The organism is Streptomyces sp. NPDC090106, assembly GCF_044747265.1.
GTDB lineage: Bacteria > Actinomycetota > Actinomycetes > Streptomycetales > Streptomycetaceae > Streptomyces.
In genome coordinates this window covers 1-57671 of sequence record NZ_JBIVDS010000025.1, presented here as the reverse complement: position 1 = coordinate 57671, position 57671 = coordinate 1, and the positions used below count along the sequence as shown (strand labels likewise).

Annotated in this window: 40 protein-coding genes and 5 pseudogenes (1 of these 45 running past the window's edge); 18 read left to right on the top strand and 27 right to left on the bottom strand. The window is 67.3% G+C overall.

The window, feature by feature from the left end:
- A protein-coding gene (locus ACIPSE_RS44750; RefSeq protein ID WP_401675461.1) for a hypothetical protein crosses the window boundary here: on the top strand, positions 1-112 show its final stretch. The gene continues 344 nt to the left of window position 1, outside the view; 112 of the gene's 456 nt are visible here — the last part of the coding sequence; its start codon lies off the left edge, out of view; the stop codon is at positions 110-112.
- Positions 109-2427, top strand: coding sequence for a Helicase associated domain protein (locus ACIPSE_RS44745; protein ID WP_401675458.1), 2319 nt, complete (start codon positions 109-111; stop codon positions 2425-2427). Before ACIPSE_RS44750 ends, ACIPSE_RS44745 begins: the two co-directional genes overlap by 4 nt.
- Positions 2428-2828: 401 nt before the next feature.
- On the opposite strand, the gene ACIPSE_RS44740 is transcribed toward ACIPSE_RS44745, so the two are convergent.
- The 5 genes from ACIPSE_RS44740 to ACIPSE_RS44720 all read right to left on the bottom strand — a co-directional run bounded on the left by ACIPSE_RS44740 (position 2829) and on the right by ACIPSE_RS44720 (position 10777).
- A complete protein-coding gene (locus ACIPSE_RS44740) occupies positions 2829-3962 on the bottom strand; it encodes a hypothetical protein (protein ID WP_401675455.1) in 1134 nt (377 codons plus the stop codon).
- An 88-nt stretch (positions 3963-4050) separates the two neighbouring features.
- Positions 4051-6132, bottom strand: a complete 2082-nt coding sequence (gene fxlM, locus ACIPSE_RS44735; RefSeq protein WP_401675452.1) for a methyltransferase, FxLD system — start codon at positions 6130-6132, stop codon at positions 4051-4053.
- A gap of 21 nt (positions 6133-6153) precedes the next feature.
- A complete protein-coding gene (locus ACIPSE_RS44730) occupies positions 6154-7428 on the bottom strand; it encodes a lanthionine synthetase C family protein (protein ID WP_401675449.1) in 1275 nt (424 codons plus the stop codon).
- The gene (locus ACIPSE_RS44725; protein ID WP_401675446.1) at positions 7425-10379 is read right to left on the bottom strand and encodes a lantibiotic dehydratase; all 2955 of its coding nucleotides are present in this window, start codon (positions 10377-10379) and stop codon (positions 7425-7427) included. The genes ACIPSE_RS44730 and ACIPSE_RS44725 overlap by 4 nt, the downstream gene beginning before the upstream one ends.
- 218 nt (positions 10380-10597) lie before the next feature.
- Entirely contained in the window at positions 10598-10777 is a 180-nt protein-coding gene (locus ACIPSE_RS44720; protein WP_016825826.1) for an FxLD family lanthipeptide, read from the bottom strand.
- Between the two features lie 780 nt (positions 10778-11557).
- Between ACIPSE_RS44720 and ACIPSE_RS44715 the strand changes: the two genes are divergently transcribed.
- Positions 11558-12841 (top strand): XRE family transcriptional regulator, encoded by a 1284-nt coding sequence (locus ACIPSE_RS44715; protein WP_401675443.1) that lies wholly within the window; start codon positions 11558-11560, stop codon positions 12839-12841.
- Positions 12838-13398, top strand: a complete 561-nt coding sequence (locus ACIPSE_RS44710) for a GNAT family N-acetyltransferase (RefSeq protein WP_401675440.1) — start codon at positions 12838-12840, stop codon at positions 13396-13398. The genes ACIPSE_RS44715 and ACIPSE_RS44710 overlap by 4 nt, the downstream gene beginning before the upstream one ends.
- 364 nt (positions 13399-13762) lie before the next feature.
- On the opposite strand, the gene ACIPSE_RS44705 is transcribed toward ACIPSE_RS44710, so the two are convergent.
- Complete coding sequence (locus ACIPSE_RS44705) at positions 13763-14002, bottom strand: hypothetical protein (protein WP_401675439.1); 240 nt, start codon at positions 14000-14002, stop codon at positions 13763-13765.
- Positions 14003-14080: 78 nt separating this feature from the next.
- Here ACIPSE_RS44705 and ACIPSE_RS44700 point away from each other — a divergent pair, with 78 nt between their 5' ends.
- Positions 14081-14389 carry a hypothetical protein gene (locus ACIPSE_RS44700; protein WP_401675437.1) on the top strand — a complete coding sequence of 103 codons (309 nt, stop codon included), beginning with the start codon at positions 14081-14083 and terminating at the stop codon, positions 14387-14389.
- A 64-nt stretch (positions 14390-14453) separates the two neighbouring features.
- On the opposite strand, the gene ACIPSE_RS44695 is transcribed toward ACIPSE_RS44700, so the two are convergent.
- The 6 genes and pseudogenes from ACIPSE_RS44695 to ACIPSE_RS44670 form a co-directional block, all read right to left on the bottom strand.
- The gene (locus ACIPSE_RS44695) at positions 14454-14858 is read right to left on the bottom strand and encodes a hypothetical protein (RefSeq protein ID WP_401675434.1); all 405 of its coding nucleotides are present in this window, start codon (positions 14856-14858) and stop codon (positions 14454-14456) included.
- Positions 14859-15045: 187 nt separating this feature from the next.
- A complete protein-coding gene (locus ACIPSE_RS44690; protein ID WP_401675432.1) occupies positions 15046-15372 on the bottom strand; it encodes a hypothetical protein in 327 nt (108 codons plus the stop codon).
- Between the two features lie 432 nt (positions 15373-15804).
- The gene (locus ACIPSE_RS44685) at positions 15805-16137 is read right to left on the bottom strand and encodes a hypothetical protein (protein WP_401675430.1); all 333 of its coding nucleotides are present in this window, start codon (positions 16135-16137) and stop codon (positions 15805-15807) included.
- A 405-nt stretch (positions 16138-16542) separates the two neighbouring features.
- Entirely contained in the window at positions 16543-17049 is a 507-nt protein-coding gene (locus ACIPSE_RS44680; protein ID WP_401675427.1) for a hypothetical protein, read from the bottom strand.
- Positions 17050-17166: 117 nt separating this feature from the next.
- On the bottom strand, positions 17167-17799 hold the full coding sequence (locus ACIPSE_RS44675; protein ID WP_401675425.1) for a hypothetical protein: 633 nt from the start codon (positions 17797-17799) through the stop codon (positions 17167-17169).
- Positions 17800-17834: 35 nt separating this feature from the next.
- Positions 17835-18041: pseudogene (locus ACIPSE_RS44670) on the bottom strand (transposase); the annotation flags it as partial.
- 43 nt (positions 18042-18084) lie between these two features.
- On the opposite strand from ACIPSE_RS44670, the gene ACIPSE_RS44665 reads away from it, so the two are divergent.
- Positions 18085-18893 (top strand): IS5 family transposase gene (locus ACIPSE_RS44665; RefSeq protein WP_401675477.1). Its coding sequence is split into 2 segments (ribosomal slippage): positions 18085-18432 and positions 18435-18893, totalling 807 coding nucleotides; the frame shifts between segments, so codons are not numbered across the junction.
- Positions 18894-18958: 65 nt separating this feature from the next.
- On the opposite strand, the gene ACIPSE_RS44660 is transcribed toward ACIPSE_RS44665, so the two are convergent.
- From ACIPSE_RS44660 to pglW, 7 genes are all read right to left on the bottom strand, one after another.
- Positions 18959-19873, bottom strand: coding sequence for a transposase family protein (locus ACIPSE_RS44660; RefSeq protein ID WP_401675423.1), 915 nt, complete (start codon positions 19871-19873; stop codon positions 18959-18961).
- Between the two features lie 131 nt (positions 19874-20004).
- The gene (locus tag ACIPSE_RS44655; RefSeq protein WP_401675420.1) at positions 20005-22137 is read right to left on the bottom strand and encodes a DEAD/DEAH box helicase; all 2133 of its coding nucleotides are present in this window, start codon (positions 22135-22137) and stop codon (positions 20005-20007) included.
- Positions 22134-23462: a BREX system ATP-binding protein BrxD gene (gene brxD, locus ACIPSE_RS44650; RefSeq protein WP_401675417.1), complete on the bottom strand. Its 1329-nt coding sequence runs from the start codon at positions 23460-23462 to the stop codon at positions 22134-22136. Before brxD ends, ACIPSE_RS44655 begins: the two co-directional genes overlap by 4 nt.
- The gene (pglZ, locus tag ACIPSE_RS44645; protein WP_401675414.1) at positions 23459-26230 is read right to left on the bottom strand and encodes a BREX-2 system phosphatase PglZ; all 2772 of its coding nucleotides are present in this window, start codon (positions 26228-26230) and stop codon (positions 23459-23461) included. Before pglZ ends, brxD begins: the two co-directional genes overlap by 4 nt.
- 11 nt (positions 26231-26241) lie before the next feature.
- Positions 26242-30138, bottom strand: coding sequence for a PglY protein (locus ACIPSE_RS44640; RefSeq protein ID WP_401675412.1), 3897 nt, complete (start codon positions 30136-30138; stop codon positions 26242-26244).
- Entirely contained in the window at positions 30131-33865 is a 3735-nt protein-coding gene (gene pglX / locus ACIPSE_RS44635) for a BREX-2 system adenine-specific DNA-methyltransferase PglX (RefSeq protein ID WP_401675409.1), read from the bottom strand. Before pglX ends, ACIPSE_RS44640 begins: the two co-directional genes overlap by 8 nt.
- Positions 33862-38307, bottom strand: coding sequence for a BREX system serine/threonine kinase PglW (pglW, locus tag ACIPSE_RS44630; protein ID WP_401675406.1), 4446 nt, complete (start codon positions 38305-38307; stop codon positions 33862-33864). The genes pglX and pglW overlap by 4 nt, the downstream gene beginning before the upstream one ends.
- Positions 38308-38594: 287 nt before the next feature.
- Between pglW and ACIPSE_RS44625 the strand changes: the two genes are divergently transcribed.
- Together ACIPSE_RS44625 and ACIPSE_RS44620 are read left to right on the top strand one after the other, a co-directional pair.
- Positions 38595-39566, top strand: a complete 972-nt coding sequence (locus ACIPSE_RS44625; protein WP_401675403.1) for a hypothetical protein — start codon at positions 38595-38597, stop codon at positions 39564-39566.
- Positions 39567-39592: 26 nt separating this feature from the next.
- Positions 39593-40114 carry a hypothetical protein gene (locus ACIPSE_RS44620; protein ID WP_401675400.1) on the top strand — a complete coding sequence of 174 codons (522 nt, stop codon included), beginning with the start codon at positions 39593-39595 and terminating at the stop codon, positions 40112-40114.
- Between the two features lie 47 nt (positions 40115-40161).
- Here the strand turns inward: ACIPSE_RS44620 and ACIPSE_RS44615 are convergent.
- The 3 genes and pseudogenes from ACIPSE_RS44615 to ACIPSE_RS44605 form a co-directional block, all read right to left on the bottom strand.
- Positions 40162-40654 (bottom strand): annotated as a pseudogene (locus ACIPSE_RS44615) (transposase); the annotation flags it as partial.
- Between the two features lie 404 nt (positions 40655-41058).
- Positions 41059-41614 (bottom strand): annotated as a pseudogene (locus tag ACIPSE_RS44610) (transposase); the annotation flags it as partial.
- Between the two features lie 108 nt (positions 41615-41722).
- Positions 41723-42130 carry a hypothetical protein gene (locus ACIPSE_RS44605; protein ID WP_401675397.1) on the bottom strand — a complete coding sequence of 136 codons (408 nt, stop codon included), beginning with the start codon at positions 42128-42130 and terminating at the stop codon, positions 41723-41725.
- 222 nt (positions 42131-42352) lie between these two features.
- Between ACIPSE_RS44605 and ACIPSE_RS44600 the strand changes: the two genes are divergently transcribed.
- Positions 42353-43828, top strand: a complete 1476-nt coding sequence (locus tag ACIPSE_RS44600) for an NF041680 family putative transposase (protein WP_401675395.1) — start codon at positions 42353-42355, stop codon at positions 43826-43828.
- 115 nt (positions 43829-43943) lie between these two features.
- Here ACIPSE_RS44600 and ACIPSE_RS44595 read toward each other — a convergent pair whose 3' ends face one another.
- Complete coding sequence (locus ACIPSE_RS44595) at positions 43944-44213, bottom strand: hypothetical protein (protein ID WP_401675392.1); 270 nt, start codon at positions 44211-44213, stop codon at positions 43944-43946.
- Positions 44214-44219: 6 nt separating this feature from the next.
- Here ACIPSE_RS44595 and ACIPSE_RS44590 point away from each other — a divergent pair, with 6 nt between their 5' ends.
- The 3 genes from ACIPSE_RS44590 to ACIPSE_RS44580 all read left to right on the top strand — a co-directional run bounded on the left by ACIPSE_RS44590 (position 44220) and on the right by ACIPSE_RS44580 (position 49270).
- Positions 44220-44900 carry a restriction endonuclease gene (locus ACIPSE_RS44590; RefSeq protein ID WP_401675475.1) on the top strand — a complete coding sequence of 227 codons (681 nt, stop codon included), beginning with the start codon at positions 44220-44222 and terminating at the stop codon, positions 44898-44900.
- A 261-nt stretch (positions 44901-45161) separates the two neighbouring features.
- Positions 45162-46586, top strand: coding sequence for an SWIM zinc finger family protein (locus ACIPSE_RS44585; protein WP_401675389.1), 1425 nt, complete (start codon positions 45162-45164; stop codon positions 46584-46586).
- Entirely contained in the window at positions 46583-49270 is a 2688-nt protein-coding gene (locus ACIPSE_RS44580; RefSeq protein WP_401675386.1) for a DUF6493 family protein, read from the top strand. Before ACIPSE_RS44585 ends, ACIPSE_RS44580 begins: the two co-directional genes overlap by 4 nt.
- 9 nt (positions 49271-49279) lie before the next feature.
- Here ACIPSE_RS44580 and ACIPSE_RS44575 read toward each other — a convergent pair.
- Positions 49280-49736 (bottom strand): annotated as a pseudogene (locus ACIPSE_RS44575) (transposase); the annotation flags it as partial.
- A gap of 88 nt (positions 49737-49824) precedes the next feature.
- On the opposite strand from ACIPSE_RS44575, the gene ACIPSE_RS44570 reads away from it, so the two are divergent.
- The 4 genes and pseudogenes from ACIPSE_RS44570 (at position 49825) to ACIPSE_RS44555 (ending at position 51002) form a co-directional block, all read left to right on the top strand.
- A complete protein-coding gene (locus ACIPSE_RS44570; protein ID WP_401675383.1) occupies positions 49825-49953 on the top strand; it encodes a transposase in 129 nt (42 codons plus the stop codon).
- 279 nt (positions 49954-50232) lie between these two features.
- On the top strand, positions 50233-50574 hold the full coding sequence (locus ACIPSE_RS44565) for an IS3 family transposase (RefSeq protein ID WP_401675380.1): 342 nt from the start codon (positions 50233-50235) through the stop codon (positions 50572-50574).
- Positions 50471-50698, top strand: a pseudogene (locus ACIPSE_RS44560) (DDE-type integrase/transposase/recombinase); the annotation flags it as partial. The gene ACIPSE_RS44565 and the pseudogene ACIPSE_RS44560, both read left to right, overlap by 104 nt.
- A complete protein-coding gene (locus tag ACIPSE_RS44555) occupies positions 50682-51002 on the top strand; it encodes an integrase core domain-containing protein (protein WP_401675377.1) in 321 nt (106 codons plus the stop codon). The pseudogene ACIPSE_RS44560 and the gene ACIPSE_RS44555, both read left to right, overlap by 17 nt.
- A gap of 40 nt (positions 51003-51042) precedes the next feature.
- Here ACIPSE_RS44555 and dmpG read toward each other — a convergent pair whose 3' ends face one another.
- From dmpG to mhpD, 3 genes are read right to left on the bottom strand one after another with little or no spacing between them, the layout of a single operon-like run.
- Entirely contained in the window at positions 51043-52059 is a 1017-nt protein-coding gene (gene dmpG / locus ACIPSE_RS44550; RefSeq protein ID WP_401675374.1) for a 4-hydroxy-2-oxovalerate aldolase, read from the bottom strand.
- Positions 52056-53039, bottom strand: coding sequence for an acetaldehyde dehydrogenase (acetylating) (locus ACIPSE_RS44545; RefSeq protein ID WP_401675371.1), 984 nt, complete (start codon positions 53037-53039; stop codon positions 52056-52058). The genes dmpG and ACIPSE_RS44545 overlap by 4 nt, the downstream gene beginning before the upstream one ends.
- Complete coding sequence (mhpD, locus tag ACIPSE_RS44540; protein WP_401675368.1) at positions 53036-53857, bottom strand: 2-keto-4-pentenoate hydratase; 822 nt, start codon at positions 53855-53857, stop codon at positions 53036-53038. The genes ACIPSE_RS44545 and mhpD overlap by 4 nt, the downstream gene beginning before the upstream one ends.
- Before the next feature lie 190 nt (positions 53858-54047).
- Between mhpD and ACIPSE_RS44535 the strand changes: the two genes are divergently transcribed.
- Positions 54048-54809, top strand: a complete 762-nt coding sequence (locus ACIPSE_RS44535) for an IclR family transcriptional regulator (RefSeq protein ID WP_401675365.1) — start codon at positions 54048-54050, stop codon at positions 54807-54809.
- A 623-nt stretch (positions 54810-55432) separates the two neighbouring features.
- Positions 55433-57256: an ATP-dependent nuclease gene (locus ACIPSE_RS44530; RefSeq protein WP_401675363.1), complete on the top strand. Its 1824-nt coding sequence runs from the start codon at positions 55433-55435 to the stop codon at positions 57254-57256.
- Positions 57257-57671: the final 415 nt, after the last annotated feature.

Sequence of the window (57671 nt, the reverse complement as noted above, 5' to 3'; positions counted from 1 at the left end):
GGGTGCCTTCAACGCAGTGTGGTCCGCCCCCTCTTTCGTGCCGCTGAGGGCCGAAACGCTCGACAGCAGCGCTGCTTGGCGGGCCCGGTTCACAGCGCCGAGGCCAGCATGAGCCAGACCAGCAGCGGTGCCGTTGCACCCGAACTGTGGCCCCATCAGCGCGACGCCATTGAAGCTGTGGTGGGCGCAGCGCAGCATCATGCACGGACCACTGTGGTGATGCCCTGCGGCACTGGCAAGACGCGGGTCGGCAGCGAGGTCTGTCAGGCACTCGCTCCGGGCGGCCGGGTGCTCGTGGTGGTACCCACGATCGAGCTGGTAGGGCAGACGCTGCGCGCCTGGGCCAGAGTCCACGGCGAACACGCGCTGGGGCAGGTCGTTGCACTGTGCTCTGACCCGGGGGTGGCGGACGAGCGCGGGCAGGAACTGCGTGACAGCCACGCCGCGGTGACCACGTGTCCCGCCGAGCTGGCCGCGCTGACCGCGCGCACGGGCCGGGTCACAGTGGTCAGTACGTATGCGGGCGTGAACGTGGTGGCTTCAGCTCATGCTCAGTACGCATCGCGCCCCTGGGACGTGATCGTCGTGGACGAGGCACATCGCACAGCGGGTGCAGCAGGCAAGGCCTGGGCCTTGGTCCACGACGATGCGGCGCTGCCCTCCGCGCTACGCCTGTACATGACGGCAACGCCCAGATACGTGGCCGATGCCGGTGCGAGCGGGGCCAAGTTGCTGACCGTCAGCATGGACGACGCTGAGGTCTACGGGCCGAACGTGTACGCCATGCCGTTCTCGCGGGCCCTGGAACTCGGGCTGCTGGCGGACTACAAGGTCATCGTCGCGGTCGCGACGGATTCCCAGCTCCAGGGTGTGGTGTCCGACCCGCGCGGCCACTTCCAGGTGGGCCGATCCGCGCTGTCGCCGGACATGCTGGCACGCCAGATTGCGGTACTGCGGGCGGCCGCCGAGCAGGACATCCACCGCATGATCACCTATCACACCAGGGTTCGGGACGCGAAGTGGTTCGCGAAGACGTTGCCCGCCTCCGCCACCCTGCTGGCAGGGCCCGCCTCCTCTCCAACAGCGGTCCAGGCGGACCACGTCTACGGCGGCCAGTCTGTGGCGGAGCGGCGCAGAGTGCTCGACCGGCTTGATGGTGACGACGAGGGCCTGGTCGTAGTGGCCAACGCCCGGGTCCTGACCGAGGGCGTTGACTCTCCTGCGGTGGACGGGATCGCCTTCATCGACCCCCGCAGCTCGATGATCGACATCATCCAGGCAGTGGGACGCGCCATGCGCCTGGGAGACCGGACGGACAAGATCGCGTCGATCGTCGTGCCGGTCCTGCTCGGACCCGGTGAAGACCCCGCCGAGGCCCTTGAAGGTTCCGCGTTCCGGCAAGTGTGGCGGATCGTCCGCGTGCTGCGGTCCTACGACGATGTCCTGGGACAGCACCTGGACGCCGCCCGTCTGCGCCTGGGAAGCAGTCCTCACGCCGATGTCTGGCCCTTGTCCACCCTGCCGGACTGGCTCACCGTCACCGGCATCGACGTTCCCCGCGGCTTCGCCTCCTCCATCACCACCTGCACCGTACGCTCCACCACCTCATCCTGGGAGGAGCACTACGGCGCAGCCTCCCTCTACCAGCACGCTCACGGCAACCTGGACATTCCGCAAAGCCATGTGACCGATGCCGGGTTGAACCTGGGGCAGTGGCTCAAAAACCAGCGAAGCCTGCGCGACCGTCTGACGTCCGACCGCGTCAGACGCCTGGACGAGCTGGGCATCAACTGGGCACCGAAGGAACAGACATGGCGGCGCAACCTCGCTGCTGCACAGGCGTATCACGCCGAGCACGGCCATCTGCGGGTGCCCGAGAACTACTGCACCATGCTGGAAGGCGACCGCGTGGAGCTGGGCGCCTTCATCGTCGCATTACGCAGAGGCCTGATCCGCCTCGACGCCGAGCGGACAGCCGCCCTCAACGCGATCGGCATGATCTGGAACCTGCTGGAGGAACGCTGGCAGCGCTTCTACGATGCAGCCCACAAATACCACGCAAAGCATGAAAATCTGCTGGTGCCCAAGGACTTCGTCACCGACGACGATCCGCCGTTACGGCTCGGCCAGTGGATCGTGAAGATGCGCGCCAACCAAAGCCGGCAGCCATCGGAGCGGATCGCGAAACTCGACAAGCTCGGCATGGTCTGGAGCGTCTACGACCTCAACTGGCAGCGCGCCTACAACGCGGCCCGGGACTACCACGCGCTGCACGGGCATCTGAGAATTCCCGCCCAACACACCATGCCCGGACCAGACCCCATCCAGCTCCAGGCCTGGATCAAAAAGCAGCGCAGCCTCTACCACCGCGGCACACTCAGTCCCGAACGCGTCACCGCGCTGGAGCGAATCGGCATGGCCTGGTGACCCTGCCCGGCTCAGGCACCACCGCGGCGCTGCCCCCGCAGCCGCCCGCCTGACGCCATCCTGCGCGGACGTGGCCATGACCGAACCCGACGGGCGGCAAGCCAACGTCGCCTTCCCCATGCCTTGGCATCTGGTCCACCGGACGGCTCCCGTTTCGCTGACGTTTAGCCGTTCAGCAGGAGGAGGTCACAAGCCATCACGTGACTCGAAATCGCCCGCCCGAGTACTCCCTACACGGGCGGGGTGTTGGCCACCGCCCGCCAACCGGCCCCGAGCCTTCCCGCTGAAGGCGCCCACCGACGTTCGACCATCGCCCCCTCGGTCCGCGTCCGGCAGATCCATAGCGGTCAGCTTCCGTCGGCAGCGACGACGCCGGCCGAACAGCAGCACCGACGGCACCGTCACAGCCGCAAGGGTTGCCTCCCTCCGGGTTCTGAGGGACGTGCGAGGCTTTCCCGGATCACGCGGTCGCTGGTGCGCAGAGCCGCCGTCAGTTCTCCTCGCAGCTCGTTTGGGAGGGTCCTTGAGCCGAGTGCGCAGGCGCGCACCAGCGCGCGACAGTGCCGCATTTGCCGGTCCGTGGCGATCTCGGTGAACAGGGGGTGAGTCAGGGTCTCGCGGGCCGCGTAGCCGTCTTCGGCGTCCGTCGTCCTGCGGTGGAGGTCCTCGACGATGCCGTGCGCGGCGGGCGCTCCGGCGGAACCGATCGCGTCGAGGACCGTAAGTCCGAGCCGGGTGTCGAAGACGGTCATCCCGGGTTCGGCCTTCCGTCCGAGGTAGGCCATCACCAGGTCCGGCAGGTGGCCGTCGGTCGGCTGCCCGGCGTCGCGGCGGCACAGAACCGTCAGGCATGCCGTGACGGCTTGCTCCCACGCATCGCCGGGCACCGTGTCGGCAAGGAGGACAGCGGCCCCCGCGGTGTCACCCGCGACGAGGGCGGCGAGGACGGCAACCTGCCGCCCGTCGAGCATCCGCTTCCCGATGCCACGGTGGGCTTCGATGTGTGCCAGCGCCTCGGCCCATCGCCCCTCGGTGGTGAGGGTGCGCGTACCGTCCGCGAGGAGGACGCGCCACAGCCACGCGCGAACCTCTTGGCGGTCTTCGCCGGTCGCAGTGAGGTTCGCAGGTACGTTGACGCCTTCGAACCGGGCGGCTGCGCCCGCCTCGACGGCCTTGTACAGGTTGAGGAGTCGCTGACGGCCCTCATCGGGGTGGCCGGCGCGGATCTGGAGGCGAGCGAGGTTGACGACCGGTTCCAGTCCGCGAATGGCGCTCATGCTGGGCAGGGGGCAGGCGTGGAGGTAGGCGGCGGCGTGCTGGTGGCACATCTCGCGGGCGAGGTCGGGGAGGTCGAGGTCGGAGGCGATGAGCGCGGCCTGGTTGTAGACGGCCGAGGCGATCCCCTGGTCAGTCTCATTCACCGCATTGTCGGCCAGGTCGACGAGTGCGCGTACGCGTTCAGGCAGGGGCAGGCAGGCGGGTCGGAATCGGGCGACGAGTGGGAAGCGCTGGGCTGTGGAGCCGTGTGGGTCCATGGATCCCCCTTGTCGAGAGTGAGGAATGCTGAGGCGGCGGTGCCCGCCAGCCATGTGTCGACGGGCACCGTCCGCTACGCGTGGGGCGTCACTGCCAGTCGACGACGATGCGGTTCAGCGGGGTGTCGAGAGCGAAGAGGCCAGGGCGCCGCTCGATGCTGAGGGCGTCGAGGGGCTGGATCTCGAACGTGGCCTCGCGGCTGCGGTATTCGCGGTCCCAGGTGCGGATGGCGTCGGCGACCCTCGCGGCCAGTTCGTCGCTGCCGGGACCGTGGCCGATGACGCCGAACTCCCAGAGCTTGCCGCCCGCGGGGGTCCTCTTTTCCGACAGCCGCCGCGCCAGGTAGGTGACGGCGCCCTTGTCGACGACGGCGGTCGACGAGGGGTAGGGGTCCTCGGTGAGCAGAGTGCCCTTGGCGCTCTGGGGGAACAGCATCCGGATCAGGCCGGAGGGGAGGGAGCAGGTGAGGAACAGTTCCATCCACTCCGGCGATTCCATGGCGCGGACCGTCATGCCGGTCCACTCCTCGGTGCGCGGCTGGTCGAGTACGCCTGCGAGGGCGTCGGCGTCGATGTTGAGTCCGGCGGGGGCCTGGAGTCGTACGGTGGCGTCCGTGCTGAGCGGGATCACTCGGCGGTCGTCGTCGGCGATGCCTCGCCGAAGCGGCATGAAGGTGTTCATCTCGCTGCCGAGGGACACCCACCGCCCGTCACGCTGCTCGTAGGCGATGGAGCGGGACACCGTGCCCTTGAGGCGCTGGGGGACGAGGAGCCGGCCACCAGGGGCGAGTTGTTGCAGCCAGGCGTGCGGTACGCCGTGCGCGCCGACGGTAGCGATGATCCGGTCGTACGGCGCTGCTTCGGCGTAGCCGAGCGCCCCGTCGCGGGTCACAGCCTCGACGTTGGTGATCCCGGCGGCGGCGAGGTGCGCACGGGCGCCTTCCACGAGGTCGTCGTCAACATCGAGGGTGGTCACGTGTCCGCTCTCGCCGACTAGATGGGCGAGCAGACCGGCGTTGTAGCCGGTGCCGGCGCCGAGTTCGAGGATGCGCTCGCCAGGCTGGGCTTCGAGCTGGTCCAGCATGAGGGCGACGACACCGGGCTGGGAGGCGCAGGAGATGGACGTGCCATCGGTGTCGTACTTGATGTGCACCGGTGCGTTGGCGTAGGCGTCTTCGAGCGACGCGTCGGGCACGAACACATGGCGGAGCACGGTCCGCAACGCGGTCTCGACAGCGGGCGTACGGGCGTGTCCGTCCACGCGGAGCTGGTCGACCAGGGCGTTGCGGAGGCGCGCGGCGTCCGCCGTGTCGGTGGTGATCGTGTCGGTGTTCACCGAGCCGACGCTATCGATGTCGGCCGTTGCCTCGGTGGGCGACTCGGTGTGGTCACTCGTTCCCATGACTACCTCTCGTGCGATGTGGGACAGAGCGCTCTGGTCGTCCCGGAGGAGACCGGCGCGGTTGGCGTGGAAGATCACGTGGTGGGCGATGACGGCCCGCAGGCCGCGGGTGAGAGCGCCGCGGCCTGCGAGGTCGGCGAGCGTGGCACCGGCCCGCTCGAAGGCAGCCACCCATTCCCCGTGAGCGTGGAGTGGACCATCGGGGCGGCAGAGGCTGTGGGCGTCCGTGGTCATGAGCTTGCGCATGGCCGAAGCCAGTGCGGCGGCTCGTTCGGACGGTTGTGGAGCGGTGGCCGGTCGAAGGATCGCGACCTTCGCCCATACGTCGCCCTGTTCGAACCAGTCGAGTCCAGCACCACGCATCATTACGCTCGTCAGCAGGACGGCGGTCTCCCGGCGTCCCAGGCGCATCGAGCTCGGCTGGTAGGTGAGCAGGTGGCGGGAGTCCCTGTGGAACAGTTCGTGGGCTGCGCCCATGGCCTCCGGGCCGCCAAACGTGTCGGTCTCGGGCTCGTAGACGCAGGGCAGGCACGACACGGCCACGCCGTCGCCGATGAGATCGCTCAGGAGTGACTCGATGGCTGGTGAGGGCTTGTCGGCGAGGTAACGCAGCGGCCAGGGCTGCTTGTTCATGAACCACCAGCCGGTGAGCTGTCCGTCGGACTCGGCCTCGATCAGGGTGGGGCCGAGGCGTTCGGCGATGGTGCGCCGGGCAATCTCGCGGTCGACGAAGGTGATGTTGTGCTGCTGCCAGCGGTCGGGAGGCATGGAGGTCCTTCGGTCGGTGGATCAGGCGATGAGGAGGCAGGCGTCCCAGGCGGACCGGGGTGGTGCGGCGGTACTGGGCGCGAGGAGGGCCAGGGCTATGCCGGCGGCGCCGTCGAGTAGGCCAGGGCCGCTTTCCTCGTCCTGGATGAGCGCCGTGGCCATGAGCTCGAGGTCGGTGCCCGGTGGGATGACCTCAGCCAGGAGAGCTGGGATCGCGGCGTGGAGTTTCTCCGCGGTCGAGGGGCGGGCGTCGTCAGCCGTACGCGCGGCAGCGTGGGCGAGGCCGGCGAACCCGTGGCAGAGGCCGTTGTCCGTCGTGGCCTTCAGCTGTTCGGGGTCGGTGAGGGCGGCCACGAGTGCGTTCTCCGCGTCGATCTGGCGGCGGGTGTCGCCGAGGGCGAGCGCGGCAAGTTGCTCGGCGCGGGCGAGGCCGGCGGTGCCGTAGCACCAGGATGGCCGCCGGGGCGCAGACGGGGCCAGCCGCCCGCTTCGCAGCTCTGCCTGAGTGACCCAGTACGGCCAGACCGGTCCGCCGTCGGCCTCCTCCTTCCAGCGGTCCAGCCAGGCCAGGATGGTGTGCAGCGCTGGGTGGTGCCCGTCGGTGACGGAGCCGTTCCGAGCGGCAAGGGCCAGGAGTGCGAAGACGCCGCCGATGCCGTGGGCCATGCCGGTGTTGGCGTGCCCGCCGGGGAATCGGTCGTCCGGGTTGCCCGAGGGCCCGGTCTCCGTCCACCAGCCCGGAAGGGTCTCGCCGTGGTGGGGGATCGGTTCGGTGAGGCGCACGCAGTAGTCGAGAACGGCGCGTGTCGTGGAGCTGCCGGGGTTGCGGCGTAGTAGGTAGGCGCCGTATCCGGTGAGGCCCCGGATGGCGTCGAACTCGGCGAGCTGCGGGAGGCGTCCGGCGTCGATGCGGCGGTGTGCGGCGTCGAGACGGCGCCCGACGTCGACTGCGATCTGTGCGTCCATCGCGTCGAGGGCCCGCTGGTAGGAGCCGGGAAGGTGGTCGGCCGCACAGGTCAGGGCGTGGGCGAAGGCGGGCACTCCGTAGAACGGGTGGCTGTCCGGGCCACTGGTGAGCGGCTGCCGGGAGGCGGCGGCGAGCCAGTCGTGGGCCCGGTGCCACGGGCCGAGGCCGTTCGCGGCCAACTCGATGTGCAGGAGCACGATGCCGGGTGGCCCGTAGGCAAGGTGCTGCCGGTCCGAGCACAGCGTCCTGGAACCGTGAGGCAGGGTCTCGGGGTTGGCGAGCCGGGCGGCGATGGCGTCGACCAGGCCGAGCGTGGGGTGCGCGTTCACGAGGCCCTCCCCTTGGTGCGGGCGGTCCAGGCCAGGGCGGCGGCGCGCGCCAGGTAGAGGCACACCTCTTCTTCCGGGAAGTTCACGGCGACGTGGCGCACGAAGTGGACGTGCAGCACGGATGTCAGGACGTCGTCGACGGCGATGCCCTGGGTGTCCGGGCCGGGCAGGTGCGGCCGGTACGCGGCGAGCGCCGTATCCCGGTCGGCCCATCCCGACACGATGGCGTCTCCGCCCGGGACCCTGCGCAAGGCCGACCAGTCGTCGCTCGGGTCGGCGAGCCGTACGGCCTCGGTGAACTGCGGGCGCGGAACGGGCACGGGTGCGATCGGCGAGACATGGTCGATCAGCCACCGCATCCCGGCCTCGGTGGTGCCGAGGAACGCAGAGGCGATGGCGACCGTGTGGGCCGCCACCAGCGTGCGCTGACTGGGGCGTTGTGGCTGCGTTAGTTGGGCCAGGACGGCGCGCGAGTCCGCCCGGAACACATCCTCGGCCGCCTCCCATGCGGCGCCGGAGCCCCAGCGGCCCATCTCGCGGTAGGAGGTGGGATAGCGCAGATCGGCCAGCAGGCCGATGCTTCGTAGCTCGTCGGCCCAGGCGCTCACCGTTCGGGCCGTGTCGGCGAAGGCTTCCGGGTCGGGGAGGGCGATGCGTACGCGGAGGTGTTGGTTCGGGTCGCGGAAGCGGATGAACCACCATGGCGGGTTGCCGAGTTGTTCGAGTAGGCCGGGCAAATGCCGGGAGAGCAAGACGTCTTGGCGGCGGGGGTCGCCGTACAGGGCGGCCAGAAGAACCGAGGAGGCGGCAGGTGTCTGCATCTGGGTCGCAGACAGGGCACGGGCCCGGCTGGGGGCTGGCAGTGGCGGCCAGGCCGACGGCCTGGTTGCCTTGAGGGGCACCACGATCTCGTGGGCTCGCCCGCCGCACCAGCCGTACGCCTCCGGTTGCGGGGCCTCGACGAGCACGGCCAGGCGCGTACGGTCGAGTTGCTGGCGCAGGAGTTTCCGGTGGCCGGCCTCGCCAAGGTCGAGGAAGAGGCGCCGGTCGTCCTCTACGAGGTAGACGTGGCGCGGCTGCCTCCGCAGGGCACGCCAGTTGCTGAGCGCGGCGTCCCACTCGGCCCGAGGGTGGGCACGGCCGGGCAGTTCGGACGCTTCCAACCGCCAGCGCGCCGGGGCCAGCACGGTCCGGCCGTACCGCAGACGTGGAAGGAACGGCATCGCCGCTGCGGCGCCCCAGTCGAAGACGGTGACCTGCGCGCACTGGGCGCGGGACAGCTCGGTGAGGAACCGCACCAGTGGCGGGGTGTGGGTGCGCAGGTTCAGCGCGTGCATCCCGACGGCCTCGACACGGTGGCCTCGCTCGGGGACAGCGAGGTACATGCGGCGGCCGTCGCACCCCACAGCCAAGTCCTCCGGGGTCAGGATGGTGTCCTGCGGGGCGCGGTGCTCCTGAAGGCTGATCACGGTGGGTAGAACCTGTGGGGAGCGGGTGACGTGGGCGCTCTCGGGGAGCAGGGGCGGGAAAGAGAGCTGCGCGGGCACGGTGTTGCCGTCTGCGGCCGGGAGGTCGGAGAGCTCTGTGACCAGGGCTTCTCGGTCGGCGGGGCTCACCACGCTGAGGAATCGGCCCATGGAGACGCCGACACCACGGGAGACGCTCACGACCTCCAGCCGGAACCGTCCCCGCTGCAAGTCCTCCAGGCTGGCCGCATGCACCCGCACCCCGATCTCCAAGTGCGGCGGCAGCCGGGGCTCGTCGGGACCCACGTCCAGGGCCTCGATCTGTTCGTCCGTGAGGATCACTTCGTCACGGCCGTCGAGCGCGGCAGCCTGGGCCAGCCGTACGAGGGCGTCATCGCGAGCGGAGACGCGGGGCCTGCGTGGGCTGGCCGGAGCGCCTGGGTAGCCGTCGGGATAGCTGGTGCCGCTGTCCGCGACGACCTCCGCGAGCGGCACCATCGTGCCGATGCCGTAGCGCTCGTAGAACCGCTGGTGGTACTCGTTCCAGGCGGCGGTCCCGTACGGGCGGCTGCTCAAGCGGATCAGGATGAGAGCGGCGCGCTCGATCTCTCGGGCGACCGCTTCCGGCAGAACGATCTGCGTGTCCAGGCGGAGGTCGAGCGCGACAGGGTGGCGGCGCAGGCCAGGGACGAGGTCTCGCATCCGCGCCGCGACGCTCTCCCGGCCGCCGCGCATGGCACATTCCTTCAAGCCCGCCCGGACTGCGTGGAGTTCGCGTACGGTCTCCGCGACCGGGGCGAGGCTTCCAGCGTCGACTGCGTCGAGTTGGCCCACCAGATACCCGAGGGCATCGGTCTCGGTGCTCGGAGCATGAAGGCCCGTGATCAGCACCCGCCACCGGATCAGCTTCGCCAGCAGTTGACGCGCCTTCTCGGCACCGGCCTCGGGGAACTCCGCCTGGAGCTTGTCCACCAGGGTTCCGAACCGGATCGGCAGCCGGGCCGCGGCAAGGACCGCGCGCACCGGTCCGGTCAGGGCCAGCGACGCCTCGACCGCACGTGTCCGGTCGTCGTGGACGTCGGGCTGGAACGGCACGACGAGCCGCTCTCCCCGGTACGTCACGGTGTTGTTGATGACGACGGGCAGTCGTTCGCGCAGGTCCGGACACAACTCCAACCGCTCGACGACGGCAGCCAGCCACTCCGCACCCGCGCGGCCGACGGCCACGTGCTCCTCGCCCCAGTCGGACCGTGCCTGAGGGCCGAACTCCGCGGTGGCCACGCCGGCGAACAGGCCGAAGGGCGTCGCCCGGTGCTGGGCCCGCAGCAGGTAGCGGGCCACGGACAGCGCTGCGCGCTGCACGTCACGGAGGGCGGGGCGCTCGGCCGTACACAGGGCCCGTACCTGCGCGGCCAGGGCCGGGCTGGAGTGATGGAGTGCCTCGGCGACGTCGTTGTCCGCCCACACCGCGCGTAGCCACGCCAAACGGGCAGACGAACCGCTGGGCGAGCAGTCATCAAGGTCAGGGCATGGAGGAATCGGCAGCGAGGACCGGGCCACGGCGCGCACCAGAGCGGTGAAACCGGTGCGGAACGCAGCGGTCGGAGCAACCACCAAGTACCTCCGTAAGGTGAGGGGGCCGGCGGCTGGTGCCGCCGCGCGCAGACGCGGCGGCACCAGACCGGGGCGATCTGGGGTCCGGGTCAGGCAACGTTGGTGGTGCAGGCGCCGCAGGTGGACCCGCAGTTGTCGTCGGTCAGGTTCACCAGGCCCGCCGGGTCGGCGATCTCGACGAGGGAGACGTCCAGGTCGAAGCCGTCCGACGCCCCAGGGATCTGCGGGCGTACTTCGGTGCGGCTGGGAACTACGGTGCTGCGCGTCATGCTTCAACTCCTCGTAATCGATGTGGTGTTACTGGGCTGGAGCGCCCACCAGGTGCCGCCGCGGGAGCGTTGCCAGACGGCTGCTCACCGGACGGTGCCTGGCTGCCCGGCAGGAGGGGACGTACTCCGCGTAGGAAGTCCTTGCGGGGCACTTGCCTCACGCCGGGAAGTCATGTGCCGGGCTCCTGATCAAGCGAATGCCGCTCACCGCTCCATGAAGTGGGCGAGCGCCTGGTCCTTGCAGCGAGTGAGGTACGGCGCGCGCGTGGGTCCACGACCCCGACACAGGGTCGATTCGCACCCAGCCACCCAGCCGTGAGGCGAATCCCGGGACAGGGAGTGGGCCTGGAGGCGTTCGCGATGAGCTCCGCGATGATCAGCGCAGAACGGCCGGCGAGACCGTGGAAGTGCCACACGCCAAGGGCGTCCCGGGCGAGTACACGGCCGACCTTATCCATGGACAGCTCGCACGGGGAGGTCTGGCTATCCGTGGGACGGCCGACAGAGAGGGCCTCAAGTGGATCTCCCAGACTCGTCATTGGGGTGGAGCTTTCGTGTCGTCTCGGCGCCCGACCGCCCCTGCGAGGGAACCTCAGGCGCGGACCGGGCCGTCAACAGCCACCCGCACGGTGAGGGCGCGGCAGGCGACCAGCACTCAGACAACTCCCTCTCCCAGCGCGCTGGTTAGGACGTTCAGGCGCCCAGTCGACGGACCCACCTAGGGCGTTTTGACCTTTCCTTTACCTGGCAGGCGAGGGCTGCGAGGGCTACCGTGCCCGCATGGACGCCACCCGCAACACCGTTCTAGAGGCGTGGATGATCGAACACGGCTACAGCTCCAACAGCCTCGCCGAGGCCGTGAACAGGGCCATTGAACGGTTGACCGGGCACCCTGGAGGACTCGACGGATCATCGGTCCGGGCATGGAAAGCAGGCCGGGTCGGTTGGCCAAAGTCAGCCGCCCGCACGGCACTTGAGGACATCACCGGATTACCCGCCATCGCCTTAGGGTTCGTGCCACGGAGCCGGCCTTCGTCCACCCCGGCCCGACCGCAGCAGGAGGACCCCGATATGAAGCGCCGCACCCTCGTCGGCAGCATCGCGGCGGCTGCCGCCACAGCAGCCGCACCCGGCACCCTATCGCCGCGCCGAATCGGCATGAGCGACGTCAACCGCCTCAACAAGCGCTTCGCCGAGATCATCGCCAGCGACCACCGCCACGGCGGACAACTCGGCATCGAACAGCGGGCCGCAGCCCTCGCCGACGAGGCACTCAACCTCCAGAACGCCGGCAGCGCCACCCAGCGCGTACGAAGCAACCTCTACGCCTCCGCAGCCGCCTTCCGCTCCTCCGCGATGTGGGCCGCCATCGACGGCCAGCGCTACGACGTCGCCAAGGCACACATGCGCGAGGCCCAGGCCCTCGCCGAGATGTCCGGCGACCAGGCGATCAAGTTCCGCATCTGGAGCCACGCCGGCACCATGTACCGCCACATGGGCCGACCTGCCGACGCGTTCGCCGCCAACGACGTCGCCCGCAACCTGCACCTCACCCGCCGAGACCCCCTGTTCGCTTCCCTCGGCCTGGCCCGCCAGGGCGCCATCCACGGCACGGCACATGACCGCACCGGCACCCGCCGCGCCTTCGACCAGGCCCAGGACGCCATGCTGCGCGCCGACCCCACCGACTACCGGCCGGTGTGGATGCTCGCCTTCTACGACCAGGCCGAACTGGACTCCCTGGCCCTCTCCGCACACCTGGCCCTCGGCGACTACTCGACCGCCGAGTACCACGCCCACCGCTGCCTGTCCGCCCTCCGACCGCACATGATCCGCTCCCGCGCCATCACCACCACCCGGCTCGCCCACGCCCAGCTCGCACAGGGCGCCCCCGACACCGCCACAACCACCGCGATGAAAGTCCCCGCCGAAGCCGCCACCCAGCACGCCCGGGTCACACGCATGCTCCAGGAGTTCGGAGCCGCACTGCGCGCCACCGCACCGGGCAGCCCCACCGCGCAGACCTGGACCGAGCACACCGCCACCTGGAGGATGGCCGCATGACCACGGCGCCCGCCATCGAACTGCGCACCTTCACCACCCTCGACACCGCCCGAAGCGACCTCCTCGACGTGTACGCCGACGTACGCGCCCCGCTCCTCCACCTGCCGAACTACGCCGTCACCGCGTTCGGCGAACGCCTGGACCGACATGGCACCGAGCCAGGCTTCACAGCCGTCCTCGCATACGCCGACGGGCACCCGGTCGGCTACGCCTACGGCAACACCATCGAGCACGCGAACCGCTACTGGCAGCGCACCAGCCCGACGCCGGCCGAGAAGTACACCGCGCATCCGGCCCTGGCCCTGAAGGAGATCGGCGTCCGACCGACCTGGCGGAAGACCGGCACCGCCCGCCGCATCCACGACACCCTCCTCACCACACGCAACGAGCCGTACGTCACGCTCATGGTCAACCCAGCAGCCGGCGACGGAAAAGTCCACGCGCTCTACAAACTGTGGGGGTATGTAGACATCGGGCAGAGCCAGCCGTCACCGGCATCGCCGGTCCTGACCGTGATGATCCAGACCATCAACAACCAAGATCAGCCGTTGAATTGACACACCTTGCTGGCTCAACCTGCAGGAAGGCTGGTGGCGCATCTTCTACAAAGCCGCCCTCGCCAGCCGATCATTCGCCAACCGCGACGACATCGAACACGCCACCACCCTTGCAACCAGCCAGCTCAACTCCCGTGCCAACCCCTGGGTCTGGGGCAGACCCGCACCGCCAACCCGCCGACTACGGCGCCATGGCGGCCGCAGCATCAACTTCGTCGCATTGCTTCAACCGCATGATCGGACAGCTCTACCACTGCCTACAGAAACGCGAGCTCTTCGACGAGCAGTCCCCGTTCCTCACGGCGTCGTCCTCGCCGACGGGGGCAGCGGCTGCCTGACCTGTCGCATGGAAGGTTGAGCGGTCCTACCAGCCCATATCCCGGGCCACCTCCGCCTGCGCGGCGGCGATCTCCTCGCTCGTCGAACCGGCGATGTCGGCATCGACGTTGTACTCCAAACGACTCAGCAGGTCGACCAAGGCCTGCTTCTGCGCGGGATGGGTGATGGGGACTGCGTCGAGATCGGTACTCATCAACCAGTCGAACAGGACGACGGCGTCAGCATGCCACAGCCGCACGTTCACGGTCGGCAGATCGGATTCCATGACGCCTATCGTGCCTTGTCAGGCGCCGGGCGCACCCGCATCTTGCCCGGGAGGCCGACAGCAACCGACTATTCGAACATGAGACCTCAAGTCCAGGCATTCGTCGCCGACGGCCCGCTCCCTGACTGGGACGCGAGCGAAGAAGAGATCGACAGGCGCATCGAGCAGCTCGAAGCGATCCCGAAGCCGGTCACGGGGGAGGAAGCCCGGGCGCTCGTCACCTGCTTCGGTCCGGACGACTGCTACGGCGTCGCTTGGACGCTCCTCCACCTCATCGAGACCGGCCCGAACCCTGTCCTGACCACCGACCCCGGACCGGACGCCAACGAATGGCATCAGCGGCTCTTCGGCCGTGCCGTGAACGGAGGCCTCATCCCTCGAACTTGACGGCATAGCAACGTGAGGTGTCTTCCTCACCCTGGGATGCGTACTCATCTGCTGGCGACGCCTGTCACAGCCGACCCGATCCCTGGCCCTCTCCCAGTAGCCATTCCCGGACCGACGGAGCTTGGTCAAGAAGCTGTCTGACCTGCATTCCCTCTTCGCGTGAGGTCACCTTCGGCAGCGGGACGAAGTCGTCGGGGGTGACGTCCAACCAGCTCACCACGCGGTCTCCCGTACGCAGAGCGATCAGCAGTTCCCACCGCACGTGATCGGGAACGTCAGGGCGGTGGGACAGGATGTGCCACAGGGCCGGCCACAGATAGTGGGTGCCGTCGGGCGCCACATTCGCCCGCACCCACGTTGGATCCAATCGCTGGCTCAGGCAGAGGACTTCCGCCCGCTCCTCCAGCCGGAACAGCGAGGCCGAATCGATGACCTTCACCTCGCGCGGCAGCGGCCGCTCAACGTTCATCGCCCCATGCTCCCCGACAGCAAATTACGTTGGGCACCCAACCCCAAAGAGTCATTCCGTTAGGAGTTCTAAAGAGAAGGACACTAACTTGACCAATTGATCAACGACCCCCCAGGCGCATTTCCATCACAGGAATGTCTGGGGCCTGCTCCGTACCGCAGTCGTCGCGGTACGGAGCAGAAAGATTTCAGGAAGCGCTCGGCACCTTTTGACCCTTCCTGGAGGAACAGAAACGCCGTCCGAGTTCCAGTGCACCCTTTGCCAGCAGCACGTTCAGGATGGCTCCAGCACTGGTGATGACCATGACGTAGAGGTTGGCCCAGGGGGAGACCGTGTTCGGGTCGCCGAGGAGCAGGGAGAGAGGGCTGACCATGATGACCGCCACGAGCAGTACGCTGCCCGGGAACGACGCCAGGTAGAGCGCCGCGGAGGCGGAGGCGGAGTATCCGCCTGCTTGGGTCAGGAACCGGACGAGGCCCAGCAGGAAAACGGTGCCAGCATAGGCGATTCCCACATTCCTCAAGGTGAGTTGACCTCGGGGAGACTTCATTTCCATACGCCTTCCTGAAGGGGCCGTTCCGGCACGGCAGTATGTTATCACCGGACCGGCCCCTTCTATTTTTCTCGGCAGTTCAGCGAACCGCAGCCGTCAAGCCTTCATGATGGCTTTGCGAAGGTTGTTCGCCAAATCGTTCCAGTAGCCGGTTTTGGCTACTTCCCAGAGAACAATGCGGGCACGATTCCGGCAGTGGCGCCGATTGCGGCGAATCCGCCGAGGTGGCCACGGATCTCGAGCTTCATCCTCCCCTTTTTCTTGTAGAGGTCGAAGCCTATCCAGCCGCCGGGCCAGTCGGGATGGCCGAACGATGTCGGCGTACGGACTTTTCTGGCCCAGGCAAGATTTCCATGAAGCAGGGGTGTGCCACCGTGCGCCGGTAACGTTCCGTCACAAGTGGCGGCGTCGGAGCAGGGCCATGAGGATGACGCGGTGGCGGAGCAGCGGGACGCCCGCGCGTCCAGCCATCAGCCGCTTCTGGAGCTTCAGGTCGGTGATTCGGCCCTCGTTGACACCGGAGTTGAACGGGGTGGTGATGCCCTGCACAACAGCCGCCTGGTCCTCGCGGAGCGCACTGGCCAGGCTGGCCAGTGCGGGAAGACGGGAGGCCGCGAGGTGATCGAGCCAATCGGGCAGCGGGGTGGCATCGCGACTTTCGAGCATGGCGGCGAACTGACGCACCAGACCGTGGGTTCGCTGCAGCTCCGGGCAGTGCTCGAACACGGCAGGACGACACACAGGGCCTCCTCCGAAGCGGCGCTGACTGAGGACGTGCTGAACGGCAGGTCTGTGGGCTCGCTCAAGAATCAGGACTCATGTGACTTCAGTGGCGCCCGCGGGCGCAGTTGCTCCACGGTGGGGTGCGGCCCTGTGTTCACGGTTGCATCCAGGCGGCGAAGGCATCGACGAGGCCGGAGTAGAACTGATCGCCAGGCACGGAGCCTGGGTTCTTGCTGGCGTCGGGCTATGTGACTACGGGGGTTTTTGTGGCGTCGTTTTTGGCGTGCCGTCATATCGGCGCCAATAGAAAATGGTCCTACCGGCCCGTGGGCAGTGCCAGACCTGAGTCGCATCAGCTCTGACCGTCAGGGGTCGGTGGTGCGGGGTCCCTCGTTCAACGCAGATGCGTCACAAAAGCACCATGATGCCCGCGACCACAAGTGCCACCAAGGTGACCGCGAACGGGATGAGAAGGAAGAACTCAACCATTCCCGGGATCCCCGAGGCCTCGGTCTCGCGGATGTCCGCAGGTGGGCGCCTTTCCGCCTGGCTGCGTCCCTGCTCCAGTATCGCGATCACCTTCCGGTGACGGCCGAAAGACGGCCAACGGCTGAACGCGTTCACGCGCACGCGCCGGCCATCGGCCAGGTCGAGGGAGAGCACGCCTGTTCGGGGTTCCCAGTCGATGGCTTTCAGCATCTGCCAGGGGATCTCGTAAGTGTCGAAACGGTTGCGGACCACCAGGACGGACTCGCTTGCGGACACGGACGGCACCAGCTGAGAACGAGCGATCCAGATCATCACAGAGAGCAGACTGATGATCGCCGACACCTTCAACACGCTCGGCTCGGACAGCGAGCGGATGCCCGCGACGCCCGCAGCCGCAACAGCTACGACGCCGATACCTGCCACCATTCTGCGGTCCCACCAAGGAGTGATCCGTTCCAGACCCATCATTGCCTCATTCCGTTCCCGCGTCGTTCTTCCCGGGCCCCAACTGGGGCCCGGGAGAGCGACAGGCCATTGTGCCTGTCAGTTGAACCAGCTCTTGACGCCTCGCCAGGCGACGCGCGCCCCGTTCCCGATCGCCCGCCCGGCCGCAGCCGTCTTGCTGCCGATCCAGGTGGCGCCTGTCACGAGGTCGCCGCTCTTGGCCAAGGGGATGATGCCACCCGCGATACCTACGAGAGCAGCACCGCAGCCCAGGCTGATCGGGTCGGCGCCACAGGTGTCGATCGCCCGTACGAGGCCAACAGCGGCAGCCACGACGCCCACGGCGGCACCAGCAGGCGTCGGCCCCATGCATGCCGCCGCGATGCCCAGGCCGCCGGCGGCGATGCTCATCGTGTCCGCGACGTCGTCGCTCAGGAACAAGTGGTCGTCGTCTTCTTCCTCCTCGATCTTGATGTTCTTGGCCTTGCTCATACAGTCCTTCGCGCTACCACTCTGCAAACACGCGTTGAAGAACGAGATCTGGGCCTTGGCCTGATCCTGGTCCGCCATCCTGATCCACGTCTTGTACTGCGGTTCGGTAAGCCACCGAGTGCCTTGGTAGCCGAGGTCCTTGGCCATCCAGTCGTAGACGATCTTGGGCAGCTTCGTTGTCTTCGGCTTGCCGTTCACAATGGATCCGTCGCCGACCTGGGTGCCCTTGGTGTAGTTCACCGTGCGGGTCTTCGGGTCGTAGCCCACGGCCTGCTGCGCTCGATCGCCCGCGAGGAGCGGACGCCGGTGGTGTAGCCGTAGATCAGCAGCCGCGGGTCGTAGGGCGGGTAGCCGCGCTTGTCGGTGTAGTCGGCCCGGATCGCCGTCAGGTCCAGCACGTCGTCGACCAGGTCGGCGACGAACCGGGCGAGGTGGTTTTGGGGCAGCCAGTCGTCCAGCGACGGGGGCAGCAGCACGACCTGGGACGCCATTTCACTTGGTGTGATCTTGCGGCAGTCTGGGGTGATGACTGCTGCGCTCGTCGAACGGTTGGCGCCGGAAGACCTGTGGGAGTTGTTCCAGCGAGTGGTTCCGCCGGCGCCGGAACGCCCGCAGGGCGGAGGGCACCGTCGGCGAGGTGACCGCGAAGTACTGGCGGCGATCATCTTCGTGGCCACCTCGGGCTGCACGTGGAACCAGCTGCCGCCGGGATTCGGACTGTCGGGTGTGACCGCCTTCCGTCGATTCACCGAGTGGACGGAGGCCAGGGTGTGGGCCAGACTCCACCGCCTGGTCCTGGACGAACTCGGCTCCCAGGGTGGGCTGGACTGGTCGCGTTGTGCGATCGACTCCGTCAGCGTCCGGGCTCTCAAAGGGGGCATCTGACAGGACCGAATCCGACCGACCGAGGCAAGAAGGGATCGAAAATCCACCTCATCGTCGACCGCGGGGGCCTGCCGCTGTCGATCGGCATCTCCGCCGCGAACCTCCACGACAGCCAGGCCCTCGTCCCGCTCGTCCGCGGTATCCCGCCCATCCGCTCACGCCGCGGCCCGCGACGCCGACGGCCCGGCAAACTGCACGCAGACAAGGGCTACGACTACCGACACCTGCGGCAATGGCTGTCCTCCCGCGGCATCCGGCACCGCATTGCCCGCAAAGGCATCGAGTCATCCCAACGCCTGGGCAGACATCGCTGGGTCGTGGAACGAACCGTCTCCTGGCTGGCCGGCTGCCGACGCCTCCACCGTCGCTACGAGCGCAAACCGGAACACTTCCTGGCCTTCACGGCCATCGCCGCGACCCTCATATGCCACCGCAGACTCACCAACTGAAATGGCGTCTAACGAGTTGGTGCGTGATAGCGGGTGGGCCGTGTCTGGCCTGGTCGAGGCCTGTTTCAGGCGGTGACGGTGCGGTCGGAGACGAGGCCGGCGATGGCCCGGTAAGTGTCGGGCAGACGGTCGCGGCGATGGGTCCAGCGCATCAGTTGTTTCCAGCGCTTGTGATCGGCCAGGGCGTGTTCGACAGTGATGCGGTCGGAAGAGTGGCCGTGACGTTCGGTTTCCCACTGCTCGACTCTGCCGGGCAGTGCTCCGGGCCGTGGCTTCCTGGGCGGGGTGATGGCTTGTCCTGGATGGTCACGGCTCAGGCCCAGGTACCCGTCGTCGAGTAACACCTCAACCAGGTCGAAGTGTTCGAAGCAGCTGGTGATACCGGCAGCGCGAGCCGCGGTCGCATCGTGCATCCGTCCCGGCCGCAGCCCGTCCGTCCACAGAGTGCGACCTCGATGGTCTGCGATGACGGTGGCCTTCATCGTGTTCTGCTTCTTCTTGCCCGAGACGAACGCCCGCCTGCCGCCGCGGCCCGCCACCGGCCGGCGGACCTGGATCTCGGTGGCGTCCAGCCGCAGCTCGACACCCTCGGCCTGGGCATAGGCGAACACGTCCTCCAACGTGCGAAGCCGCAGGCCAGAACGATCCGGAACAGCGAATCCCCGCTCCGCCAGCAACCGCCGAACTTCACCGACAGCCCGGGTGACCGTCGAGCGATCGACACCGAACAGCACGCCCAGGACTGCATGCGGCAAGTCATGCCGCAGGTGAATCAGCGTGACCACCAGCCGGTCCACGAACACCAGCCGATACCGGGCACCCGCACCTGGCGCACGTTTGCGGACTCCGCCCCGAACCCGCACCCTGCGGCCCTCGGCCGCAACAACCCACGGACGGGCCAACTCCTCAATCAAAGAGGCCAGATGCCCCGTCGAGATGCCCGTGAACAACGGATGCACCAGTACCGACCGCTCGACCATGCCTCTCACCAGCAGAGCATGCCCACCCGCTATCACGCACCAACTCGTAAAAGGTTCGTGTAGCCCGAGGATGCGATTCCCCCGGGCTACACGAACTTGAGATTCTTGTGTCCATGAACAAGCGCGGACTACTACCCGCGAGGTTTACTGAAGGCGGACTTCTCACGCAATGTATCGGCAGCACCTTGGAGATCTGCCAAGCGTGCGGCAAGCGTCGCTTCCGCAAGGCGAGGTGGCAGTGCGGCACTGAACTTCAGGCCGTTCACCGCGCGGGAGTCCACTGAGGGAAGGCACAGCTGATCGGCGGCTTCCGTAGTGGCCTTCTTCCATTCCGAGGGCGTCACGTCCTCGCGGAGCCTGATGCAGGAGTCGGTGGGCCGCTGGAGCGGATCGGCGACCGTGGTGAGCGTGGCGGCGAGGGTGGCGTTCGCCCGGTAGCCAGCCCACGTCCACCAGCGCACATTGGTGTCACGTCCGCCTCGTACGATCACTGTCCCGTCGGGCTGAACCAGCTCCGCGCTGCCTTCACGGGCCTGGGCCAGCGCGGCCTCCGCGCGTCGGGTGACGGAAACCGGCGGATCGGCGCCGAGCAGTACCTCCCGTGCAGCGCGGGTCAGCTCGTACGAGGCGCTTCGGCCCGAGCCCACTCCACCCCACCGTGCCTTGCCGCCGCTCTCGACCGGTTCGACGAAGCATCGGCGGCGGGACCAGTCGATGTAGGTCACCTGCCAGCTCCGCCCGGCGAGGAGCAAGCGTCTTGGGCCCGGCACCTCTTCGGTGAGCAATGCGGGATTGGTCGTGCCAATTTCGCTACGGCCCGACAGGACCGCGAATTCCGGGGGAGCGGTGAAGACCGCGGTGAGATCCATGAAATGCCGGTAACCGAAGCGGCGTTCGGCCTCGGGACCAATGAACAACATGCCTCCGTCCCGTTCCAGATACCCCTCGTCGAGCAGGTGACGCACGATGGGTTCTGCCGAGGGACCGAAGGGGCCGAGCCCACCCCACCATTCCTGCCAGAGCCGGTCTCCGACCCGGTGTTCCTGCAGGCAGAGGGCCAGTACCTGCTGGGCGACGATATGCCGGGGCTCGGGCGGGGCTAGGACAGGTTCCACCCAGCCGCGCGACCACAGCAGGAGCAGGGCTGCCGCACTGAGCAGGCCGTCCTCGTCGACGGTGAGGAAGAGGCAGTTGCGGGTGGAGCTGGGCCGGCGGCCGGTGCGGCCGAGGCGCTGGAGGAAGGAGGCTACGGTGCCGGGCGCGTCGATCTGGATGACACGGTCCAAGTCGCCTACGTCGATGCCGAGTTCCAGTGTGCTGGTGGAGACGATCACGCAGTCACGTGCTTCGGCGAACGCCTCTTCCGCTCGCCGCCGCTCATCCACCGACAATGACGCGTGTGACAAGAACGTGGTCACACCCTTCGCCCGCAGGCCTTCGCCGAGCTTTTCGACCTGACGGCGCGATTCACAGAACACCAGTCGTTTTTCGCCGCGGTGCAGGGCGGCGATCACCGTGACCGCATTCTGCAGCGACGCCACATAGTCGAGCTGGATGTCGCCGGGTGGTGGCAGTACGGGTTTTACCTCGCGCAGATGAGGGGCGACGACCCGCGCCGCGCGCTTCCCGCTTCCCGAGCCTTGCAGCCAGGTGAGCAGCTGCTCCGGGTTGCCCACCGTCGCGGAGAGCCCGATCCGCTGCACCGGGCGCCCGACGACCCGTTCCAGCCGTTCGAGCACGGCCAGCAAGTGCCAGCCCCGATCGTCCCCTGCAAAGGCATGCACCTCGTCCACCACGATCGCCCGCAGCCCGGAGAAGAAGGCCCGATGGTCGACGTTCGTGCTGACCAGCATCGCCTCCAGAGACTCGGGCGTGGTCAGCAGTACATCCGGCCGGTCGCGCAGGATCTTCTTGCGACGCGGCTGTGAGACATCTCCGTGCCACAAGGCAGCGGTCCGTCCCAGCCAGGAGGTGTACGTCTCCAGACGTGGCAGAAGATTGTTCAGCAGGGCCTTGAGAGGACAGACGTACAGGACGGACGTTCCTGTCCAGTTCTCCGCCGCCATCTTCGACAACAGAGGAAACGACGCGGCCTCGGTCTTGCCGCCTGCGGTCGGAGCGAGGAGTACGGCATCCGAGCCGTCCAGCAGCGGTTCGATCGACTCTTCCTGAAGCGGGCGAAGCCCGGGCCATCCCAGGGTGTTGACGATGTGGTGGACCAGTCCGGGGTGCAACCGGTCCAATGGCTCGGGGGCGCCCGTCACGGCAGCTCCAGCTCGACCTCGTCGGCGTTGTCCGCCGCCGCGTTGCGCTCGACCTCGCTCAGCTCATCGGCGTTCAGCGTCAGCGCGTAGTGCTTACGTGGGTCGAAGTCCTCGAACTCGTCCACCCGGTCCAGTACGTCCGCGACGAGCTTGCGAAGGAACAGCCGCGGGGCGATCCCGGCCCGCCCGCCGAGCCTTCCCGTCATCGCGGCGGCCAGCTCCGCCACGTACGCATCGTCGACGAGTGAGGCGACACGCTCAGGATTCCGGGCCGCTCCTGAATACAAGTTTCTTACAGACCGCCCGAGTTCACCCAGTCGTTGGAGGTCGAAACCGGTCAGGCGCAGCTGCACTGCGCGCGGTGAGTCGAAGCGCGGGTCGGTGGAGAAGTCGGTGGCCAGTCGCTGGGCGAGCGGGGGCAACCGCTGTATGCCCTGCTGCCCGTCGTAGAAGGCAGGGGTGCCGGTGATCACCAGGAAGAGCCCGGGGAAGCGGCCTGCGTCGATCTCGTCGAGTAGCTGCCTCAGGGCGTTCAGCCCCTTCTCCCGCACATCTCCCCGCACCCGCTGCAGGGTCTCGATCTCGTCGAGGACCACCAGAAGTCCGGGATGCCCGCAGTCCTTCAGCACGGTGAGCAGCCCCTGGAGGAAGCCGAGTGCCGCGAAGTGGTCGAGGTCTCCGCGTACGCCGGCTGTGCGCCGCGCGGAAGCGGCGACCGACTTCTGGCCGCCGAGCCAGGCGATGACAGCCTCCGCAGTCGCCGCGTCTCCGTCCAGGGTGGCCTTGCGGTAGCCGCGCAGTGCGGCGGAGAAGGCGGGGGTGGTCTGGGCGACGGCACGCAGCCGCTCTTCCGTGAGGGCTTCGACGGCAGCCTCCAACGCCTCGCTGTCTTCGGCGAGTTCGGGCTGTGCCTCGTTAACCTCTTCCTCAAGGGTGTAGAACCATCCGTCGATTACCGAGCGCAGGGCGCTGGCTGGTTCGGTCGCGGTGGTCAGCCGTTCGGTGAGCCGCCGGTAGACCGTCTCCAGCTTGTGAAGGGGCGTCTCTGTCTCCGAGATCTGGATCTCGGCGGTGGCGAGCCCCGCCCGCTTTGCCCGTTCGGCGAGCCAGCGGGCGAAGAAGGTCTTGCCGGACCCGTACTCGCCGCGGATTGCGTGGAATGCCGCGCCGCCTGTCGTGATCGTGGCGATCCGCTCGTCCAGCGCGGGCCTGAAGCGTTCCAGGCCGACTGCGAACAGATCGAGGCCAGACTGGGGTACGGTCCCGCGCCGCAGCGCGTCAATGACCTCGCGTCGGCGGGCCGCGCTCACGGGTGCGGCGCTCATGCGCTCCCCTTGGGCAGTTCGAATTGCTCGCGCAGTGTGTCGCGGTTGAGCCGGACCCGGGTCCGGGAGTCGATCAGGCTGATGACCTCGTAGCCTTCGATGTTCAGCAGCCGGGTCAGAACGGTGACGAAGCCCTCGGGACGAGTGTGCGTGCGGCCGCCCGAAGCGACAGCGGCCGCGGCGACCGCCGCGAGCGAGAGCGTGCCGCCCGCAGCGTCGAGTGCGTCGATGACGGTGGCCACCACCTTGCGGTCAGGGGTTTTGCGGACGAACTTACCCTGCTGCTCGTAGAGCTTGGTGTCGACGACCTGGCGGCCGAGTGTGAGCGGAGCCGGCTCGGCGGGCTCTGTCTTGGCCACGGGAACCGGGACCGCGTCGTCGGTGAAGAGCTCACCCTCCTGCGGCCGGGCCTTCGGCTTGGCTGACGACGTTTTCTTGACGGGCTTGGCAGGTTTCGTTGGTGCGGGGGCTGTCGCCGGCGTTAGCGCGGGCTCTGGCTCCCACCACGGCGGTTGTACCGACTCGCGCGGCAGCTCGGCCCACCCCACGGGCGCGAGGTCGGCAGACGGCGCCAGCACCAGCACCGGCACCGTCATCTCGGCGAGCGCCGCACCGCCGTGGTACCCGGCTCTGCGCGGGGTATAGCGGATCTCTTCCGACCAGGGCACGGTGACGCGGCCGCCGTTCTCCAGCACGCGCGGTCCGTCCAACACGACTTCGCCCTCACCTGCCGTCGTCCCCGTACGCCAGCGGGCCGACTCAACGCCCTCAGCGGCCACCGGCCTCACCTCGGGCCCTTGCCGGTCCAGCACATGACCGTGACCGGACACCAGCACCACCGGACGCCCTTGCCCACGCGCGGAGTTGAGTATTTCGGGGAGGTACTTCACTCGGTTTACAGCCCAGTCGGCGAGTGAACTTCCTTGGCCGTGACCGAGGCTCTCTTCGATGGTGTTCAGAACGACACCGACCACAGCATCCGATGCGATCGCCGCGACCAGCCGCTGATCGAGCAGGTGCCCCGCAGGTCCGGCGATCTCGCTCTTGTGGAACAGGGCTGCAACGTGCGCGTTCTCCTGCCAGAAGGCGGCGAATCCCTCCTTCTCCACGCTCTGCCCCCCCGACACCGGACGTCCGCACAAGAGTGTGGCCCTACTGAGCAACGTCACCGACGGAATCGTCGCGACCGCTGCTGCCCGCCGCCCCCCGCCGGACAGTTCCCGCCACCGCCCCACACCTGTAAGTTCTTCGCCGAGCTGAGCCGCGACCGCGCTGCTCATCCCGTCCAGGACGAGCACCAGCGGCGGCCGCTCGGCCGCCAGAGGCAGGGCGACAGTCCGCATTACATCCTCGATGAGTAGCGCTCCACCGGGCTGCGCAGCACTGGCGTGCTGCGCCCACGGCCCGAGCTCGGCCGCGAAGGCTTCGTCGAGCTCCGCTCGCCGCTGCCGAGCCGCGTCGTGCACGGTGCGGTACGCCTCGACGAGAGCAGGCTCGGCCTCGGCGTCACCCACCCACAGCTGGGCCAGCGCCCGGTCCACCCACCCCCAGTCGGCGACGTGTGTGTGCACGGCCTGGTCGACTGAGGACACCACCGGCTCAGGCGCGTCCAGCCAATACCTGAGCCGTACCGCCATGCGTGCCAGCTCCACCTGCTTCGGATAGAAGACGGCGGCGAGGTGATGCTCCTGTACGTGGTCCCAGGCTGCCTGTGCCTCCTCCGATCCTTCGGTAAGCGCCTCGGCCAGCCGATGCAGCCGTGCCTGGAACCCGGAGGGAAGAAACGGGTTGTCGGCGAGCGCAGATGTCAGGTGGGCGCGGCCTGCCAGCTCGTCGGCCTGGAGCAGTACGTCGAGAACCCGCTGTCGGGCATCGACGCTCTGTGGCCCGCGCCCCGCCGCCTCACCGATCCAGCGGGTCAGCGTGCCTTCCACCGCCCGTGCATAGGCGCGCAGTTCGGAGGGCCGGGAGCCGGCCATGCCGAAGACCGTACCCAGTGCGACGGCCGCGTCGGCCGACGCGGATTTTCCGGTCATGACCGACGCCAGAACACCGAGCGCGGTGGCCTCGGTCCCCCGTCCCCTGAGCGCGAGCCGCAACAGCACAGGGGCAGCCTCGCCCGCGCTCTGCGCCAGCCAGTCGGTGATGCCTTGCTGCTCGGCTTCGGGCAGCGCGGCGAAGCGCTCCGGACCGCCGGGCGTACGGGACCAGGCCAGCAGCGCATCGACATCCACCGACGCCCCGCCCTCGAAGAGGCCTTCGAGCCCGAACCGCACCCCGACGAGTGCTCGCATCGCCGCGTCCAGAGTGAGCACGGCTCCGTGCTGCGGCCAGCCGCTCACCGGTTCGGCGATGATCAGCGCGCCGGGTAGCCACAGCCAAGGGTCCCGTCGCATCCGCGGGTCGAGATCGGCGGCGCCGAAGAGCTGCTTGACGATGTCGGCCTCGTCGACGGCGATGATCTGCGAGCGCACCATCTCGCCCAGCAGATCGAGGCCGAGCCGGTCACCATGCACATCAGTGGTGACCACGAGCAGGTCCGCGCCCTCGGTGGCCATATGAGCCTGCCAGGCATCGGTGAGGCCGAGTACCGAAGTCGTGTGCGTTACCCGAACCCTGCGCCGTTCACCATCGCCGGTCGGCACGGTGAACTCCTCGGGCCCGTCGGGCGCGTACTTCCCGTGGACCAGCACGAGCCGCCGGCCTCTCGTGCGGGCCAGACGCGTAGTGAGTAGCCCGGTGACGACCCGCTGGTCGAGTTCGGGCACTGTGGCTCCCATCAGTCCTCGCCGCCCGGCACGCTCGCGCTGTCGTCCTGACTTGCGTGCAGCACCTGCCAGTTGATCTCGATCTCGACGCCCGGGTGCGCGGTCGCATAGTCCCGGATCTCGCCCTGTACGTCGGCCAGAGCCCTGCTGAGTGCGGTTTCCAGGACACTTTCGCTGTCCGTGGCCTTCACCCGCCGAGACCGCCGGGTGGCGGTCGGAGTGGACGGCAGAGGCGACTGACCCTTCGTGGTCGGGCTGTCGTCCTTGGCCTGGGCAGGGGGGACGGTCGCCTCCGACTCGGCAGGCAGGGGCGGCGGGGGTGCGATGGGTGCCACGGGTGTCACCGTGCTGAGTCGCGCTGCCTCGTTGATCAGAGCCACGGCCTGGCCGCGCGCACTGTTCAGCACCGGGGCCAGATCTGTGTCGAACTCGTCGGTCCCTGCCGCGTCTGCTATCTCAGCGAGAAACTGTCCGGACCGGTCGGCGAGACCGTCCCCGCGCCCGGTGTACTTGCGTACGCTGTCGATGAGATCCCAGTCGGTACGCTCCAGCGCCTCCAGCACCCGCTGTGCCGAGGACATCGTCTTGGCCAGCACCACATCGGTGCTCAGATATGTCGCAGCCGCCAGGTTCCGTGCGAGTGGTGTCGCCTCCAGGTTCTGTTTGATCCGCGCCAGCAGATCGGCAGCGTCTCGCACTGACTGCTCGCGTGCGCTCAGTGCCTCGCCACTGATGCCGAGGGCACTTCGGTACCGGGTCAGTGCGCGCCGCAGCCCATTGACGGCAGCCTCGCGTTCCTCGGCCTTTGCACGAACATCCTCCGCGAGCGCGTTGACGTTCCTGGTGAACAGCACCTGCGGCACGCTCGTGCCGAACAGTGCGGCGGCCCGCGTGTGCGCCGCTGTGAACTCTTCCTCGCTGGGCCGCTCCTGCGCCCGTAGTGACCATCCGGGGCCGAACTGGTCGAGTGCGGGGGCCTGTTCGGCCTTGCCACGGTAGATCCAGGAGCGGTCGGAGAGCAGTGCGTACGTCGCGATCACCAGGTTCGAGACTAGCTTGTCAAGGCCCGTCCAGCCGAGTTCGGCGATCCAGGTGCGGATGTCCTCGACCGGGAAGTCGCCCTTCGCGCCGTGCTTGGCCGCTTGCTGGTCGATGTAGCGGCGCCAGTCTGTGGAGACGTTCAGCGGTCCGTCGTGCACCTCGCCCAACTCGAGGGGATGCACGATCCGTGCCACATCGGTCAGTTCGCGGCTGTCCACCACGACCCGGCGCGAGCCGTCGTACATAGCCTTTGCGATCCACCCGTACGCCATCTTGAACTTCGCGGGAGTGACCGGTTTGCGGCTCTCCTGGCGGTCGAAGTTCGGGTGCTTGGGATACATCGCGTCCAGCAGTCCGTCGGCGAGCTTCAGCAGGTTGTACTTGAAGGCACCGCCGCCCTGGAGCTGCGGAGCGTGTCCGGCATACAGCGAGTGGACGTGCTTGCCCTCGGTGACCTGGGCGCCGAGATCGGTCTCGTTGGCCTTGGCGATCCCGTACGCCTGGTGCAGCACCTGCCCCAGTTGCGAGACGAGAGTCTCGCGCTGCGCCTCCAACTGATGCTTGACGCGCACCTGGTCATCGGAAGACAGATGGGTCGCGAAGTCCTTCAACCGGTCGCGCTCCAGCAAGTAGTTGATCTTCAGGAGCCGGCCGAGCTGGGTCCCCCGCTGAGTAGAGAGGAAAGACGGTAGCCACACAACGGTTGGCGCGTCCGGCTTCTCCCGCTGCAACCGGAAGACCCGGTTCTCGTCAGCGCTGGGCAGGCCCTTGTCATCCTCGTCGAAGGGATAGTCGATGACGAAACGGATCCGGTCCGGCGCGGACGGCTCGAACTGCGTGTCGGGGAGGATCTGCGTATCGCGTACGTTCTCGAATACGAACTCGGCCATCCGCCGAGTGCCGTGCCAGACGACCTCGCGGTCGGCGACGAGCGTGCCGTTGTCGGCGATCACCAGCTCCCGCCACAACCACTCCTGCACCCACCGCTTGCGCGCGCCGAGAGTGTCCTTCTCACCGACGCTGTCCAGGATCGGCTCCACATCAAGGTCGGACAGATGCAGAGTGAACACCGGATCCACGTCGTTGCCGTCACTGCGCAGCTCGCCGGGGAACTGCGCCTGGAGCTCCTGCATCCGCTTGACCACGATCCGGTCCTCCTGCCCGGTGCGGGAGCGGATCGAGCCGTGGTTGAGCGCGGAAAGTCGCGGCCCTGTCAGCCGGGCGAGGGCCGGCACCTCCGGGGCGAGATAGGCGAGCAGCATCGTCTTGACGAACCGCTCGTCGGCCTTGAACTTGGTGTCGTCCGGAGAGCCGTACTTCTGCAGCAGGTGCTCCTTCACCTTGCCGTGGAAGCGAGTTGCCGCCTCCGCCTCGCTGCGCAGCCGGTCCGTGAACGCCTCGCCCATCCCTTCGGCTAGGACATCCCACAGGTCGCCCAACGGGATCAGCTCGCCGACCTTCATGTCTTCGCGCCGCTTATAGAGCATCTGCTGGAGCAGCTTGAGGCCGGTGCGCTCGCGCTGGAGAGCGCCGGAGAGCGCGACCAGGACATTGAGGAGGACGGGCGAGACCGGGTAAAGCGCCTTGAAGTCGGCCCAGTCGGCGTGAGTAGCGCCGTTGGCGTCGAGGAGCACATCGCGTACCGACTGGTTGGACGTCTCGACCCGGGCGAAAGCAGCTTCGAGAGCGGCCTTGGCTGCATCGTCCTTCGGCTTGAGGACCCGCTCCTTGATGATCTCCGGGAGGTTACGGTCTTCCAGACTGATCGGGTCGATACGGCCCGCCAGGTACTTGACCTGCTGCTCCAGATTCTTGGCCTCCGCGCCAACCGCGTCCGAGCCGATCAGCTCGGACAGGTCGCGCTGGCGGGAAATGAAGGAGACGACCGGCAGAGCGCGGCCACCTGTACTGGACTCAATCAGTTTGACCAGCTTGTTGACCTCGTCATTGACGAAGGTCCGCTCGCGCAGATGAGCCTGGAGCCAGAGGATCAGCTCGTCGAGGAAGAGGATCAGCCCGTCATAGCCAAGGGACTTGGCGTGCCGACTGATGATGTCCAGGCCGTTTTCGAGGGGCAGGAAGGCGTTCTTCGCGCCGAGCGCGCCACGGGAGTACGAGGAGTATGGGCCGGAGAGCAGTGCGGACGCCAGCCAGTCGCGGACCTGTTCGCCGGGGGCGGAGGCTAAGGCCAGGTCGAGGAGGGCGGGCGTCCAGACCTTTGGGGCCTCCTTGACGTCGAGGTCCTCCAGGTCGTTTTCGTCGTCGGCTTGCTGTGGGGCGGTGTTCGTTTCCTCCGGCAGCGCGGGGTTGCCGAGCCAGCGTACGAACTGCGTGTCGTCTGCGAAGAATTCCCGCTGGCGGCGGGCGTCGTCGAACATCGCGTCCGCCCGGTAGACCGGCGGCACAGGCGACTCCGGGTGCATCCGCCGAACCGTGCCGACGTAGCCGCCGAGGATCGCCGAGTCGAGGTCCGTCGCTCCGACGAGGTGGAACGGCACCATCAGGAACTTACGGTCCCGCAGCCACGTGTCGTGGTCCGCGATGATCGGCTGGAGTGTGGGCTTGGCGCGGGCGGCCGGGTCGTTGGACAGGAGTGCGTGCAGCACGGTCATGAAGTGGCTCTTACCGGAGCCGAACGAGCCGTGCAGGTATGCCGCATTGGACGACCCGGTCTGCACGGACACCTGTACGATCTTCAGCGCCCGACGGAGTGACTGCTCCAACTGCGGAGTGACCACATACTCGCGTACACGCTCGGCGGTCTCATCGAAGCCGCCGGACAGCTCAACCTTGAACGACCCGGCAAGGACGGACTCTGGCAGGTCCAAAACGTCCCGGAGGTAAAGGTCGCCGCTGCTGCTACTCATCGTCTTCCGCCGCCTTCTTCGTGGCCCTCGTTGCCGTTGTCTTCGCTGTTGCGATTGCCGTGCGCGCCCGGGTCTTCTTCGCCGGACGCCAGTCGGTGAGTGCGGCCGGGGTCAGCTCTTCGCGTGCCAACTCCCCGTCCAGGAAGCTCTGGAACTCCTCGGCGGCCGATTCCTCGCCCCACTCCTCGTCCACCTCGCCGAACCACTGCCGTAGCCACGGCATCAGTTCCGCGATTCCGGCGAGCAGTGGTACGAGACGTTCGGCGGGCCAGTCCTGCTGTTTGCGGCGCTCGGCGACGATGTTCAGCAGGGCGGTTGCCTGGTCGCGTTGGTCCCAGCCGGCCCAGCCAAGGAGGAGGGTCGGGTCGGAATCCGGGTTCGCGTCCGGGTAGGACACGAAGCGTTCCTTAGGGACGTCCAGCTTTCCACGGTTCGACCAGTAGGACTGCTTGACGAAGTCCGCGGCGGTGTACTTGGGAGGTACGGCGATATGGAGGCGCTCGCCAGTGCGGTCCTCCTTACGCTGCCTGTCCCAGACGTCCTCCCACTGCGAGCGCTTGCGAAGTCCGGTGTCCCTGTAGCGGTACGCGGCGAGATAGGGCACATACTCGGCGTCGACCACATCTTGGAGGACCTGGGCGAGGGAGAGGTTCGGCTTGCCGAGATGGACGGCATAGAGCGATGCGGTGTTAAGGATCGCGTCCGCGTCCGGGCGCCTTTCAAGTTCGTCTGCGAGCTGGCCGACGGTGAGGGCGCGGGGTTGTTCGAAGTCGTTGAGGATATGGAACCAGAGAGACCTGTCCTCGCACCGGTCCAGGAGCCAAGTCCGCAGAGCGTCCATCTCCCGCTTCTCCCAGGGGTCGGAAGCCCAGCGGCGCTTGCACTCGGGGCGCTCGATGAGGGCGAGATCGCGGCGTGCGGCGATCGTGTCGATGCGGGCTTGCACTATGTCTCGGTACCAGTCGGGCCAGTAGGCCGGGATCTCGGTGATGGGTGTGGATCCGTGCCGCGTGAACCAGGCGGTCTCCAAATCCCCGGCGGCTTGCTTGCGCGCCAGCACGATCTCGAACGCCCGCTGACCGAGTTTGACTTGGGGGGTGGTGGCGGCTGCGGGGGAGGGATCGGTCAGCCGAGTTTTCTCGGCATCGGTGAGTAGTTCGTAGGAGTGGTAGACCTCCCAGTCCAATTCCTCTTGCAGGGCGACCATCCGCTGGTGGGTGCGAGACCAGGCTTCGCGTGCGTCGTCGAGGCGCGCCCGGGTTGGCGACCCGACGGTGCAAATCGCTGAGGGCTCGTGCGTGGCCAACTCTTGCGCGAGGGAGTCGAGCGTGCGGCCAAGGTGGAGGGGAAGATGAGTGGGTAGAGGGAAGTCCTGTAGCTTGGTGCCTGTGAACTCGTAGAAGCGCTCCCATTCCTGGGATTTGAACCCCTCATTGACGCCCTGACTCCCCTTGTCGTGACTGACGTGCTTGAGCCAGAAACATGCAGTCGATGAGTTGAGCACGCCAAGTAATGCGAGATGTGCGCCCTCACTAGATCCCTCCGGCAGTTTAATTACTGGCGCAGTGCGGTTAAATAAACGCGCATCGGTATCGAGTGTGAAGTGATTGTGTGTGGAGACGAAGGCGAAGGCGAGCCCATTCGCGGTAGTGAGTTTGCTCGAATAATTTTCAAGGTGGCAGTACCACGGATAGTTGTTCTCAATTACCGTCTTGCCGAAGATGACGCGCTGAGCGAGTTGCGTACGGAACGGCCATAAGCTGTGCGTTGCGAGGTGGTGATTCGAAGCGATGATCTGCCGATTTTCTGGACCTGAATAAGGATTGCGCACTGTTACATAGTTCGTGAATCGGAAGTCTCGTACGGCATCGCCTGTAACAAGAGTTCGTGTCGCCGACTGATCTCTGAGTCGGTGCGCGGTGTTGAGGTCTGGAAGGAAGAAGGCATCGTCAGCACCAGTTGCTGTGGTTCGACCGATGCTGACGGTTCTGGATCCCAGCTTTTGTCGCCCTGACTCGACTCGTTCGGCGAGCTCCCCAGCTCCCCCGCCGTTTAGAGACCACGGAAACTCTGCGAGCTGGCTGCGCGAACAGTCGGTCGACGAGACCCATTCGCTCTCGCTACCAGGTCGATCGAGCTGCTCAGTGATGGCTCGCCAGACGAGACCGTCCTTGGCATTGCCTGGCTGTGACGGTTCGCCGCGGATCCCTAGAACTGCCCTGACCAAGTCGTCCTGATAGGCCAAGCGGTTTCGGCCGGCCAGGATGACTGTCGGTGTCCCATGCCCTGGGATGTAGGACCCAGACGTGTCAATTACATGCGTGAGGTCGACCTTCTGGTGGAACCAGTCGATCAATTTTCTGCCAAACTCCCTTTTCATGAAGGAGTTCGCCGTGATCTGGCCCGTGAATCCCGCCCTACGCTCCGATCCACTCGCGCGCACGGCCAGCTCGAAAATCCGCTGAGCGAACGGGACCGAAAGTGCGTATGTCCCACCGCAGGTGTCGTACGCATCCCTGTAGTTCCGGTTCTCCTGTTTGTCCTTTACTGTAATATAAGGCGGGTTGCCGACCACCGCATGATACGAGCTCTTGCCTAGAAGATCACAGTTCCGCACGAATTCATTGATGTCCTCGGTCCGGTATAGGAACTGCTTACGGCTGGAAAACAGGTCGTCGCCCACAACGCCAGCGTCCCGCCCGTGCAGCAGCGAGTCGCCCACCGCAATATTGATTGGGAATTCACCCAGCGCATCCAGCCTCGACTTCTCCGCCGCCTTCAGCACAGCCACCAGCAGCCGAAATCGTGCAATCGCCACCGCGAACGGGTTCTTGTCGCACCCGTGCACCGCGTCCAAGGCCCGCCTGATTAGTGTCCAGTCTCCCGCTACCTTGTCTGCCTCGCGCCACTTCGCCAGCAGTCGCTCAAACATCCCCAGCAGGAAGTGTCCCGACCCGCATGCCGGGTCGATCGTGCGGAGCCCCGCAGGGAGTTCGCGCACGGTCCCGTCCGCCTCGTGGATCGGGACGACCGGTTCCAGGCCGAACTCCTCCACCGCTGGCTCCAGCGTCAGGTCGAGGATGAACTCCTCCACGAACACCGGCGTCTGTAGCAGTGCGTACGTCTTCCTCGCGTGCTCGCTTAGGTCCTGGTACAGATCTCCCAGGAAGCGAGTGTCCAAGTCGTCGTCCACGAACGAATGAACGATCTCGCCGTCTGAGCCGACGCGCCGCCAGAACCTCAATAGGGCCGTTGCCGCCTCATATGAAGGCGCGATCTCCCACAAAGGATTGTGCAAGCGGTCGAAGAGTCCCGCAACCGTCGGGTTCGTTCCGGCTAGGTGGTCGAACGCTTCGACTATCCAGTCGCGGTCGTTCTTCTCCGGGTGCGCAGCGAAGAAAGCCGTGTCGTGGTCTTCCGCGTCCTTCAGGCGCTCACCGATACCTGCCAACCACGGACGCGCGATCAGCCTGTTGTCCTCGCAGAACCGCACGAAGACGCACCCCAGCACCCACGCCGCCGCCACCTGCGTGACCCGCTCGTCGCGCCATGTTTGGTACACGGCCGCCGTACGCCCCGCTGCGAAGGCGCGAGTGTATTCGTCTGTGAGCCGGTCCCGGTACTCCTCCACCGAGTCGCTGCGTGCCCGCAAGTCGTCCTCCAAGAGCGCGACCCGCTTGCGGAGGTCCTTCAGTAATCCATCCTGACCACTACCGCGCGCGTTCACTGCCCCAAACCCTCTCGATGTGCGGCCGAGACCGCGGCCAAGTCCTTCAGGAAGCCCTCGGTCAGCACGACGCGTTCCGCGTCGCCGCCGGTTATCTCTACTGTGCGCCCGTCCAGTTCAGGTCCGGCCTGCGGATTGTGTGAAGGCGTGAGTAACCACAGTCCGTGCGGCCGCCCGCCAGGCTTGCGCGCCCCGGATTGCAAGCCGACGAGCAGGTCGTGCCCACCCGCCTCGTAGTAGTGCGAGAGCAGCCCAGACGCGTGTACGAAAAGCACCGTCCCCGGCTCCCGTGAAGCCGCCTCCTCCAGCCGCGCAGCGACGCGTGGCCAGACTCGAACCACGAACGACCTCAGCCCTCCGGGGAGTTCGCCACTCCTTGTGTACCGGGTGTCCGCACCCAGCACCTTGGACCAGTCCGTGCCGTGTTCACCCGCCAGCGCCCGGAACTCCTCCAGGAAGACCCGCGCCAGGCTCACGGGAATGATCGGGAATGCCTCCGCCACCGCGTCTGCAACCGAACCCGTCTCACCCCGCAAATGCTTGACGTGGACGTTCAGCGCGAGGAACCCCCCCTCCCGTACTGCGGAGTCGAGCTTCGCGGCGAGCAACACGGACGGCTCGCGCCCAGCGGCGGCTCTCGCCGCCAGCGCGCGAGAGGCTCCGGTCACCGTGCCGGTGGAGGAGTACAGCCAGCTGCTGGCGGTCGCCGCTGAGACCGGCACCGGAGGCTTGAAGCGCGCCTCGGTTGTCTCGTACGTCAGCGGGAAGCCGGCCTTCTTGAGCGCGTCCTCGACCTCGATGTACGTGGGCTTGCCCAGCACCATCTCGGGGAAGCGGGAACGCAACCGAGCCAGCAGCCCCTCCAGGCTGATGCCGACCTCGCGCCGTACACCCGCCGCGGCCTGCGAGATCTGAAGGGCGCGCCACAGCTCCAATGTCCGGGGGTACAGCTCAAGCCGGGGCGAGGCCGCGGCTCCTACCGAGGTCGCTGCGGCCAGGGTAACGAGCCGGGCATCCGGGAGCGGGTCCATGCCTTCCGGTGTGCGCACCGCACGCAGGTCGCGGAGCGTCGCGGCGCGGTCCGGCAGCGGTGTAGTGGCGGCGATCTTCTCGGCCGCCTCGCCCAACTCTATGGCGTACGCGGCAAGTTCATCGGAAGTCGGATCGTCGGATCCGTCCAGCGACTCCAAGGCTACGATCAGCCGCCCCCGCCGCCGCATCTGCGCGAGCCGGGGCTCATGGTCCTCGTCGCGGCCTGTGAGCAGGGTCTCGGCGGCGACAGCGGCTCGCACGACGGCGAGGGCGGCGGCCTCCGTGCCCTCGGTGGATTCGCTCTCGGAGCCATGACCCGCGCTGAGTACCCGCGCCAGTTCGCGGGCGGTCATCACGCGTCCTGCATCCTGGACGGCTTCCACCAACTCGCCGCAAAGGAGGGTCATCCATTCCGCGGTGGCCCACTCGCCGATCGCCGAGCCGAGGTGTCTGGAGACCGTGTACTCGGAGGCTTTGACCGATTCCGAGACCTGCCGGTTGGTCGGCCAGGCGCCAGACTCCGACCTCCCATCGAGCCCGAGCCATGCCGCGACTACCTGCGGCCGCTTGTTGCCCTTGCGGCCGACCAGTACCGGGCTGAGGAGCGCGGCGAGCCTTTCCACATTCTGCCGAGCCTCATGCTCAGCGCCGAGCATGTCATCCGTCGCCGGCACCGTGGGCGGTACCGGCGCGGCCACGGCCTTGGGCTTCCTCGGCCGCAGGGCAGACGTCCACTGACGGTGCCGTCGGTTGAGCTCCTTCTTGACGACCGCGCCAATCCCACGCTTGCCCCGGAAACGGGGCAACGGCACATCCAGTAGCTCGCGGACTGTCACTGCGCCGAGTTCCTCAGCCACAGCCGCCGCCCGCTCGGTCAGCCCTGCATCCCGGAGTGTCGTTCCAAGCTTCGCCCTCTCCGCATACAGATCCCGGATGTCGTCCTCGGAGAGACCCTCCGGCAGCCCGCCGACCCCCAGTAGCGAGACGGTGTCGGTGGTCGGCGGAGGCTGGGTGCGGTCGGCCTCGGTGAAGATCGCCCGCCAGGTGTCCCGCATTTGCCGCAGTGACTCGAACCTGCGGTTGACGTCCCGGTGCAGGGCCCGCTCGAAGAAGGCTTCGAGGCCCGGCCTCAGGACCCCCACGAAGGCGTCGGCGGCGAGCAGCGGAAGCTCGTCTTTCAGGGCCGTGAGCGGATCGTCCGCGCCATTGCCCCATAGGGGGCGCTCGGCGGCGGCCATCTCGTGCAGGACGATGGCGGCGGCGTACCGCTCCGCGTAGTCGTCGTAAACAGGACGCCGTGCATCGCCCAGGAACGGATCGAGATAGCCGCGGGTGCCCGCCTTGATGTCCCGGTCGGAGACATTGGCCAGGGAGAAGTCGAACAGCACCAGCTGTTGCTCGTCGTCGTCCCGGACCTTGATCCCGAGATTGGAGGGTTTGAGGTCGCGGTGCCGCATACCTCTGGCCGCGAGGTCGTCCAGTGCGGTGAAAAGGTCCTCACCGAAGGACGCCAGCTCCTCGTAGCCCAGCTGCCCGTGGCTGGCCAGCCGCTGGCCGAGTGTTTCGGGGCCCGCGTACTCCAGAGCGAGGACGGTCCGGCCGCCAATGGTGCGAGGGCCTTCGTACAGTTTGACGATGCGTCCGCTGCTGATCTGTTGCAGGGCTGCGGCCTCGGAGGCGAGACGCTCGTTCTTGTCCGCGTCCAGGGCGACCTTGAGGACCCGCTCCTCCGCCGTCCTTGTACCGCGCTCGTCCTCGGTAACTCGTGTCACATACAGCGCACGTGCCGTGGCGCCCGAGCCGAGCACTCGCTCGACGGTCCAATCACCGTCGACGGCCTGACCAGGGGTGGCGGTGAGAGGGTCAGCCTCCACGGCGACGGCCTGGGCGGCGCTGGCCTGTTCGGCATCATCGAGTTGCATGAGGAAGGCGTCGGCCGAGTCCAGCCGGTCGTCGACGGAGGCCCGGGTGGATGCGTACACCAGCTCGTCGAGTCCGGCGTCCATGGCGTCGCTGACCGCATACATGTGCAGTCCGCCGTCGGCCGTGAGTCGCTCCTTGAGCGCGGTACGGGTCTCGGCGGGAGGCATCCCGGTCAGGATGTGATGCGCCACCGCCCCGATGCCGAAGACATCGAGATCCACCGGGTCCGGGTAGTCGGCGTCGGTCTCGGGCGCGAGGTAGCACTGGGCGGCATCCTCGATGTGCTCCCCAGTGAAGGAACTCTCGCCCAGCGAGCGCAGCGAGGTGGTGTCGAAGTCGCGGGCGGACGCCTGCCAGTCGATGATTCGCAGAACGGGGTTGCTGCCGTTCTCGCGTGCGCTGACGTACACCGAACGGGCCGCCAGCGCACGGTGGTACAGCGAGCGGCGGTGGGCGTAGCGGACGGCCTCGGCGAGTTGGCGCACCATGTCACGGCGTACGGCTTCGGTCAGTTTGGCGCCGTACACGGCAAGGTAGTTGTCCAGCCGCAGATCGCTTTCCCGGTGACGGAAGAGAATCGCAGGACCGCCCTGATGTTGGCGCAGGGCCACGGCCTGGGCGATACCTCGGTGAGTGATGCCCTGGAGCACCTGGTACTCACGCTCGGCGGCACGGCTCGTAGAACGCCGCTTCTCTTCGCTCGCCTGCTGCTCGACCAGGTAGATCCGGACCCGGCCCTCCTCGTGGATCATCTCCTTGCGTTCGGCGAGTCGGTCCTCCCAGGTGGGGCCCGCGTCCAGTGGGCGAGAGGAGAGCTTCCAGCCATCGCCGAAGTCCAGGTGAGCGGTCGATGCCCGCACCCCGATCTTCTTCATCAGCTCGGGCAGGTGCCGGGTGAAGTCCTCTCTGATCCGCCAGTTCTCGCGCTCCGGCGGCAGGCTGAGGAACTCGTCCCAGATTCCCGGGAGCCCGCTCTGAACGCCGTCACGTCCGTACACATGGGTGCGTTGGACCGTGTCCAGTTCGCTTTGGAGCAGAGGGTCGGAGAGGAAGATGGCGGGGTCGATACGGGGTACGCGCAGGCTCGGGTAGAGCTCACGGGCCGCTTCCTGGAGCCGGGATTTAAGTTCCTTGGACTTGAGGTTGGCGAGATGCAGAGGGTTGCGGATGGTACGGATCCGGCCGTCGGGGGCATGGAAGCTCCACGTGTCACCGCTGTTGGCGACCCGGCCGGGGTGCCCCTTCAGCTCGACCAGATACAGGCCCCGGGGCACGGCGATGAGCAGGTCGCACTCATTGATGCGGCCGCTCATGGCAGTGAAGGAGAAGGTCGACCACGAGTAGTGCGGGGCGGTGATCGGCATCCGCTGCTTGATGTGGTCGAGCGCAGCCTGTTCCCACGGAAAGGGGGAGGGCCGGGTTTGGTACCAGCGCTTCGGCTGGTGCTGGCCGGGCTTGGGGGTCGCCGGGCCGCCTACTGCCGCCACCGCCGCTCACGCACCTTTCGCAGCCGGCTCCGCTCGTCGGTACGACGTGTGCCGGTGCTACTGGCCTGCGGCGGAGAATCACGGCTTCTCGAAACTAATCTGATGATCGATCACATTGCCAGATCGGAGTCGGTGTGCAAGACCAGAGGCGTAAAACTCCCCTTGAGCGCAGGGTAGTTGGCGCATCTCGGGCTGTAACTTTCAGCCATCTGTGGCAGGTGCTCGGTGATCCTCGGCAAATCTGCCTACGATCACGTGGGCCATGCCAGCAGTAGGGGGGAGGCGATATGGCCGGAACGATGCGCAAGCGCACAGTGTTCTTCTTCGAGATCGTCGAGGCCAAGAACCACCAGCCACGCATGGAGCCCCAGGACTGGCGGGGCTTCCTCGACCGTATCTCGGCCGCACGGCCTGACGAACGCATTGTGCAGAGCGGTGAGGATCGGCTGATCGGGGCCGTCGACGCGGCCACCACGGAGGATCATCTCCTCCTCGCCAAGATCACTGGAGAGGTGCCTCACCAGCTCGACCGCAGCAACGGCACCATTGAAGCGTTGCGGCTCGCGGCCGGGACGGACGTCGTACATGTGACGACCCTGTGCTTCCTGCCGTACGGGAACGTCATCGGCACCCTGCACGGTGGCTTCTCCGCACCGAGGGTCAGCGCCATTACCAAGTGGCTGAACAGCGTTGGACTCCCGTGGGGTGAGGTGGCTTTGAAGCCGGTCATCCATGCGCGGGCCCGAGAAAAACTGAACCGTATAGAAGCAGTGTCAGAGCTGACCGTGCAGTTGGACGGTGCTCCGGCGGACAGCGTCGGGGCGCTGAGCGCACAATCCGAGCTGGGGCATTCGCTCCGCAGTTTCGGGCAGCGCCACCCCGACACAGCCATCACTCTCAGCCTGCGGGTCCCCAGGCGCGGAGGGCGTCTGAGCATGGTTCGCAGAAACCGAGCTGCGACCCAACTGCGCAGCGATGTCCTGCAGTTCATCCCCGACCTCGACGAATGGATGGACGAGTCAGGTGTCGTGCGCTCCGTCAACGGGCAGGTCGCGATCCGTGACCCGCACCGACAGTCCCTGGAGTATGAGCCGCTCGACTTTCTGGAGCACCGCATCACCGCCCAGTGCGATGTGCCGGTTGCGTTCACTGATGGGCGGTCGGTGGACCTGCAGTTCGCTGTCAACGCTGTATTCGCCGCCGCCCGTACGCATGCGCAGGCGTTGCAGGAAGCCTGTCAGTACCGACCGCTAGCCTGAGCGGCAGCTCAGGGGGTGAGTCAGCGGTGCTGGACTGGCTGTGGGTCCGATGGGTGGGGCGGCCACGCCTGGACTGGGCTGTCGCGTTCGTAATCACCGGCGCGCATCTGGGTGTTGTGCTGATCACCGGCAGAGGCGATGTGCTGGGTTGGCCGGAGCGGGAGCAGCGCGTCAACGTCTACACCGCGACGGCGACCGTCGCAGCCATCGTCGGCAGCTTTATCACTGCGGCGATAGCGCAATACGCCGCGTCCACCGGACAGCGGATGCGGACACTGCGCACGCATCCGATGCAGGGCCCGCAGTTCAGACGGAACTGGGTGAGCATCCTGGGTGCGACTCTGGTGGTCTCCGGGCTCTGCCTGTTGGCCACGGTTCTGGACATCACGGAGAGGGATACGGGCGGGGTTCACTGGCTTGCTGAGTTGGCCATGGCGCTTGGCGCTGCGCGGGCAATACGTCTGGTGTGGCTGTTCGGCAGGGTCATCGTGGCAGGAGACGCGGATCTGGCGGATGCCCGGCCGTCGGCAGATCCGAGTGGGACGTAGAGCATGCCCGCACCCCGCGCTGAGATGTAGAGCCTGCATGTCCCGCACTCGGCGTGGATGCGGCGGTAGCCGTAGGTGCCGCGTGAAGCGACGTGAACCTCCCGGATCAGCCCGGTCAGCCAGTCCCGCCGCAGCTGCCGCGGGGTGGTCGGGGTGCGCTTGTGCTTGTAGTAGTTCTGCCGGGCGACCCCGAGGATCCGGCAGCACCTGTCGACCGGTGCCCCGGCATCAGCGAGTCGGTCGATCACCGGGTAGAGCCTTTTGGGCGGGGCTGTCCTCGCCGAGGAACTTCGCCGCCTGCCGGACGATCGCCAGCTCGGATTCCAGCTCACGGATCCGTCGGCGGGCGGCCCGCAACTCGGCAGACTCGCTCGAGGGCGTGCCCGGTCGCCGCCCGTTGTCGATGTCGTTCTGCCGCAACCACTTCGACAACGTGACGGGATGGATGCCGAGCTCGAGCGCTGTCTGTCTGGCCTGCTTGCCGGCGCGGATCAGCGCGATGGCGCGCGCCCGGAACTCCGGAGGATATGGACGAGGCATGACTGTCAGCCTTCCGTGAAGGGCTGTCAGTTAGCCACCAGAACTGGAACCTCAGAGATGGGGCAGGTCAACCCTGTCACCCAACCCTGCAGCAGACCCCACCGCACCGTCCTGGACCAGGCTCTCGACCAAGCCGACCGCGCGTTCACCACCGAAGCAGCGACCATCGCCAGCAGACTGAAAGAAGCGGTCCCTGCCTCTACGCTGATGCCAAGGCCAGCCTCAACCCCTCACACCAGATGAACCGGAATCACTCGTGTCCAACGTCGGCTCCGTCGACGAGTCCGGCGCCCTGCAGCATCGAACCCATGACCGAAGCCCTTTCCGCTTGTCGTCGACCGGGCGCTGGTCAGGCGACGCGATGGAACTTCGGCTGCATGCCCAGGCCTGGAGGGATTCAGCCTGAGCTGGCTGCTCGCGGCCCGCAGCTGGGTGGCGGTGACGGCGGTTGCGTCATCTTCGGGCCCGAGCCGGACCACGTCAAGGATCGACGTCCACGAGGTGGCTCCGGGTTCGAGGACGGCGACGAAGGAGTACGGCCAGCCCGGGATGAACTGGGAGGCGGACTTCGCCCGGCCGTAGACATGGCAGAACAGCCGGTCCGCCGAGCACGGAGCATCCGAACGGAGCCAAGGTGACACATCGACCGCCAGGACCAACCGCCTCCCGTCGAACCGCGGGAGCGGCAGCCCGGCCAGCGCCATCCGCAGCTGATCGGCGTCGATCCTGCCGTGGTTCAGGCCGCCGTACATCGCTCCGTGGCCACGTCGATGCTCGGGTAGCAACGTCAGGTCCACCGGCGTTTTCACCGCTGCGTCCGCGCATAGCATGGCGTCCACCAGCTCGAACAACTCACCGCGTCCCGCAGAACAACGTAGGGAAGCGTGACGCTTCCGCGAACGCTTCCCTCCGGACGGCATCAGGCAGCAGACTCACCCTCACGGCCTTCGTCCTGGTCATGTGCACCTTGGTCGGAGCACAGAATCAGACGAAGGCCGCCCCCACGTCCGGTGAATCCACACGTGAGTCACCTAGTTCGAAGATCGTTCGGGCTGATACGAGGCTCCGTTACGCTGTCGCGGCGCTGATAACGACGTCAACGGCGCGAGCCCGTCCCTGCGGATCGTCAACCGAAACCCGAACCCGTCGCCTACCCGGCTTCCCGAGCAGAGAAGTGGTGAATCGGCTCTCTCCAACGACATCCCCCACTATGAGCCGACCGTCACTCAACAGAAGATGCCCGTCGAACACGGTGGTCAGAGGCTCTCTGTCAGTTCCGCGATCATCCTCATCACCGTGATCTTTGAAGATTCGAACCTTGACCAGCACGACCTGGGCCTGCACCCGAACGATGACGTGCGTATCGCACGCAGCGGCAGGAGCGCCGGCGAGGGCCAGCGTCGTGGGGATCCACTCGGTCGAACCGAGCGCCATCACCGGGTGATTCACATAGAGGTCTACCCCTGCGATCTGCACAGCCTGACTCCCAGTCCATCCGTGACGTTCAGCGGAGGATAGAACCAGGCACTGACAAGAGGGCCCCGAAGTTAAAGAACAAGCTCAGCTTGTGGTTTATCCATCGGGCTTCGTGCGTGTTCACACGTGAGTGGGGTTTGCCCAGTTCAGGGCACGCGGGAACGGCCTTCCACTGATGCTGTGCTCCGTCACAGATACACCGCTCAGCAGGAAGGCCGTGGGATGAGTGTGCCGTGCGCGGGGGTCCCGCAGGACCCGATGGGACAACTCTCCCGCTTTCGGGCGGACTTCTACGACTGCCTGACCGGACGGGAGGACGCACTGTTCGAGCTGACCGATGCGCTGCTGTGCGCGGACGGGCCGGTGAAGACGCTGGTGGGCCTGGCGCTGGCGCCTGAGCACCGGCGAGGGCACGGCGCACTGTACGGAAGTCTCAACCGGGGCCGAATCGATGCCGTCCGGCTGCGGCGGATGCTGGCCTCGGTGGAGTTGCCGCGGGCGGCCGACGGACGGCTGGTCCTGGCGGTGGACGTCTCCCCGTGGCTGCGGCCCGACGCCGCCACCAGCGACGCCCGCTCGTTCTGCCACACGTACGGCCGGGGCGAGAACAAGCACCTGATGATCCCGGGCTGGCCCGTTTCGTGGATCGTCGCCCTGGAGACGGGCCGCTCCTCGTGGACCGCGCCGCTGGACGCCGTACGCCTGCGTCCGGGCGATGACCTCGCCGCCGTGACCGCCCGCCAGATCCGGGACCTGGTCGGGTGCCTGGTCGCAGAGGGCCAGTGGCGTCCGGGCGACCCGCTCGTGTGGATCGTGCTCGACGCCGGCTACGACGTGATGCGCCTGACCCACCTGCTGGACGACCTGCCCGTCGAACTCCTCGGACGCCTGCGCTCGGACCGGGTCATGCGCCGTCCGGCGCCCTCCCGCCAGGAGTACTACCGGGACCATCCCCGCGGCGGCCATCCGCCCCGGCACGGCAGCGAGTTCATCTTCAAGGACGCCAGGACCTGGGGAACCCCCGACGCAAAGACGAAGACCGTCACCACCCGCTACGGCACCGCCCACGCCCAGGGCTGGGACCGGCTCCACCCCGAACTCCAAGGGCGTGCCGCCTGGCGGGACCATCCCGGCAGGCTTCCCGGCATCGAGGGCACCGTCATCCGCCTCCAGGTCGATCACCTGCCCAGCGGCGGTGACCCCAAGCCCCTGTGGCTGTGGTGGTCACAGCCCACCGCCACCCCGGCGGACATCGACCTGGCCTGGCAGGCGTTCCTGCGGAGGTTCGACATCGAGCACTTCTTCAGAATGACCAAACAGACCCTCGGCTGGACCGCCCCGAAACTGCGCGACCCCGAAGCGGCCGACAACTGGACCTGGCTGATCATCGCCGCCTACAACCAGCTCCGCCTCGCCCGCCCCCTCGCCGTTGACCTGCGACGTCCCTGGGAACGGCCCGTCCCTTCGAACAGACTCACCCCCGCCCGGGTCCGCCGGGGGTTCCGACACCTGCACGCCAAGATCTCAACCCCGGCCAGAGTGCCCAAACCCTCCAGACCCGGTCCCGGCCGCCCACCCGGCTCGAAGAACCGCCGCCCCGCCGAACGCTACGACGTGGGCCTCCTCCTGGTCACCGGCAAACTCCACCGCCGACCCACTCACCACAAAATCCGCACCACCCCACGCCGAACTGGATAAAGCACAAGCTCAGCTGATTCTGACTGGTTGAAGCGAATCACACAGACCACTGCTGTCTTGCGTATCACGTGATGACTGAATCAGATCGGCAGCGCTGGTGCTCTATGACGCTGTGTCAGTGCCGCGTGCTGTCATCGTTGTGCGGATCGCGCTGTCCGCTGTAGGAGGGGAGCCGCTTGTGGAGCAACGCGTCGGCAGCCGGACCCGGATCTCGCGGCCGCATCGTGCGGGAGAACAGCGGGCAGGTGTGTCCTGGCGGGTGCAAGTGCGATGCAGTCGTCTTTTCAACAGACTCGATGCCCTTCATCTCTCCCCTTTCCGTCTGGCTCGGTCCAGCAACCACGGCCCGGCGAAGCAGCGCGGGACGGTCGATCTCGTGCGCCATGTCCGGATGGTGGCCTGGCGGCTGGTGTATCGGGTCTCGGGGTGGTGTCTGGTCGGGTTGACCTTGTGCGCGTTCGGCCTGCTGGCGGGGCGATGGACAGGCTGGTGGCCCTCGCCTTACCCGGCGGTGGTCGACCTTGTCGCGGTGCCCGTTCTCCTTTTGTACGCCGTGTGGATGCAGAAGCGTGTCGACCGCAACAAGTGGGATGCCGCCCATGAGGACCACCCACAGCTGGAGAGGTCGATTGACGACCTCGATGGACTCAACCACGAGGAGTTCGAGTTCGCTGTTCGGGACCTGTTGCGCCGCGATGGCCTTGCCGCGGAACGAGTCGGAGGCACTGGCGACGATGGCTGTGACGTCCGCGCCGTCGACATCGACCGTCGCATTTGGGCTGTGCAGTGTAAACACCGCCGCGACGGAAGTCGTGGCGACGCGATAGGTGTCCGTGTCGTCCGGGAGCTGAAGGGAACGGCCAGCGAGGTTCACGGGGCCACGTTCGCCGTCATTGTGACTAATGGGCGGTTCACCAGCAAGGCACGCCCTCATGCGCGAAGGCTTGGCGTTCACCTCGTAGACCGTGACCGGCTCAGCCAGTGGGCCTCCGGACGGCCCTTATGCGAGTTGCTCGAGAGTGTTCCTCCTCCGCTCCGCCATCCTGCAGACAGCCGCAGCCCAGCCGTGTAGCCGGAGCCGTACAACAGCTGCGCCATTGGCTCCTCCGTCCACTGCGTGTTCGATCGTGGCCTGGGCGGCTGACAGGCTCAAGTACCACTGGAATCAACCCAGTTGGGTCTGCCGCGCGATCGGGTGATGTCACCCGATCGCGCGGCAGACCCTGTTGCGGAACAGGGCCGTGGACGAGGCGATCGAGGTCTTCGACATGCTGATGTCCGACCTGGCGCGCACCTTGGCCAAGTGTCAGTGGTGGCCCATAGCATCTCGGCCATGACGAGAACGGCGCAGACGTACACCTATCTCCGTCCCTCTGCCGTGCGGTGCACGGCAGAGGGACGGAGCATCGGTTTGGAGACCTCCGGCGGTGCCACCCCGGCCGGACGGGAAGCTCATCCGCGGTTCTTCAGCGGCTTCCTGAACCACCCCCAGGCCGCTGCCGCGGGACTGCTGTGCGTCGCGGACATCGCCGCCGCCCGCTACTACCAGCCGCAGCTCGACCACTGGCCCGACCCGGTCATCACCGGGAACGGGGACCGGCTGAGGTTCGAGTCGTTCTCCGCTTGTTGCGGGGTGTACGCACGGCTCGACATGCTGGGCGCCGCCATCGAGGGCGGCGATATCGGGCACGGCACGACCAACGTCGACGTGAACATCCCGCTGCGGGATGCCCTGACTCGGGTGGGCGCGAGCGATCCGCTGCGTCTGGAGGTCGGGCCAGACGAGATGACCGTCACCACCTTCGACGGGCCGGTGGTGGAGAAGAAGGTGCCGCTGCCCGAGCGCTGGCTGCGCGGCTTCGCCGAGACCCAGGTGATCGCCTCCGGCTTCGACCTGCGGGCCGAACTCCCCGCGGCCGAGGCCGTGCGTTTCCTCCGCGCGCTGCCACGCCCCAGCACCACCCGCGGCGCCTCTAAGGGAGCGCGCTGGGTGGTCCCGGCGGGTCACTCGCTGCGCGCCACCACCCGGCCGGTCCCCGGCGCGGTCTGCCTGCCCGGGCCCGAGCGGCTGACCGCACTGGCCCGGGTGCTGCGCCATGCGACAGGGCTGCGGATCCACGGCCCGGCCGTCACGGCGGGCAGTTGCCCGGTGGCGAGCGCGTGGGAGATCGGACTCCCCGGGATGCGGCTGACCCTCACCCTGTCCCCGGACACGACACGGGGCTTCTCCGGCGAGGGCGGCGTCCTCGATGCCCTGGCGACGGACGAGTCGGCCGAGGACGCCGACCTGGTGTCCGTGCTGCTCGCCTGGGACCCCGCCCTTGACATCGCCGACCTCGCCGCGCAGTCAGGGCTGACCCTGCAGCGGGTACGAGCCGCGCTCACCCGCCTCGGCACGGCCGGGCGTATCGGCTACGACACGGCGGACGCAGCGTATTTCCACCGGGAGCTGCCGTACGACACCGGACGGGCCGAACGGGACAACCCCCGGCTGCGCGCGGCCCTTGGCCTCGTCGACGCGGGCGCGGTGCGCCTCGACGGCGAGACGGCCACCGTCACCGTCGAGGACCACAGCCACCGGGTACGGTCCGCCGAAGGGCAGCTGACCTGCACCTGCCGCTGGTGGGCCGAATACCGCGGCGGACGCGGCCCGTGCAAGCACGCCCTCGCCGTCCGCATCGCCCGCCGCGCGGCCGCACCCTGTACGACCGCCACCGCCCAGGACAAGGCAGACACCCCCACCGGAGCCACCCGATGACCTTCACCCACGACTTCCCCGACTACCGGATCCCCGACGGGACGGCGGAAGGCATCCGCGCCCTACTGGACGCGGTGCGCGCGGGCCGCGTTGAGGACATCCCCAAGCTGGTCGGCGCCCTGACCGACGCCGAACGGCGGAAAGCGTTACCAGTCCTCAAGCAGTGGCGCAAGGACACCCCGGATCTCTGGCGCGGCAAGGAGCACTTGCTGGTGCAGCAGTGCCTGCTGCTCGCCGGGGCAGGGTGCTGCACCAGCGCGGCAGCGGCGGCCCAGTGGATCACGAGCCGCGATCTTTGGTGGGACGGGCACGAGGGTCCCCAGGCGGTCGTCGGCGTGATGGGCGACCGCGCCCCCGAGTGGCTGGCCGAGGTGGCTCGCCGACTGGCGGAGCGCCGCACCGTCGGCGGGTGGGAGTACGGGCTGATCAAGCGGCTGTCGCTGCTCGCGCGCTGCGAGCCGCCTATGACCGACGGCTTCATCCTCGGCTGGGAGAGGGACATCCCGGAACGGGGTAAGACGATCGAGGAGAAGCTGCGGGACGATCCGTTCCTGAAAGGGGCCGTCCCCCGGCTCTTCGAGGTAGACGAGGCCGGCTCGGACTTCCAGTACACCTGGGACTCCGACCCTGGCTGGCCCGACGCACTCGCCGCACTCTCCCGGGAAGGACTGCTCAGCCGCGAGGTGCTTGTCGAGGGCTGTCTGTCGCGGCTCCTGCGCGGTGGTCGACTCGGCATAGTGAAGGGCTTCCTCGCCCTGCTGACCGCCCTGGACCTGACTGCGGACGAACGGGCGGCACACACCCTCACCTGGGTACAGATGCTCTCCGGCGGACACTCGCTGGCGGCCACCCGCGCCCAAGAGACGCTGGCCAAACTCGACGAGGCAGGCCATCTGGAGACCGAGCACCTGGTCGAAGCGTCCAGGGCCGCCCTCTACCGGCCCGAGAAAAAGATCGTGCGGGCCCAACTGGCCATGCTCGACAAGGCGATCAAACGCGACCCGTCCGTGACGGACGAGCTACTGCCGGTGGCCGTCGAAGCCTTCGGCCACGAGGAGCACAGCCTCCAGGACAAGGCCCTCGCCCTGGCCGTCCGCTACCGCAAGCACGCCAGCGACGCCGTCCTCGCCGAACTGGCGGCCAGCACCCAACTGCTCCACTCCGACCTGCGTGAACGCGCGGTCGAGGCGTTCGGCGGCGCAGGAGCCGCTGAGGAGACCGATCCGTCGCCCACCGAAGGGGGCAACGTCCTGCCGCCCGTGCCGGACCCTGAGCGCCTGGATCCCGCACCGCTCGGCCCTGTCGAGCTCGCCGAGGAGGTCGTCGCGCTGCTGCGTGGCAAGGGCACCCCAGCGCAGGAGGAGCGGGCGCTGAACAGCCTCGTGGTCCACGCCCACGCCGACATGGCGGGGCTCCGCGTGGCCCTGGAGCCGGTCGTCGCAGCACACCGGCAGCCTGCCGCATGGCTGAGCGACAACGTCTTCGCACAAGCGCTCGAAGCCGTCGTCGTGTTGGTCATGGGGGAGACCCTGGAGGAGAAGGCGCGCACCCTCCGCATCCAGTCCGGACTCGGCGCCCCCCGTTTCCGGTTCCAGGAGCACCAGTGCCCGCACACTGCAATCCGGTCCGTATGCCTCAGCCGCGCAGTCGAGATCGGGGCGCGGCTGGAGCTCGGGGACCCCTTGCCGTTCCTGCTGGCCACGCCCACCTGGACGACGGGGACCGTCGACCCGTCGGAGCTGGCAGCCCGGCTCGCCGTGTACGAGGACTCGGGCACCGAGCCGGGCCCGGCAGACCTCAACCAGGCGCTGCTGCGGCTGGACCGGGAGGTGCCGCTCGAAGCGCGGGCCGCGGCGGACCGGCTCACCTCCCCGGCGGGGCGGCGGCTGGCCGCCTGGCTCGCCGCGGATGGCCTGCCCGATCCCGCCCTCTCCCGCGAAACCGAGCGGGTGCGGCTCAGAACCCCCCGTCCCGGTGTGCTTGTGCGCACCGAGGCCCTTCCCGGGCACGCGGACTACCCCGAGCCGTTCCGCTCGCTACTCGGCGCGCATGACCCCATCGGCGCTCCGTGTAACTGCGGGGGCGAGGGGCAGTGCTCCCCACAGGCCCTGGCCCTCCTGCCCCAGCACCGGGAGATCATCGCGGCGCGGATGCTGTCGGCCTTCTCGGCCTTGGCCGACTACGACCACCTCGGTCGGGGTGTGTCTGTGCTGCCCGCGCTGGCCGAGTCGGGCGGCCCGGCCGGGCCCGCGACCCATCTGATGGTGGCGTACGGGCTCGGGGCGCGACGCTTCGAGGAGCAGCTGTTCGCGGTGGACGCGATGCTCGTGCTGGCTGCTCGCGGACAACTCGACGCGGAAGGGCTCGGCCGGGACATCGCCGAGCTGACCGGCCTGCGCCGCCTCACACTGAAGCGGGTCGTGGCAGCGCTGCAGGAAGCGGCGCGCACCGGCGCGTACGCCATGGTGTGGGCGGTGCTCTCGGGCGCCCTTCCTGGACTCATGGCAGGAGCATCGGCACCCGCCGGCGGCGCTCTGCTCACGCTGGCGGCCGACTGCGCGGAGCGGTCCGAGGCCCGTGGCGCGATACCGGAGATCGACGAGCTGGCGGCGCGCAAGGGGTCATCGCAGCTGATCAAGCAGGCCCGGCGGCTCAGGGCGGCGCTGAGCCGCGACGCCTACTGAGACCGTGTCCTACACGCTCAGTTTGAGGAACCATTTGTAGCAGCAGAAGGCGGATGCCCGGCCAAGAAGGGCCAGGTAGTTTCCTGGTTTCCGTTCAACGCGGTGGTTGAGACGGCAGTAACCGGTCAGCCAGGACACAGTGTGCTCGATGCCCCACCTGCGTCGGCCGAGTCGTTCGCTGGAGTCAATGCCCTTGCGGGCGATCCGGACGCCGATGCGCTTGCCCCATAACCATCGGCGCAGGTGAGGCACGTCGTACGCCTTGTCGGCGTTGAGGCTTGGGATAGGCCGCGTGGGATTCGTGTCCCATGTGGAGATGGAACACCATCGGCTTCAGGGCCTGGCAGTCGTGGGTGTTGGCCGCGGAGAGCCCGACGCGTAGGGGCAGTCCGTTCGCGTCCGACAGGACGTGCATCGTGGAACCGGGCTTACCCCTGTCCATGGGGCTCGGGGCTGTGTCCCTCCCCTCGTAGCGTGAAGACCTTGGCTACAGGGGAAGTTGGGAGTCATGGCGGAGAAGGGACGGAAGTTCGATCCAGAGTTCTGTGGGAGCCGTGCGGATCGTCACGGAGACCGGCAAGACGATCGCGGAGGTCGCCGAGAACCTGGGGATCAACGAGACCACCCTGGCGAGCTGGGTCTCCCGCGCCCGTCGGGCAGGAGCCGCCGGCCGGTGGGAGTGATGAGCGGGAGCGGTTGCGGCGGGAGAACGCCCAGCTCAAGCGTGGCAACGAGGAAATGGTCATGGAGCGTGTGTCCTCAAACGCTCCATGGTCCTGTGGGTGAAGTAGCCGTGGCGGGCCCAGCGTCCGTCGTCGGGTGATCAGCGACTTCAGGACCGAGCACGGCATTTCGTACCGCGTGTCCTGCCGCGCTCTGGGCGTGAGCGAGTCGTAGTTCTACAAGCACCGCATTCGCCGACCCACCCGGCGTGAGCTGCGCAGCAGCATCTGATCGAAGCGGTGGAGGAGGAGTTCGACTCTCCCGGCGGCACCTACGGCTCGCCGAAGATCTGGGGCAGCCTGGTGAGGCAGGGCCGACGGGTCTCGGTGAACACCATAGCGAAGATCATGTCCGAGTTCGGCCTGATCGCGCGGAAGGTGTCCAGGAGGCGAGGGCTGACCTGGCCGGGGAAACGGCCGGTGGCCCCGGACTTCGTGCAGCGGCACTTCACGGCCGAGGCACCCGACCTGGTGCGGGGAGATGACGGAGATCGAGACCGGCGAGGGCAAGCTCTGTCTGGCCACGGTCATCGACCGGTTCTCCTGCCGTCTGATCGGGTATGCGAGCGGTGCCCGTCATGATGCCGAATTGGTCGTGGCCGCCCTGCACATGGCCGCGGGGACCCGCGGCTGGAAGACTCCCGCCGAAGTCCTCGAAGAACAACTACGCTCACTTCCACAACCCGGTGTTGCATCAACCGGTTGAACTCGCCAAGTACGGCTCTCGGAGGTTCCGCCGGGCCTGCCGCCAGCTGGGCGTCTTCCAGTCCATGGGCCGGGACGGCTCGTGCTTCGACAACGCCTTCAGAGAGGCGTTCAACAGCGTGCTGAAGGTCGAGTACATCCACCGACACGCCTTCGCCACCCGTACCGAGGCCCGGATCCGGATCGCGACCTGGATCACCGACCTCTCCAACAGCCGTCGGCTACACAGCGTGTGCGGCTACAAGAGCCCGATCAACTACGAACACAGCTACCAGGCCATCCTCACCGAGGAACTGGCTGCATAGAAAGGTCTCCACAGATCGAGGATATTGGCACCAGGTGCTTTTAACTGGGCACGCCAGTTACGGACAGGTCGAGCGCGATGTCGGTGATCATGTCTTCCTGACCGCCGACCAGTCCGCGTCGGCCCACCTCGACGAGGATGTCGCGGGTGTCGACACCGTAGCGTCGGGCTGCCGTCTCGGCGTGCCGCAGGAAACTGGAGTACACGCCCGCGTAGCCGAGGGTGAGGGTCTCACGGTCGACGCGGACCTCACGGTCCTGCAACGGTCGTACGACATCGTCTGCCGTGTCCATCAGCGAGAAGAGCTCACACCCGTGTGCCCAGCCCATCAGGTCGGCCACCGCTACGAAGGCTTCTAGGGGGCAGTTGCCTGCGCCCGCGCCCTGGCCTGCCAGGGAGGCGTCGACACGGGTGACACCGTTCTTCACGGCGACCACGGAATTGGCAATGCCCAGGCCCAGGTTGTGGTGGGCGTGGATACCGAGACCGGTATCCGGGCTCAGTACTTCGCGGTAGGCGCGGACTCGGTCACGCACCCCGTCCATGGTGAGCCGGCCTCCGGAGTCAGTGACGTATACGCACTGGGCACCGTAGGACTCCATCAGCTGTGCCTGCTTTGCCAGCTCGCCGGGCTGCGCCATGTGGGACATCATCAGGAACCCGGCGACGTCCATCCCGAGGTTGCGGGCAGCATCGATGTGCTGGGCGGAGATGTCAGCTTCGGTGCAGTGGGTGGCGACCCGGACCGAGCGAATGCCGAGGGATTGGGCCTGCTTCAGGTCCTGCACGGTCCCGATGCCCGGCAGCAGCAGGGTGGTGGGCACGGCGTGGGACACAGCGTCCACGACCGCCTCGATCCATTCCCAGTCGGTGTGGGCTCCGACGCCATAGGTGACGCTGGAGCCGGAGAGGCCGTCACCGTGCGCGACCTCGATCGCCGCGACCCCGGCCGAGTCGAGGGCGGAAGCTATGGTGCTGGCCTGCTCCACGGTGTAGCGGTGGCGGACGGCGTGCATGCCGTCTCTGAGGGTCACGTCCTGGATGTACAGGGCGGTCATCGGGCTGCCACCTCCGCGGTGAGGGTGCTGTCCCCGTGCGCTCGTGACGGCGTGTGGGAGCGGGCGGCCATGCGCTCGGCGGTGCGCAGGGCGGCCGAGGTCATGATGTCGAGGTTGCCGGCGTAAGCGGGCAGGTAGTGTGCGGCGCCTTCGACTTCCAGGAAGACGGACACCTTCGCCGCTCCTTGCGTCCGTGACGCGCCCGGGAGCAGGCCACGCAGCGGGTCATCTGCCGCAACGCGTTCGAACTGCACCTTCTGCTTGAGGCGGTAGCCGGGAACGTAGGCCTGAACACGGGCCACCATCTCTTCCACCGTGGCGGTGACCGCAGCGTCGTCGCAGTCGCCCACCAGGCAGTGGACGGTGTCCCTCATGATCAGCGGGGGTTCTGCGGGATTGAGGATGATGATGGCCTTGCCTCGGCTCGCCCCGCCGACCTTCTCGATAGCCGCCGAGGTGGTTTCGGTGAACTCGTCGATGTTGGCCCGGGTTCCGGGGCCTGCCGACCGGGAGGAGATGGAGGCGACGATCTCCCCGTAGTGCACGGAGGTGACGGCGTTGACAGCGGCCACGATCGGGATGGTGGCCTGTCCGCCGCAGGTGACCATGTTGACGTTGGGGGCGTCGAGGTGTGTGTCGCCGTTGACCGGAGGAACGACGTAGGGGCCGAGTGCTGCGGGCGTCAGGTCGACGATCCTGCGATCCTGGGAGCGCAGGATCTCGTCGTGTCGGCGATGTGCGCCGGCTGAGGTGGCGTCGAAGACAATCTCCACGTCCGCGAACTCGTCCATCCCTATCAGGCCGTCCACGCCTTCGTGTGTGGTGGCGACGTTCAGCCTGCGGGCGCGGGCCAGCCCGTCGGAGTCCGGGTCGATGCCGACCATTGCAGCGATCTCCAGTGACTCCGACAGGCGCAAGATCTTGATCATCAGGTCGGTGCCTATGTTGCCTGACCCGATCACAGCGGTCTTGGTGCTCATCCTTGGGCTCCTTGCGGGGCGGGGGAGGCGAACGTGGCGGTGACGGTGCCGAGCCCTTCGATGTATGCAGTGAACTCGTCGCCCTCACTGGCCGGCACCATGGGCCCCAGCGCGCCGGTCAGCAAGATGTCGCCCGCCTGCAACGGGTCCCCCCGGTGGGCGAGGGTGGACGCGAGCCAGCAGGCAGCGGTGAGAGGGCTGCCCAGACAGTCGGCGCCGGTTCCCTGCGAGACGGGTTCGCCGTTCTTGGTCAGTTTCATCGTCACCGCGCGCAGGTCGACACGGTCAAGGGGGACGGGGGTGCCGCCGAGGACGAACAGGCCGCAGGAGGCGTTGTCGGCGATCGTGTCGACGATGGTGATGTCCCAATCCACGATGCGACTGTCGACGATCTCCAGCGCGGGCAGCGCGAAGGCGGTGGCCCGCAGCAGATCGGCGACCGTGGGATCGCAGTGGGGCAGATCCGTTCCCAGAACGAGAGCGACTTCCGCCTCTATCTTCGGCTGCAGCAGTCGTCCGGGGGCGACCGGCTGACCCTCGGACATCGACATGTCAGCGAAAAGCGTGCCGAAGTCGGGCTGATCGACACCGAGCTGGCGCTGCACCACGGCTGAGGTGAGACCGATCTTGCGGCCGACTGGCCGGCGCCCGTCGGCGAGGGCCCGCTCGATGTTCAGGCGTTGGACTGCGTAGGCAACTTCCACGTCAGCCTCGGGCAGCAGCGCTCGCACGGGGGCGCACGGCACACCGTTGCGGGCGGCCTCCTCAAGGACCGCAGCGGCCTTGGCGACCGCGTCGCCGGACTCCTGTGCGGTCATGATCGCCGCCCGTCGGACAGAGGAGCGCAGTGCGAAGTAAACATGCGGGATACCTCCGGTCAAGGGACGGCAGTGACGGGGTGCCACGGAGAAGATCTCGGTGCCGTGCCGCCCGCCCCACGAGGTATAGGCGTGCGCTCAGTACGACGGCAAAATATGTTCCATGACACGGAACAGCTCGCACGGGAACATGCTCGACAAGGCAGCCGCCGTGCTCGACTGCTTCCGCCCAGACGGTGGAGCGTTCCGCCTTGCGGACATCGTCACGCGCACCCAGCTGACCAAGACGACCGCTTTCCGGCTGTGCCACCATCTCGTGCGTCTGGGCCTCCTCGAACGCGACGGCGAGTTGTACCGACTCGGCGGCACACTCTTCGAGCTGGGTTCCCTGGTACCAAGGCGGCTGGCGTTGCGGGAAGCAGCACTCCCCTTCCTCCAGGACCTATTCGAAGCCACTCACGAGACGGTCCACCTCGCGGTGCGGGACGGCCACGAGGTCGTCTACGTGGAACGCATCCACGGACACCAGACCCTGGCCCTGCCATCCCGGATCGGCGGCCGCCTCCCCCTCTCCTGCACAGGCGTCGGCAAGGCGTTGCTGGCGTTCTCCAGCCCAGAACTGGCAGACGAGGTGCTGGCCGCCCCCCTGCCCCGCCTCACCGCCCATTCGGTCAGCGACCCCGCACGGCTGCGCACCGCCATCGAACAGATACAGGTGTCCGCACTCGCCTACGAGGAACAGGAGGCCGCCATCGGCGTGAGCTGTATCGCTTCACCTGTCTTCGACGGGCCGACCGCGGTGGCCGCACTTTCGGTCGCCGTCCCACTCGGCCGGTTCCATCCGGCCCACCTGGCACCCGCCGTGCGCACGGCCGCTCTCGGCCTCTCTCGCGTACTGAGGGCGGCGGCCCGGAGCGCAATCGACAGGCCACTCGTAGTCCCCGCAGGCTGAACAGATTTCTGTGATGCCCGCCCTGCCACCGGCACTCCTGCCGTAGCCGCAACCGGCAGGGTGGCGAGGTCAGCGCTGAACGACACCCCTGTCGATGCTGGCTCCGCCGCAGTCGTCACCCTGATGCTCTCTGCCGACGCCCAAGACGTCCTCAGGCAGTTCGAGTTAAAGCACGAAGGGGCCGCGTAAGAAGCACACACAGTGCGTCGAGAGGGCCCGGAGCGCGACTGCCATATGACCGTGAAGCTGCCCCGCCAGCAGCGAGCCGACGAGCGCCACAGGAGCAGTCTCCGCCACGAAGGAGCTGTGTCCATGCGTCCCGCGCCGATTCGCCGACAGATCGCTGCAGGAAGTGGTGAGTCGCGACGGACCGCGCACGGCGACGTCACTCACGCAACGAACGGACAGCTCGGACATGATCATGGCGAGGCCAGAGCGACTAGCCCAAGGCACTGGGACAGTAGCTCTTCCGGGTCATCAACTGGGCCAAAGTGCACGCCCGTTGCATGTGACGCTCTAATATGACGGTCTGCGCCGGCGGCCTTGCACCTCTTGGCGCTGGTACCCAGTCGCATGTCGCGCCCCGCCTCTGAGGAATCGGGGAGATACGGAGCAACTCGACCGTGCAGCTCATCCGCTTCTCCGCTCACGGATTCCGCTCGCTGGCCCGCGTCGAAGACATCCCGGTCAGCAGCCCCACGATCTTGGCGGGACGCAACGACGGCGGCAAGAGCGCAGTCCTGACAGCTCTGTCCTTTCTGCTCGGCAAACACAAACTGACCGAGGAAGACCGCACGTACGAGCAGAACTGCGGCGCCAGGGGCAGCCGTTGTACCGAGACATGGGTGGAAGGCGAGTTCGAGCTCGACGCTGACGAGCAGACCGAAAGCGACCTGCCAGCGGCACTACGTATCCGCCGATGGTCGCCGATTGACCAGCCAGCCTCGCTGGAGTACTTCGGACAGCAGCCGGCTGACAGCCGGCTGCACTCTCTGGACCGTCTACTCAAAGAGCCACTCGCTCAGTTGGTTGCCGACTACGAGATCAGCCCAGCGGGCACAAAGAAAGACGATCTCCTGGCAGCGCTGAAGGAATACGCGGCCACCGCGCCGAAGGTGGACGGCTGGCTGCCGTTGCCGAAGACTCTGGAGCACCGTCTCCCGCGCCTGCTGTTCTTCGGCGGCAAGGATGAGCGCCCCGACGACGCTGTGCACACCGCGCTGAGCAGCTGCTACGAGGCGCACCTGGAGGACGAAAACCTGCAGGGCAAAGTCCGTGAAATCGAATCGGACATTACTCAGCGGCTCGAAAAAGAGGCTGACTCTCTGTGCCAGCACATCCAGCAACGCTGCGGTGAGTTTGTCGGCGTCGCGGTCAAACCTGAGGTCTCTTTCAAAGGAGGTTTCAAGGGCGCACCTCTGCAGGTCTCGAAGGCCGATGGCGAGCCGGTTGACCTGTCACGCTCAGGACAAGGCAGTAATCGCCGTATCGCTCTGGCCGTGTGGGAGTGGACGAGCAATCTACTGGAGAACGCTGAACTGGCAACCGAGGTGAACCCGCAGGATCAAGAACCCACCCAAACCATCGTCGTCTACGACGAGCCGGACACCCATCTCGACTACCGGCACCAGCGCACGGTGATGGAGATCATCCGCAAGCAGTGCTCGCTCCCGCACGTCCGGGTCGTGGTCGCCACCCACTCGATGAACCTCATCGACGGGGTCGATATCGCCGACGTCGTCCACCTCCGACTCGGCACTACCGGCCGCACGCAAGTCGAGCGGCTCAAAGACGACAGCCACGAAGGCATCGACATCCATCTCGGCCAAGTCGCTGCAGCCGTCGGTCTGAGGAACTCGGTGCTGCTGCACGAGCGCTGCTTCCTGGCCGTCGAAGGCCCAACCGAGCAGCAGTGTGTACCCCTGCTGTTTCGACTTTCCCAAGGCCTGTCGCTGCAGGCGGCCGGCATCGCTTTGTGGGCTTGCGGAAATAACGAAGGCGCCCTTCACCTCGCAGGCTACTTGGTCAAGCATGGCCGCACTGTCCGAGTCATGGTGGACGCCGACAGCCGAACCAACAAGCACTTCAAGGAAGATCGGCTCGTGAGAGCGGGGCTCAACCCCAGTACTCAGATTTCCTATGTCGGCGAGGCCGAAGGCTACAACGAACTCGAAGAACTCTTTGGGGATGCATTGTGGGCACACGCTGCTAACACACACTGGCCGCGCCCCGATGGTCAGCTCTGGACTCCCCAGGATTTCACCGACCACCGAGGCGGAAAGTTCAGCTCACGCATCCTGCAGATGGTCAAGGAGCAGGCCGAAAGCACTAGCCCGAACGGCAAAGCAGACATGCTGTACGACCTGGTCACCACACTGAAGTCCACGGAAGATGTTCCGCGTCAGCTGCGCAAGATCTTCAGTGAGATCCAGGCCTTGGCTGCCTGATTGTCTTGGCTGAGCGTCGCTTCAGCATGCGTTCCTTGCGCTGCTGAAGCGTCGGCGCCGTCCAGGCATGCCAACCAGCCTCTGGAACGTATTGCCGCCCATGGCCCCGCGCTTCGATCCCGCACCAGCGACACCCTCCCGGGGCAACGGCTATATCTCCACTTGCCGAACGCGACGACGACACCAGGTCCTCCCTTCCCCCACTACATATCTTGCCCCCTACCACTGACATTGACTCGGTGAGTGATGCGACGGGGACCGAGCAGGCAGGATGCTCCTGGAGGCACCCGAGGCCCGTAAGTTTGCGATAGCTCAAGGAACTTCGGCGGGAACTCACGGGTCTGTCGCCCTGATGTCAGGGGATGGACCCGTGGGTTCACGGGGAAGTCGCGGGGCCGGGCTTGGTGAATGCTTG

Coding starts and splice junctions, on each gene's coding strand:
- ACIPSE_RS44585 (WP_401675389.1), top strand. CDS start 45,162: ATGACGAGAACGGCGCAGACGTACACCTATCTCCGTCCCTCTGCCGTG.
- mhpD (WP_401675368.1), bottom strand. CDS start 53,857: ATGACCGCACAGGAGTCCGGCGACGCGGTCGCCAAGGCCGCTGCGGTC.
- ACIPSE_RS44590 (WP_401675475.1), top strand. CDS start 44,220: ATGGTGGCCTGGCGGCTGGTGTATCGGGTCTCGGGGTGGTGTCTGGTC.
- ACIPSE_RS44580 (WP_401675386.1), top strand. CDS start 46,583: ATGACCTTCACCCACGACTTCCCCGACTACCGGATCCCCGACGGGACG.
- ACIPSE_RS44695 (WP_401675434.1), bottom strand. CDS start 14,858: ATGAACGTTGAGCGGCCGCTGCCGCGCGAGGTGAAGGTCATCGATTCG.
- ACIPSE_RS44680 (WP_401675427.1), bottom strand. CDS start 17,049: ATGGTGGCAGGTATCGGCGTCGTAGCTGTTGCGGCTGCGGGCGTCGCG.
- ACIPSE_RS44720 (WP_016825826.1), bottom strand. CDS start 10,777: ATGACGCGCAGCACCGTAGTTCCCAGCCGCACCGAAGTACGCCCGCAG.
- ACIPSE_RS44545 (WP_401675371.1), bottom strand. CDS start 53,039: ATGAGCACCAAGACCGCTGTGATCGGGTCAGGCAACATAGGCACCGAC.
- ACIPSE_RS44535 (WP_401675365.1), top strand. CDS start 54,048: ATGCTCGACAAGGCAGCCGCCGTGCTCGACTGCTTCCGCCCAGACGGT.
- ACIPSE_RS44705 (WP_401675439.1), bottom strand. CDS start 14,002: ATGGAATCCGATCTGCCGACCGTGAACGTGCGGCTGTGGCATGCTGAC.
- ACIPSE_RS44595 (WP_401675392.1), bottom strand. CDS start 44,213: ATGGCGCACGAGATCGACCGTCCCGCGCTGCTTCGCCGGGCCGTGGTT.
- ACIPSE_RS44700 (WP_401675437.1), top strand. CDS start 14,081: ATGAGACCTCAAGTCCAGGCATTCGTCGCCGACGGCCCGCTCCCTGAC.
- brxD (WP_401675417.1), bottom strand. CDS start 23,462: ATGAGCGCCGCACCCGTGAGCGCGGCCCGCCGACGCGAGGTCATTGAC.
- fxlM (WP_401675452.1), bottom strand. CDS start 6,132: ATGCCTCCCGACCGCTGGCAGCAGCACAACATCACCTTCGTCGACCGC.
- ACIPSE_RS44625 (WP_401675403.1), top strand. CDS start 38,595: ATGGCCGGAACGATGCGCAAGCGCACAGTGTTCTTCTTCGAGATCGTC.
- ACIPSE_RS44745 (WP_401675458.1), top strand. CDS start 109: ATGAGCCAGACCAGCAGCGGTGCCGTTGCACCCGAACTGTGGCCCCAT.
- ACIPSE_RS44660 (WP_401675423.1), bottom strand. CDS start 19,873: ATGGTCGAGCGGTCGGTACTGGTGCATCCGTTGTTCACGGGCATCTCG.
- ACIPSE_RS44740 (WP_401675455.1), bottom strand. CDS start 3,962: ATGGACCCACACGGCTCCACAGCCCAGCGCTTCCCACTCGTCGCCCGA.
- dmpG (WP_401675374.1), bottom strand. CDS start 52,059: ATGACCGCCCTGTACATCCAGGACGTGACCCTCAGAGACGGCATGCAC.
- ACIPSE_RS44640 (WP_401675412.1), bottom strand. CDS start 30,138: ATGAGTAGCAGCAGCGGCGACCTTTACCTCCGGGACGTTTTGGACCTG.
- ACIPSE_RS44710 (WP_401675440.1), top strand. CDS start 12,838: ATGACCACGGCGCCCGCCATCGAACTGCGCACCTTCACCACCCTCGAC.
- ACIPSE_RS44600 (WP_401675395.1), top strand. CDS start 42,353: ATGAGTGTGCCGTGCGCGGGGGTCCCGCAGGACCCGATGGGACAACTC.
- ACIPSE_RS44715 (WP_401675443.1), top strand. CDS start 11,558: ATGGACGCCACCCGCAACACCGTTCTAGAGGCGTGGATGATCGAACAC.